Consider the following 57,671-nt stretch of genomic DNA (forward strand, 5'->3'; position numbering starts at 1 on the left):
TTTGCAATAATATCTTCCCAATATATTTTATTTGGTTTTTTCTTTTTAAATTCTTTTTCTACATCACGCAAAAAAGCATTATAATTTTTTTGAGCACCTTTCGAAACATGATAAGGTTGTAGTTTCCAAAGATTCATATATTTTGAAACTTCCGATTTGATAATTAATTGATGCCTTGGGTATTTAAGTTTGAAAGCGTTCTGTTTGCTTTTAGTAGGTTCTTTGTTCAAGGCTTCTCTATACTGACCTTTAACTCTCTCAAAAAACCAAATAGATTGTTTATTCTTATCATCAACATCTATAGCAAAAGTAGTTCTAGATAATTCTTCAAGTCGAATTAAAAAAGGATTATTCGAAGTTAAATCTAGTTCAGAAACCTTATTTTGACTATTTGCATATCTTGAAATAAATGGAACCGTTTCATTTTTCTTTTCCTCATTTTTAATAACTGTCAATTTCATTTGAACAAAAACATCCGAAATATCTGCTTCCTTATATTTTTTAGCAGTATGAAATAGTGACGCTGTTGTTTGTCCTCCATTTACTATTTGAAAATCTTTAACTGAAACCAAAACTAATTGATTTTTATCGTTTAGTTTAGTCTTCACTTCTTGCGAAGTTGCTGCAAGACCATTGTTATAAGGTAAAAACATATGAGGTTCAAACCTAATTGTATCACGAATTCCTCTGTTAACTTTACCTGTCTGTTGCAAAAATGCTCTAACATTACTTTCCAGTAATCTAGTTCCATAATTTCTGTACATCGTTGCTAATACTGAACCTGGAACTATTGCAAGATAACATTCGTATAATTCGTTTTTCGAAGGCATTTCCAAACAGGGAATTACTTCACCAATAATTTCTTCAAAATCTATTTCAATCGGTTCTCGATTTCCAGTTGATTGTGAAAGCCTATGTAAACGCTCAACATCCCAGATTTTAAAATTTATTAATACATCTTCTAAATTTTTTAATTTGAAATTTGAAGGAGGATCATGAGGAATATCTCCATTTGATAAAATAAAAATATTGACACGTATTATTTTCTTAAATTCTTTTTTTAAAACTGTTGCTAACCCATAAGCTTCTGTTGAAGGTTCTATTTCATCGAGATAGCCTTTTAAAGCTGCATTGATAAACCCTGTTGACCATTTTAAGAACTTGTCAAAATCACTTTTTGTAACTCTGTAAAGTTGGTTTGTATCTTTATAAGAAGAAATGAAAATATCTATGTTTTCATAGCCTTCTTCCAAAGCATATCCATTTATTTTGAATTGAATATTTTCATTTTTATTTTCTTTAATATAATGGCATAACCTTACTCCTTCAGTTTCACCAGCTTCAGTTAATGTCTCCATAACATGTTCTGTGAATTTATTCTCTTTGGAATCACCATTTTCATCAGAATAAACTAAAGATTGGACTTCATTATATAAATTCTGGATAAATAAAGCCAATTCAAAATCTGAATTGTTAGTTTTATTATTAGTCATCTAATATTTCATTTAGAATTTCTGTAAATGTGATTTCAAAATTTATACAATATCCTAAATCAATACCATACGATATTTTTGAAATTGATTCATTTACCATTAATGCAGTTATTTTTGGAAACTCAGAAGTCACATTATAATATTTCTCATCCCTTATAAGATAGCCGATTTCATTATATTCAACCTCTAATTCAGGAAAAACACCGAGATTAATCAATTTTACATTAAAAACATTTAACAAATCTATATCACTATTTAATAACAAGCGAATATCGTTTATGAGACTTAACAAAGTAGTTCCGTCTGGAAATTCATATAATTTATAAAAGGCTATAAAAAGTTTGTCTAATCCTGAAATATCTAATTGATATTCACTTGAAATTTTAATTGTTTGTGAATTTGAAATTGAAGTTTTTACTTCAATAGCTTTAGCATTAGTATAAAAATCCTGATTAGTACCATTTGGAGCTTTCCAAGCATTTATAATTTGTATATAATTATTTTCTTTTAATACTTTATTTAAAAAATATAATTCACCAAAAAGCCCTCTTTGTTGTTGTGGCGTTAAAAGGTTTGTTGAAAACTTTTCAAATAATTTTTTCCAATAATTAATTCGCTTTGATATAATATTAAGCGCAATTTCAGAATTATTAATATCCAATAATGAGTTTATAATATCTTCAATAAATACAATAAAAATATCAGTTAATTCATCGTCTAAAAGGATTATGGCTAACTCTTTTTTATTATTTGAACTAGGTATAATTTGTACTTCTACACCTATAAAACGTTTCAAATAATTCTGATGGATATTAATATTAGAATCTAATTCAAGGAGGAATATTTTCGCATTTGAAAAAGTAATTGTGCCTATAAAACATGTTAGTCCAGAAACCTGAACAACACGCTCCCGAAAAACTTTGTTTTTGGAGGCATTTAGTTGACTATCCCAAATATCTTTTATGCTATTCATCTATATCATCATCTTCTTGAGAGTATTCAAAATCAGGGTTTATTGGCCTTGCTGCAAATTCTACTTTTCTCTCATTAGTAAATTCTGGTATAATTACTCCAAAACCAACCAACGGAATATTTTCATCTAAATCTGGAGAAATTCTAGGGTCAAATGGAACTATGACCAATAAAGGTGTTTGTGAGTTTTTCCTTCTTTCCTTTATTTCATTTTCAGATGGAGTTGCTTCTTCGAAATTTAAATCAACCATTCTTGCTCTTTTATCAAGAATAGCATTTTTACCATTCTTAACTGACAATTCATTCTTTCCATCGTCAAAATTTCTTGCAGGTAAACCACCATTTATGATTTTATCTTTCAGAATAAAGTCATGCTTTAATGTTTTTAAACCATTAATGATTTCTGCTTTAGCTGTTACTTTATTTCTAGAATTTAGTATTACTGCTAAATTCCAATTGTCTAAACTCCCTTGATTACTTTGAGCGGTTATATAATTGCAAAGAGTATCCAAATCATGATAGTTCTGCTGATATGATTCTAAAAATGTTACAATTTTTGATGCTGAAATATTATTCCAAAGTAATTCATTTACTTCTTGTCTATTAGGTTCAGATAATGTGTTTAATAGAAATGCAAAACTGTCATAATTGCTTTTTACAATTTTAGAATCTTTATTGAAAATAAAAGTTTGCTTTGTTTGACCTGAAAAACCAACATTAATTACTTCATGTTCTCGCATTTTTGCAGCACTAGTTATTTGTAATCTATTAATAGCGACCATTTCTGGATGTGTTCTCACTTTTAATTGATAATGAGATGGCGTTTTGTTTTGTGATGCCATATTATTAAAATCCACTTTCATTTCTTCTGTAGCTAAAGTAATATGCCTATACCAATTTATTAATTGCTCTGTTGTATATAAACGACATAAATCTGCATAACCAGGGCGATAACCAAACCATCTACCCATTTGCATTAATGAATCATAAAGACGTGTAGCTCTTAAATAATAACTTACAGATAATCCTTCAAGTGTAATTCCTCTTGCAAGTTTATTACCACCAACAGCAATAACTGACATACCATTATCATAAGAGTTATAGTTTATTTCTTCTATTTTATGATATTCTAAATTTCTTGTATCCTTAGTGCCATGAACGGCTCTAACCTCAATTTTTGTAACAGCATCAATTAATGCAGATTTTAGCTCTTCCCAAGAATGTTGCTTAATCTTATGATCATTATAAGAAATATTAATTAAGACATTATCTGTAGTTGGAATAAAATCATCTTCAAAAAGTTCTTTTAATTCATTTAATAAAGTTCCTTGACCAGATCTTATTTGTAAAGTATAATCTCTCAATATTTCATTAACCAACCAAGCTATTCTATCAATCCATGCAACATATAAGGCTACATGAACTAACATTGAATTGTGCTTCTTTTCCTGTCCACGCAATCTTCTAATCGCACAAGTAAGAATAAATGATTTTATTGCTTTTTTAAGGCTATTAGGTACATCGTTAGGTAAATCCTCTTTGTTTAATCTATTTATTCTTCGAGGGAAATAAGGTTCTTGGTCTTCAGTTTGTCTAATTGTATCAAATCCTTGAACTTCTTCAGAGGTTTCTTCATTATTATATCCGAAAACTTGTATTGCTCCTATATAATTTGAAGGTGGAGGAATATTAACTATGAAATCTCTAGGAAATAAATCTTCACCTACTTTAAGCTGAATGTCTTTTACAACAGTTTCAAGATTTTCACTCCATGAAGCAGGTATAAAAATGTTTGCATAAGGTGTAGCAGTATATCCTATAAATGTATTCTGATTAAATAAGTTTAATAGTGTTCTAATTAATCTATTTATTGTTCTTACATCAAGTTCAGTTCCAGAATTAACTGAAGCATTATCTGCTTCATCATCAATTAATAATAAAGGTATATCGAATATTTTTCTATCACCATTTTCACTTTCTTTTGAAAATTGATACAGCCATAGAATCAAGTTTTCTAATATGCTTTTATTCTTTTTAATTACTAAAACCGTTGGACTATTTCCACCAATTGGCACATTGATACTTGTTGCGATTTTTCTATTAAAATCTCCTTTATTATCAGATGATGTAAATGAATATATTTCGGTTTCTGCTTTTATTTTACCAACTCCAATTTTATGTTTTTGTTTTCTTAGAATAAAATCTGAACTATTTCTTCCAATATAACCTTCATCAATACGGAGTTGTGTTTGTGCTCTTAAACTATTGTGTATTCCAGCAATAACAATAATTAGTTTATATCCTGCATCTGTGGCTTTATTTATTAAACCTGTATAATTAGCTGTTTTTCCAGATTGTACATTTCCAACAACCATACCTCTTCTATCCCAACGACCTTTTATTTTTGGGTTAACACATTTATCTAATATTTTATCTGTAATATCATCTAGTGTATCAATTGGAAAAGAAGAATCTTTCTGATTCATATAGATTTTATATCTATTCCATAGTTCAGGATTAATTTTTGATTTCTCGTTATATAGCCAAGGTTTTACATCTTCAGCAACCAACAAAGTTGCTTCTTTTGAATAAACCTCAAAATCAGCTTCAAGTTCACTTACTAGTTCCTCTCTATTTAGATCAATAAAATCAGGCATAAGAATGATATTATCAATTGCTTGATTTATTATATCATTTGTTATTTCTTTTCTATCATAATTTCCCAGAAGTATATGTGCTATATTTTTTGCGCTTTGAATTTGACTCATAATTATTTGAAGTATTCTAAAAGTTGTGGATATTCATTAAAAGGTTGAATATTAAAAATTTGTTTTATAGCAATTTCATTGCTAGTTCCTCCTTTTTTCAATGATTCAAACATCATTTGTGCTAACTTTATAGTTCCCGATTCTAATTCTTTAGATTCGTTTCTTAATTCTACACTTTCAGGGTTTTCGCTATAATTCTGTATTATAGATTCAACTGGTGTATTTTCTCCAATAAGTTTAAAAATTGATTTTAAACTTTTATTTGTTACTGACTCTGATTTTAACTCTTTAGCTAAAATTGGATGTTCTTCATTTATATAATAATTAATTGCTCCATCACGTTGTTTTTTAGCTTTCCAAATTGGTTGAAAATCAAAACTAGTAATTGAATCATCTAACATTATTTGATTCCCTCTGAAACGATATATGTTAGATGCTGTTTGCCTAGTCATTTTTCCCAAACGAACTAAATCTTTTCTAATTAAAATTGAAGGTGTTGCAGTTGCTTTTTTTATATCAATTTTCCATTCATGGTCAAGTTTATTTGGAATATCAACTAATATTCTTGCATTTTTATAGTGTTCATTTTTTGTGAAAATACCAAGCCAATCACCATAAAGTAAAAGACGTTCATTTCTATAAATGTAAAATCCTTGTAGTTTATACCAATCCTCAGTTTTGGCTTTCTTCCTATCCTCTTCATTAATTTTAGAAATATGAGGCAATACATAACATTTAATACGAACATTATCATTTTCTAAAAGTTCGTCACATACTAATTGACTACCTTCTTCCTCTTTCATAAATGGATCCCAAGGTTTAATAGGAATTCCATTTATCCATAGTTTAATTTTTCTTTTTTCTAAATATCGATGAAAAACTAAACTCAGATGCTCTTCTACTAATGCAAATTCTTCTAAAAAAACTCTTCTAGCTGCTTCATTTTCTATGTGAGAATTACCAACAAGTCTATCTAGTTTTTCCCAAATAACTATAGTTCCACTTTTTTCTTTAGATAATTCTTCAACCAAATTTTGATTTGAAATGTAATCAAGCAATGACCATTTCCCAGTTTTATTTACAAAATCTAAATCCCAACATCTTTTTAAAGTTTTATATTCACTTTTTTTAGTTACAACAGTTAAAACTTTACATTGTGAAAAAGATGAAGTTTTCAATCCAAGACCAAACCTTCCTAGATCAGATTCTTCTCTTTCATCATTCGGGTCTTTACTTCCAGGTGTCATCGCCTTGACTAAGGAATCTTTGTCCATTCCTTCTCCATCATCTTTGATTGTAACGATTGAATTTTTTCCTAACCATTCATAATTAATCCATACATTTTCAGCTTTAGCAGATATGCTGTTGTCAATAATATCCGCAATTGCTGTTTGTAAATTATAGCCAAATGCTCTGAAAGTATTAATCATTGCACTAGCCTCTGGAGGTGTTTCTTCAGAAATGTAGTCGGAATATTTTGTCATATTTTATTCATTATCGCATTCGCAATCTTTTCTGCCATTAATGGAGGGACTGCATTGCCAATTTGTTTAAAAGCTGCACTTCTTCCACCCTCAAAAAAGAAATCGTCAGGGAATGATTGTATTCTTGCAGCTTCTCTAACAGATAATGAACGAACTTGTTTAGTATCAGGATAAATATAATGATGACCATCTTTAGCTATGTGAGCTACCATAGTATGAGAAAACCCATTTGGGTCAACTACTTTAAATCTATCTACAAAGGATTTTTCATTTTTGTGAGTTTTTAATTCACTTGGTAAATCAGGATATTTTAATCGCTCTTTCTTTTGCCATTTTTCAATTGCAATCTTGTAAATTTCTAAGTCTCTATGATTATGAGGTCGAGCAATGTGTTGAGATACAAAATCAACTCCATTTCGTAATTCAAATTGATTTAGATATTCAGTTGTATTTGTTTTGTATTTAGTAATGTTTTTTTGCTCTCCTGGTTTGAGTTTTTTTAAATCTGTTAGTATATCTCTAACTTTAAAATTATGTTTAATTTCATCTAAAATTGGATATTCAAATTCTATATCTTTTCTCCAACCAATTAAAATCACTCTCCTTCTTTTTTGAAGTACTCCAAAATCTTCTGAATGCTGTATTTTATAATCTAAATTATAACCTATTGAACGAAAATATTTTTGCATGTTTTTAAAGTACATGCCTTTTTCTGCTGATATAAGACCTAATACGTTTTCAAAAACAAATGCTTTTGGTCTATAATTTTTTAAAAATTTAGCATATTCTTTATAAAGGAAATTTCTAGGATCATTTTTCATTCCTTTTTCATCTCTTGCTCTTCCTACCAATGAATATGCCTGACATGGTGGACCACCAATAACCAAATCAATTTCGTTATTACCGGCTAATTTATCTATCTTATCAAAGATGATTTTATTGTATTTGCCACCAATTCCAATATTTAAAACTGATTCTGATAAAAATTTATCTCCAAATTTTGAAATAAAATTTTCACGAGTTATTTTATCATTTAAATAATCATTGTAATGGTCTAAATTATTTTCATGTTTTAGTTTGTGATAAACTAATCTTGTTTCTAAAGTATTACATGCATGAGAGTCTAACTCAACATGAGCAATAGGATTAAAACCAGCCTTAATAAAGCCTTCAGAAAGTCCACCAGCACCTGAAAATAAGTCAATAAAATTCATAAGGTGAATATACTAATAATATAAGTTTTTGCAATATTTTCTTATTGAATTATTAACACATTTATCCACTGCACAAACATACCCACTTCCCTCCTACATCCTCGCATAAAAAAGTGTTTATTCATAGTTTTTTATTTTATCAGCGAAGTTCATGCATCTCACATACGCGAAGTCATTAACATTGCAGAAGATACTTTCAAAAACAAACAACTTTAAATAAAAAAGTTTTATTCATACAACTAAACTAATGTTGTACAAATAAAACTTTTTAAGTGATATTTTAAGCTTCTTACTAAATGTATATAATAAGTAGCTTATAAATTATACGATTGAGAAAATCTCATCTTGTGATAATCTCGCTTTTGGTGTTTTTTCTGTTGAGTTAAAGTCAGATTCTGCTCTATAACCTAAAGAAACAGCTACTAAAGCTGTGAAACCTTTTTCTCTTAAACCAAATTCCTCGTCTAAAGCTTTTACATCGATCCCTTCCATTGGTGTAGCATCGATTCCTAAAGTTGCAACTCCTAATAAAAAACCACCTATGTTAAGGTATACTTGTTTTTCCATCCAGTGTTGTTGGTCTTTTAAATCGTATTTATGAATATTTGCAAATGCTTTTACTGCACCTAAAAAGCCATTTTTTATGTCTTCATTTGGAAACCTTCCACTTTTATCCTCTGTATCTGCAATGTGTTGGTAGTAGTCTTCATCAACATCAATTTTTGAACAGAATAATACTACTGCTGAAGCATTTGTTACTTTAGGTTCGTTAAAATGAAAGAAACCTTGAGTTCCTTTTGCTATACGTGCTTTTCCTTCTGGAGTTTCTGCAATTATAAAATGCCAAGGCTGAAGGTTTACACTTGATGGGCTCATTCTTAATAGGTTTTTGACTTGAGTCATATCTACTTCAGATATCTTTTTGGTTGGGTCAAATTTTTTAGTTGTGTAGCGCCAGTCTAATACTTCTTTTAAATTCATTTTTTAATATTTATTAATTTATTCTTCAATTTTAGTAAATGTAATTACTGTTAAATAGATACTATAATTTTTATAGTAGCAAAATTAAGTATAGTTTTGGAGCTTTACAATAACGGTCAAAAAGGATAGTATAGTATAAATTCCATACAAAAAATATTATTATGCATACATTTAAAGGTAAAGAATACCCATGTTGTGCGAGTTTAACCATGGGAGTTATAGGTGGGAAATGGAAGACTGTAATTCTCTTTCACCTAATAAATAGTAAATTACGATACAACGAATTACGGAAACTTATGCCAACGGTTACCGAAAGAACACTGAGCTTACAACTTAAAAAACTGGAAGATGATGGGGTTATTAAAAGAGAAGTTTATACCTCTAAACCTCCTTTAAAAGTAGAGTATTCTTTATCAGAACTAGGAGAAACGCTAATCCCTACGCTATTAGCTATTGCAAAATGGGGAGAATTTGCCGCTAATAAAAAGTAATCGATTTTGATAGCCTGTTATTTGTGAATTAATCAAAAAGAATTCTTCTCTATAAACTCTAAAAATATAGGTTTATACTGCTCTGAGACTGTGATTCGCTGTTTATTGATAATTATTTGACTCCGCTCTACTTCTTCAATATTTTTTAAAGAAACAATAAACGATCGATGTACACGCATAAAGTCACTTTTTGGTAGCTCTTCTTCTAATGATTTTAAGCTTTTTAATGTGAGGATAGGTTTTGATTCCCCTTGAATCCAGATTTTTATATAATCTTTTAACCCTTCAAAATACAAAACATCCGCAAGCTTAATTCGTAACTGCTTGTATTCTGATTTCACAAAAATAAACTCCTTTTGCGGCTCTTCTTTGGAGTCAACCGCTTTAGAATCTGAATGCTTACTACTTTCTACCATTTTAAACCATGTGAGTGCTTTATTAGCTGCGGCTAAAAACTCGGCATAATCAAATGGCTTTAATAAATAATCGAGAGCTTCTACTTTATAACCTTCAATTGCATATTGGTTAAAAGCAGTTGTAAAAATTATCTTAGCTTTTTTGGGGAGCATCTTAGAGAGCTCTAAACCTGTTAAGTCAGGCATTTGAATGTCTAAAAATAGTACGTGGATATCATTTTCTGACACAAAGTTTAAAGCATCAATAGCATTATGAAAAATACTTTCTAGCTTTAAAAAAGGTGTTTTTTCAATATAACTAGCTACCAAATTTGCAGCCATCGGCTCATCATCGACAACGATACATTTTAGCACATTATTATCCATCAATAACTATTTTTAATTCAGAAATAAAAACATCCCCCTTTAATTCAAATCTTACTTCATGATTCTCTGGATAAAGAAGTTCTAGTCGCTTTTTAATATTTTGTAATCCTATTCCAGAGCCACTTTTATCAATATTTGATTTTGGAAAATTATAGTTTTCAGTTTTAAAAAGTACTTTACTCCCTTCCGTTTTTAAACAGAAATTAATAACGCCCTTTTTTGTACTTGAAACGCCGTGTTTAAATGCATTTTCAACCAAAGAAATAAATAAAAGAGGCGCTATTTTAATTGAAGGATCTACATTTTCAAACTCATAATGAACAACTGTATTATCTGACAAACGCAGTTTCATCAATTCAATATACTTTTCTAAAAAGGTTATTTCGCTTTGTAGCGGTACTTTTTCAGTATTTGTTTCATATAATAAATATCGCATTAATTTACTTAAATTATGAATGGTAACCTTTGCTTCATCAGGAGAAATATCTACCATCGAATAGATATTATTCAGTGAATTAAAGAAAAAATGAGGCTGTAATTGATACTTTAAATGTTGTAATTCGGCTTCCAGCTTAATATTCTCCGCTTTCTTGCGTTCTGACTCTGTTTTTAAATACCGCTCGGTAATTTTTAATGCGATAGAAAAAATAAGAGCAATTAAATAAGATACAATCTGCAAGTATGCAAATAATGATTTTGGAGGCCCTTCCCCTTCTGCCCTTCTAGGAAGTGAATCTCGAAAATAGGTATCGATAAGATAGCTTGATAAAAATACGAAGCCAACTATAATTATAGCGTTGATTACAATGTATATAATGATTTTCTTCTTGAAAAAGTAAGTGTCTATTAATACAAAGTAATTGCTGTAAAATAAAATTGCGTAGAAACACAATGGCACCCAAGAACCTGCTATTACTCTCGATAAGCCTTCTTGCTTACTTGCTAAAAGTAAATAAGGCAAACTAAACAATACAATCCATACCAGAATATGAAAAATAACTGTTACTTTTTTATTTCTTATATCGATAATCATCCTATTCGTATCTCAATGCATTTATTGGGTCTAGTGCAGCTGCTTTTCGTGCCGGATACCATCCGAAGAAAATACCAGTAACAGCACAAACAGCAAACGAAACAATAATTGAAAAACTCGTAATACTTGTTGGCCAATGTAAAAAATCTTCTACCAAAAAAGTAGCTAATAATCCCAAAGATACACCAATTATTCCACCCGTTATACTTATTAAAATGGCTTCTATTAGAAATTGCATTAAGATGTCATTTCCTCTTCCTCCAACTGCCATTCTTAGTCCAATTTCTCGTGTACGTTCTTTTACAGACACATACATAATATTCATAATTCCGATTCCTCCAATAAGCAACGAAATACTTGCTATGGCTACTAATAACACGGTTAGCATCTCACTTGTAGAACTGAATGTCGAAATTAATTCATCCATAGAAAACACATTAAAGTCATCATCTTCATTACTAGATATCTCATGTTGATTACGCAAGATATCAGTGATTTCATTAACAGCATCTTCTGCCTTCTCTTCACTAATTGCAGAAGCTACAATACTTTGAACATGATCGATGGCTAAAATCCTTTTCTGAACTGTAGTATAAGGAGTTAAAACAACATCATCTTGGTCTTGCCCAAAAGTGTTTTCCCCTTTCTCACTAAGAACTCCAATAACTTTAAAAGGGGTGTTATTATAGCGAATCATTTTCCCAATAGGATCTTCATCCAAAAATATATTCTCTACAATTGTTTGTCCGATTACTACTACCTTAGCAAAAGATTTCACATCGTCATCTGTGAACATGCTCCCTTCTTCAATTGTTGTTTTCTTAATGTCTATATATTCTGGAGAAACACCATAAATACTTGTGGGCCAGTTATTGGCGCCATAAATTACTTGTCCGTTTCCAGAAACTTGTGGAGAAACATCGGTAACCAATTCAGCTTGATTTTTTAAAGCTAGAAAATCATCTATTTTCAAAGTTTCCATCTCGCTACCACCCAAGCGCACTCCTCCTCTAACATCAGCTCCAGGTCTAATGTTTATCATATTGGAACCCATACTAGAAATTTGTGTTTTGATGCTTTGTTTTGATCCCTCTCCAATGGCTAACATTGTAATTACTGAGGCCACACCAATTATAATTCCTAACATAGTAAGCAACGTCCTAACTTTATTAATTAGGATAGCATTCCATGCAGTTTTTATTAAATTAGATATTTTCATTAGTTATTTTTTATGTTAAGATGGATTCAAAATCATCTATTATATAATTCATTAATCTTCTTTAGGCAGCGAAGCAAGTGCTTCCGCAGCATTTAAAATATTAGAATTATAGTCATCTTTAATAATGTTTCCATCCTTTAAAACAATTGTTCTACTGCTAAATTCGGCGATATCAGGCTCGTGGGTTACAAACACAATTGTTTTCCCATTTTTATTTAATTCTTGAAAGAGCGACATGATTTCGTATGACGTGCGTGTGTCCAAATTCCCTGTTGCCTCATCTGCTAAGATCACCACAGGATCGTTCACTAAAGATCTAGCGATGGCTACACGTTGTTGTTGCCCTCCAGATAATTGTGCTGGCGTATGGTGAATTCTCTCCCCTAAACCAACTTTAGTCAAAGCATTTAAAGCTCTTTCTTTACGCTCTTCTGTACGAATACTATTGTTGTACATTAATGGGAGTTCTACATTTTCTATAGCGCTTGTTCGCGGCAATAAATTATAAGATTGAAAAATGAATCCTATTTTTTCATTCCTAATAGTAGCCAATTCATTTTTAGATAGTGATTTTACTCTCACCGAATCAATTTCATAAATACCATCACTTGGTTGATCTAAACACCCCAATACATTAAGCATTGTACTTTTCCCAGAACCACTAGACCCCATTATGGTTACAAACTCTCCTTCGTGAATAGTAAAAGAAATACCTTTTAGAGCATGAACCGTTTCTTCTCCCATTTTAAAGGATCTCTTTAGGTTCTCAATTTTTATAATCTCCTTTTTCATATGTATTCGTTTAATGGGATTATTTTTTTCCTGGAGGTTTTGGCATAAACGGGCTTTCACTTCCGCCAGGAGCCGGCCCTAAAGGGGTATCTGTTTTCATAGCGTAAATTAATTGATCTCCTTCGGATAAGCCATTTGCGACTTCTACATTGACTCCATCGCTCTCTCCTAATTCTACTTTTACAGGCTTAATCTCTTTTCCATTTAGTGTCCATACAACGTTTTCTCCCTCCAAAGGTTTCTCATCACCCTTAGGCATTGAAGTAATTCCTTCTTGCATTTCATACGCATGAATCATCCCCATTTCAGGCTCAAAGTTTACCGCTTTAGCTTGAATTGTTATTACATCTTTTAACTCCAAGCTATAGATATATACCGTAGCTGTTAATCCTGGTTTTAATTTTAAATCTGGATTATCTGCCTTAATAACAACGGTATAAGTAATTACATTAGATTCTTCTGTTGGGTTTAAACGTACTTGAATAACCTCTCCAACAAATTCTTGTTGCTGGTAAGCGTCTACTGTGAATGTAACACGTTGCCCTTCTTTAACTTCTCCGATGTCTGCTTCATCTACATCTGCTTCTACTTGCATTTCTTTTAAATCTTTAGCAATTGTAAATAACGTTGGAGTCTCAAAGCTAGCGGCTACCGTTTGTCCTTCATCAATTTCTCTTGATAAAACCACCCCATCTATTGGAGAATAAATATCAGCATAACTCAAATTCGTTTTTGCCTGTTGGTAATCAGAATAAAGCTGGTCTACTGTATTTTTAGCTGTGTTTAAATTGTATAAAGCTTCATCATAATCTGCTTGACTGATAACACCCTTCTCGAATAAAGTATGCTGACGGTCATAGACTTTTTTAAGATATTCCTTATCATTTAAAGCATTGTTATAACTAGCTTTTGATTGTGCCAAAGAAGCTCTTAAATTTGTTTTATCAAGCTCGGCAATCAATTGTCCTTTCTTAACAACACTGTTGTAATCGACATATATCTTTTCTACTTCCCCAGAAACTTGTGTACCAACTTCTACTTCTGTAAGCGGTTGCACTGTACCGGTAGCAGTAACCATTTTGATCACCTCTCCTTTCTTTGCAGTGATTGTTTCTATTGCAATCGTAGCATCGCTATTTTTATTTAATAATAAATAAGCAACACCAGCACCTATTGCTAATACTACAATAAGGAGTACTATTTTTAATTTTTTATTTTTCATTTGATACTATTTATTTTAAAACTGGTTGATAAACTATATTTTAATTTCATTTCCTTGATAAAACTCTAATAATTGCGTGTATAATATGTTTAGATATTTAGCTTGCAGATAATTTTGCTGTGCATTTGTATATGTATTCTGACTAATAATTAAATCGGTGGCATTAAGTCCTCCTAAATTAAATCTTTGTTGAGCTAGCTTATACGACTCTTCTGCGGCTTCACTAGCTGCTTCTGCTGCTACCAACTGCTCCTGTGTTGCTAATACATTTTGATAAGCAGTTTCTACTTTTTTATAAATCTCTTTCTTAACGGTTTGCTTTTGAATTCCAGATTGATCGATCGCTATTTTTGCCTTCTGAACTTCTACTTTTGTTTGATTTCTATTGAAAATCGGTACGGTTAAAGAAAGTCCCACACGCTGATTAAAATTGCTATTCATCTGATCTTTAAAATTAAAATCCTGAACGCTCGTATACCCAGAACCAATGCTTCCTGTTAATGATAAACTCGGCAGATATGCTCCTTTTGTTATCTCAAGGTCTTTTTCTGAAACATCAACTCCCAAAGATGCTGCTTGATATTCAGGTAAATATCCTAATGCAGCTTCATATACATTATTCCTATTGGCAATAATTTTAGGCTCATAAGTATCAGTATTTGGAGCTTCAATCTCAAAATTTGTAAGAGGCTCTAGCTCTAGCAGCTGCTTTAAATCTATTATTTGTTGTGCATAAGAATTCTTAGCTTCTATCAAACTATATTTATTTGTAGCTTCTTGTGAGATGGCATCAGTATAATCTTGCATAGCTATACTTCCTGCTTCGAATCGTGCTTTTGCAGTTGCACTTTCTTTAGTGGAAGCTTCTAAGTTCTTTTCAGCAATAATAATTCCTTCTTTAGCATATAATGCTTGTAAATATGCTTCAGTAACACTTAAAACAATGTTGTTCTCTGCTTCTGCTACAAATAAAGAATTCTGATCTACAAGCAATTTATTTTGCTTAATCTGATTGTTTAACTGATTCCCTTTAAATATTGTAATAGAAGTATTTAAATCAAAACTTGTAGAGTGGATTTGCTCATTTACAAAGTCGCTAGTAATAGGGTCAATCGACTGCCCGTTTGTAAATATCTGTGAAGCCGAACTCATTAAATTAGGAAGCCTTGCCGATTTAGATTTACTATAATCTAACTCTGCTATATCCTTATTATAACTGGCATCTTTTATAACGATGTTATTATCTAGTGCATATGAAATACAGTCTTGTAAATACCATATTTTTGGTGTTTCACTACTGGAAACATCTTGACCGTATGATAGACACACTGCGAATAAACCTAAAATAGTAAGATATAATTTCATTGTTTGATTTTTTACTACAACAAAATTGAAACTATATACACTATATATATAACGCGATAGACGTTTGGGGAGATTCACTATACAAAAACCCCTTTTTTATCGATGGGATTTTATGATTATCCTAAAAAAGGCATGTTTATCAATGTTACATATTGACAATCAAATACTTTTAAGTTTTCCTTTTAGCTTAAAATTAATACTAAGAATAATTCTGCTTGGTTTACTATTGAAGAAAGAAATCAATAAGGGAATGTTTGAGGTTTTTATTTAATATCTTTATAGAAAGAAGTATAATCGATATTTTTCGATTGCTGAAAAAATTATTATTATGAAATTAGAATCTTTCAATAAAAATATAGCGTTTAATAATGAAAAGGTGGTTACTAAAGTTCTTTTGGAGACTTCCTTTTCAAAAGAGATAAGAAACCTTCTCAAAAAAGGTCAGATCATGAAAGAACATAAGGCTCCTTTTCCAATAATTGTACATTTACTGGAAGGAGCAATAGATTTTGGTGTTGAAGGTGAAGTGCATTCTATCACAAAAGGTGATGTACTTACGTTGGATGCTAATGTTCCTCACGATTTAACTGCGAATGAAGATAGTATTGTTCGTTTAACGCTTTCCAAATTAGATAAAATAGAGCGTGTAGAAAAAGTGATTACAGACTCATAATTAGCTTCCAATGAAGAATATTGAAGACAGAAATGATGCAACTATTTTAGTGAATACATTTTATGCTAAAATAAGAAAGGATGAATTACTGGGACCGATTTTTAATGGTCATATTCCTGATGAAAAATGGCCTGAACACCTAAGTAAGCTAACTGATTTTTGGGAAACAAATTTATTTGGAATTGCTAAGTTTAAAGGCAGTCCATCAAGAAAACATGTTAATGTAGATATGAATATGGACTATTCTATAGAGCAAACTCACTTTGGAAAATGGCTGCAATTATGGTTTGAAACAATAGATGAACTCTACGAAGGAGACTTAGCAAGAAAGGCTAAAGATTCTGCCCGAAAAATGGCTACAGGTCAGTTCTTAACCATTTGGCACAATAGACCCGAAGAATACAAAAAGTAAGACTAGTGTAAAAATATAAAATACCACTTCTATCCTATTCGGATTAATTTAAATCCCGATTTAGGAAGAATTCTTATATTTAAAGTTCAATAATCTTATTCATGAAAAATTTTTATTACTTCTCCATTTGTATACTTTCCATCTTATTGTTTTCTTTTTCTGAATGGAAAGATAAGGGTGATATAATTGCTGAAAATGCCGAAGTTGAAATGGCGGGAACAGGATTTAAATTCACAGAAGGACCTGCTGTAAACTCAAAAGGGCAAATTTATTTTACAGACCAACCGAATGACAGAATTCATATTTGGGATTCAAAAAAGGGGATCTCTTTATACCTAGAGGGAACTCGGAGAGCTAATGGAATGTATTTTGATGAACAACAGCAATTACTAGCCTGTGCAGATGAGTTTAACCAGCTTATATATTTTGATAGTAATAAAGAGATTCATGTAATTTATGAAGATTTTGAAGGGAAACATCTAAACGGTCCAAACGACTTATGGATAAATAATAAAGGGGGAATCTATTTTACAGACCCATATTACCAGAGAAATTGGTGGGATGAAGACCATACTGAGATTCAAAATACTCGTGGAGTTTACTATTTAAATCCAAGTGGTGAAATCTCAAGGGTAATAAATGACTTTAAAAAGCCTAATGGGATTATAGGTACTCCAAATGGAAAAACGCTTTATGTTGCTGATATCGAAGATGACAAAATTTGGAAATATACTATTGAAAATGACGGGAGATTGACCAACAAGACCTTTTTTGCTCCTCATGGAAGCGATGGAATGACTATAGATAATAAAGGAAATGTTTATTTAACTTCTGGTAAAATATGGGTGTATAATCCTAAAGGAGAATTAATAAAAGAGATTGAAACTCCTGAGAAACCAAGTAATGTATGCTTTGGAGGTAAAAAGAGAGATATTCTTTTTATTACAGCAAGAACATCAGTTTATACGCTAAAAATGAAAGTTAATGGAGTAGATTAGAAAACCATTCGTCAATTACACTATCTTTGTGCCTCTAAATTATAAGATGGCTTCTACTCTACTTTCATCGCCTTTGCAAGGCTTTACAGATTTCAGGTTTCGCAATGCTTTTCATCATTATTTTGGTGGGATAGATACCTTTTATGCTCCCTATATTAGACTTAACGGTAAGCTTAAAATTAAAGAATCTTATAAAAAAGATTTATCTCCAGAAAATAATACAACCCTAGAAGTTATTCCACAAGTAATTACCAACGACCCAGAGGAGTTTCTATTTGTTGCTAAATATGTACAAAGTTTAGGCTATAAGGAGTTAAATTGGAATTTAGGATGTCCATATCCTATGGTTACAAAATCTGGAATGGGCTCCGGGCTAATCTGTAACCCACAACGAATAGATGAGGTGTTACATAAAGCTCACAATGAAACTGATATTTTAGTTTCTATGAAAATGAGAATGGGATATGAAAATGCTGAAGAAATTCTAGATACATTTTCTATTTTAGATCAATATCCTCTCAAAAACATAGCTATTCATGCCAGAATTGGAAAACAGCTCTATAAGGGGCCTGTAGATTTAGATGCCTTTGAGAAATGTATTAGTAGCACAAAACATAAATTATATTACAACGGAGATATTACAAGTGTTGCTGCATTTAAAGCAATAGAAAAACGTTTTCCTTCCATAGATCATTATATGATAGGCCGTGGACTGATTGCAGATCCCTTTTTGCCGAGTATGATAAAAAATAACACTACAGAATATCCAGCAGATAGATGGTCTATTTTTTCAGAATTTCATGATACTATTTATAAGCAATATGATGAGTATCTATCTGGTCCAACACCTATAAAAATGAAAATGTTAGGTTTTTGGGAGTATTTTTCTCAGGCTACTTCAAATCCTCAGAAAACATATAAAGCTATTAAAAAAGCTGGAAATCCTATAAAATATAGGCAAGCTGTAAATATGATTCTCAATACAGAAGCTAAAATTAGAAACTAACATATTATTGTCTTCATTTCCTATAGCTTCAATTTTACTTCTAAACGATAGGATTCTATTATACTATGTTTTAACAGTTCTGTTTAAATTTTATTAAGAGAAAATAAATCAGTACGACTCGCTACAATAGCACAATTATTACTATTTTAGAGGTGTACAAAGGTTTTATTAATGATTTATAACCTTTTACATCCCCCTTCCCTCGCTTAAGTCTCTGTACTTAAAAAGCTACAATCATTATTACATATAATAATTAAAAATGCATAAAGAAACAGCTTATATAATTGTAAGAATGGCTATCGGGTTAAGCATGTTTGGACACGGACTCGTTCGCATTCCTAAACTCGAGGCTTTTAGTAACGGAATCATAAAGACATTTGAAAACTCTATGCTCCCCGAGTTTTTGGTAATTCCATTCTCTTATGTATTACCATTTGCTGAATTAATATTTGGTCTTCTACTTATTTTAGGATTATTTACTAGAGTTGCAGCTATTGCAACTTCAATAGTATTACTTTCTCTAGTATTTGGATCTACATTAATAGAGAGTTGGGGGAACATCACTTCCCAGTTAATACATATTGCTTTTTTAGTATTCGTTATTCAAAACATAGAAGAGAACACCTATGCTATTGATAATATTATTAAACAGAAGTAAAAGTTGAACTAGAGTCATTCTAGTTATATTTAATAAATAAAGATATAATCTTTGACTAACACATAATAAGTAATGATTAAAAAAATACTCTTAATAAGTTTCCTTAACATTATCTGTTTTAGTCCTATAAATGCTCAAAATAATTTGAGTAATGTCGAAATTGATCTTATTAATCGGGGGTTAGAAAAAAGTTACGAATTGAAAAACTCCATTCATGAATTATCGATTGATAGTATTGAAAGAAAGACTATCCGACAAAACTTTATTCCAACTTTAGAACTGGATGCTCTTTATGGATATGGATCGAGTGGAATAAATGTTGACTTTCCTACGCTTCAACTGCCCATTACAGGAGTGAATTTATTTGATGGCAAGACTAGTTTTGATGCTCAAGGTCAAGTCTTTAATACCAATCTTACCGCTAAGGCATTACTGTTTTCTGGATTACAAGTTAACTATGGTTCTAAAGCTACCGATGAAAAAATTAAGGCTAAAAACTATATGCTCACTGCAAAAAGAGCAGATCTTGTAAAAGACATGATAGCTACTTTTGATAAAATAGAATTCTTAAAACGATCTGAAGTTGTTATTTTAAAAAGCGAAGAGCGATTGGCTAAAGAAAAAGCTAGAGTAACCACAGCAATAAAAAATGGATTAGCAATTCCATATGATCGTGATAAAATTACAGCATCAGAATTAAACTTAGCATCAAAAAAAGCAGAGCTATATGGAAATCTAGGATTATTGTATTTAAAGCTCTCTATGCTTACAGATGTTGATGTTTCAACATTAGAAAAACAAAATTTCGAATTAAAACCATGGGAACTCCAACGTAATAATAATACTTTTAGTGATCGTTCAGAGTTAAAAGCATTAAATGCATCAGTAAGTGCTTACGATTATAAATTAAAGATGAATCGCAATTCATTCTTACCAAAAATTCAAGCAAGGGCGTCTCTTTCATATTCTAATTTATTTAATGCCAATTTAGACACACCATATAGTCTGTTGCCTGGTGGTACTAATATCAATTTAGAGCTAAATGAATTCGAACTCTTTCCAACATACTTTCTCGGCGTAGGAATGCATTGGGATATATTCACAGGATTAAAAAATACTAATGAAACCAAAAAGACACAGATTCAAAAAAGTATTGCGGAAGAGGAAAAAAACGAGGTCGAAGAGAAACTAGAACTATTTGCAAAAAAGATGGAAATAGATTTTGAAGTTAAAAATCAGCAATTACTATTTAAAAAGCAAGAAATGGAAGTTGCCAAAAACAGCTTAAATCTAGCTATTAAGAGTTATCATGAAGGATTAATATCCATTACAGACCGTTTACAAACAGAAACTGAATACCAAAATGCTGCTTTAAGTTACTACAAGTTAGTTGTCGAGCAGCGTATGGTGGCAGTAGATTTATTGATCTCTAAAGGGAGCTTAGAAATAGAGAATTTAAATAATTAGAAATTTATTTTGATCATGAAAAACAAAAAGCAACTCTTTATATTAATTATTCCTGTATTAATCATCATTATTGGAATCGTTATATTAATATTTCTGAAACCCGATAAGAATGATAATCGTGTTTTTGTCGGGTTATTTGAAACCACAGAGATTCGCGTGGCTTCTGAAATTCCTGGTCGAATTGAAACAATTTATACAAAACTTGGAGATCAAGTTAAAAAAGGACAACTTTTAGCAACTATAGAAAGTGATATTATAGATGCGAAAGTTAAACAAGCAGAAGGAATGTACGATGCTGCTAAATCCGTAAATCAAAAAGCAATCTCTGGAGCTAGGAGTCAAGAAGTTCTTGCTGCTGGAGACAAATATAAGATGGCGCAAAGTCAGTATAATTTCGCCGAGAAGTCATATAAAAGATTAGAAGCCATGGCAAAAGACAGTTTAATTTCACAACAACAATTAGATGAAGTTACTTTTAAACGAGACGCTGCATTTGAGCAAATGAACGCCGCAAAATCTATTTTTGAAATGGCAAAAGAAGGAGCTAGAATCGAAGATAAAAATGCTTCTAAAGGAAAAATGAATGCGGCTGGCGGTAAAGTAAGTGAGGCTAAAGCATATTATAAAGAACTGGAGATATATGCACCTGTTTCTGGAGAAATATCTGCTAAGTTGGCGGAAGAAAGCGAAGTGATGCCCGCCGGTTACCCTATATTTACAATTCAGAAATTAGAAGAAATTCATGCCGTTATTCATATAAGAGAAGATTTTCTTAGTGATTTTAAAATGGGTACTGAAATTTCAGGAAAACTCCCTGCTTTTGATAATAGATCCCATAAATTTAAAGTCACTTATATTGCACCAATGGCTGATTTTGCAGATTGGATCCCTACAGCAGATAAAGGTAGGTTGGATATGAAAACATTTGAAATTCACTTATCCCCCGCAGAAAAAATTGATGGATTACGACCAGGAATGAGTTTAAATATTAAACTTTGAAAATCATATTACAAATAATAATTAGAGAGCTTCAAAGACTAAGAAAAAGACCTGCAGCATGGGTTCTTCTATTAGTGATTCCTATTGGAATATTTTTCTATTTGGGTGCTATTTATGAAAAAGGAGCAATAGAAAACGTTCCGATTGCAATTTTAGATTTAGACCATTCAGATTTAAGTAGAACAGTCATTAATAATGTAGAAGCCTCTCCAAAGTTAAGCATCGTTAAATTTTTAAATACTCATGATAACATTGATGAAATATTTATAAAGTATCCTGAAATCAAGGGATTTTATGTAATCCCAAAAAACTTTCAGAAGAATATCTTTAAAGGACAACAAGAAAACATTTTAGTCTATTCGAATTCTTCAAATATTATTTATGGGAATCTTATTTATAAAGAAGCAGCAACTTTTATTAATACGATGTCTGCTGGAATTAATTTAAAAAACTTTAAACTAAGCGGGATCCCTAAAGAAAAAGCTATGAAAATAGCAATGCCTATTAGAGTAATTGCAAAACCCATGTACAACCCCTACTATAACTACCTTTATTATCTAATACCTGGGCTTACAACCGTATTGTTACAAATGATAGTCTTTTTTTTGGCGGCTAGGTCTATCAACTCTGAGTATACAGATAATACTTTTAATGAATTATTAAGTTTTTCTAATGGTAGTATTTTTAAAATAGTAATAGGAAAATTACTTACCTATACCCTCCTAGGTTTTATGATAGCAGTTTTCATATTTTCTATGGTACATCCACTTTTAGGGATTCCAACTAGTAAAGGAACTTTATCTTTTTTATGGGTGGTTATAGTATTCGTTTTAGCAAATGCAATGTTAGGAATTATGATTTCTACAATCTTTAAAAATGAAGCTATAGCGATGGATATATCCTTTGTGTACAATTCTCCAGCATTCGTCTTCAGTGGTTTTACTTTCCCGATAATAGCAATGCCAGCTTTTAATGCATGGTATGCACAATTAATACCATATACTCATTTTTTAAGTGCATTTATAAAAGGCGTAGAGATGAATACCCCTTTTTCATTTTTAATCCAACCTATCATATATTTATTACTTTTCTTTTTAACGGGTTATATCATAACCATTACTATTCTAATATTTCAAAATAAAAAAATTGAGGTATGAAAAAATGGTTTTCAATATTAAAAAAAGAACTGTCTTTAATTATTGAAGATAAAAGTATTCTTCTTACTTGTTTGGTAGCACCCATACTCTATGCGTTTTTTATAGGTTCTATTTATTCTGAAAAGGAAGTCTCTGAAATTCCAATTGCCATTGTCGATTATGACCATTCTAATCTATCTAGAAAAGTTTCTAGATTAATAGATGCATCTGAAAAAGTAGCTATTAATGGTCATTATTCATCTTTTGAAGATGCGATGTTTCTTTTTAACAATCTAGATGTTCAAGGAATAGTTATCTTCCCTAAAGGTTTTCAGGAAAAGACTATGAACCTAGACGGTTCAAGTATAGAGGTCATATTAAACAACACAAAATTTCTTACATCAAATGAAATTAATAAATCAATTCAGCAGGTCATATTAACTGTTGGAGGAGGTGTAAGAATGCAATATTTTATTTCTAATAAAATTCCTGTAGAAGTTGCTAAACAAAAGGCTCAACCAATAATGCCAATAATAAAATCAATCTATAACGCCACCAATAATTATGGAGATTACCTACTTCCTATTTTACTGATTCTAATTCTTCAACAAACCTTAATTATTGGATTTGGACAAAGTGTTGTTCACGAATTTAAACAGGGAACCTTTCAATATTTAGAAAAATATAATTTTTTCGATTTTATAAAAGTTTTTACTGCTAAAAGTTTTTATTATGTCTTCCTTTATACGGCGTACTTTTTCGTATTCTATAAAGTAATATTTCCCCATTTTTCATTAGGATTTAATGGATCAATCTATTTACATTTAATTTTAAGCTTTCTATTCATAGCTGTTATATTGCTATATACAATTCTATTTGCATCCTTTTTTAAAACAATGATTGGGTGGACAGAGGTATTGGCATTTTCTACATATCCATTATTCTTAGTTTCGGGGTATTCATGGCCTATTGATGCTATGCCTATTGGATTGCAAGCATTTGCAAATTCATTACCTTCTACGCCCTATTTTAGTATATTTAATTCTTTGGCAACAGAAGGAGCTGAACTTTCTGATATTACAAATGGCTTTATTCATTTACTCATCTTGTTTTTAATAGGGTATCTGTTACTATATCTAAGGTTTAGGTATATAAAACAAAAAGCAACAAGAGTTTTAATTGAATAGTATTAAAAAAATAGAAAACTGTATTTTTGTTTGTTAATGATTATTATAGCTAATGAATTTAACGATTGAAAACATCCTTTTAGTCGGCTCTTTATTACTTCTTATAAGTATCCTAGCCGGTAAAACTTCATATAAATTTGGTGTTCCAACGCTGTTACTTTTCCTAGGTATTGGAATGTTAGCAGGTTCTGATGGGATTGGAGGAATTCATTTTGACAACCCCAGACTAGCACAGTTTATTGGTGTAGTTTCACTAAATTTCATCTTATTTTCTGGAGGTTTAGATACAAACTGGAAAGCCATTAAACCTGTTATAAAAGAAGGAATAGCACTATCAACGTTAGGCGTATTATTAACTGCAGTATCTTTAGGTACTTTTGTATATTACGTTACCGATTTCACAATTTATGAAAGCCTTCTTCTAGGGTCTATTGTCTCTTCTACAGATGCCGCAGCAGTATTTTCTATTTTACGCTCTAAAAGCCTTGCTTTAAAGAACAACTTAAGACCTACATTAGAATTAGAAAGTGGAAGTAACGACCCTATGGCTTATGTACTTACCATTGCTTTTCTAACATTAGTTATAAATCAAGATCAAAGCTTTTTATCGATCATACCTCTATTTTTGCAACAGATGATTTTAGGAGGTCTTGCAGGTTTTGGATTTGGAATACTTAGTAAGCTTATTATTAATAAAGTTAAGCTTGATTTTGAAGGGCTCTATCCTGTATTAGTTATTGCCTTAATGTTTATTACATTTTCTGCAACCGATTTTGTTGGTGGTAATGGCTTTCTAGCTATCTATATTTGTGCTGTTTATTTAGGAAATCAAGATTTGATCCATAAAAAGACTATCTTAAAAATGTTTGATGGTTTAGCATGGCTCATGCAGATTGTACTTTTCCTTACTTTAGGTTTACTTGTTTTCCCTTCTCAAATAATCCCTTATATGGGAATTGGACTTCTTATATCTTTATTTTTAATTGTAGTAGCCCGTCCAATTGGAGTATTTATAAGTCTTATGTTCTTTAAAATGAAATTGAGAAGAAGGTTTTATATTTCTTGGGTTGGATTGCGTGGTGCAGTTCCAATAGTATTTGCAACATATCCCCTACTTGCTGGCGTTGAAAAAGCAAATATGATGTTCAATATTGTATTCTTTATATCTGTTACATCAATAATAATTCAAGGTACGACACTTTCTGTAGTTGCAAAATGGTTGAATGTGGCTTTACCTGAAGAAGATAAAAAATTAAGCACTGCAGATCAATTAATGGCGGAGAATCCGAAGGCTGAAATGAAAGAAATGATTATTACTTCTGATTGTAGTGCTGTAGATAAGAAAATTGTAGAATTAGGCTTCCCTAAAAATGCTATAATAGCAATGATAAAAAGAGACAATACATATATCACACCAAATGGCTCTACTAAAATTGAAGCCGATGACGTTTTGATTGTTCTTGCTGATAGGCCTGCTATTTTTGATGACGTTTACAAAACTCTTAAAGCTTAGTACGATTTATATCTAAAAATATTATATTACAAGTTGATTTTAATTATACTAAAATAAATGAGTTATTACATTTCAGGATAATTATCTTTTATCAATCTTTCTCTGATGCTATAAACCCAATCTTGTATAAGTTTTTTTTCATGCTCTGTAATTTTAGCTTCTTCATAAAGCCAATTATATGCTTTTTTAGGCATTCTTTCTGTCTGAACATCAAAATCTATAGCTACAATAGCGATTTCTCTTTCTAAGACTGTATAGTCTCCCCACTCTGAGAAATTTAACACCCGTTTTCCATTACGGATGTTATTATTAACATATAACGATACAGGAAAAATTTTATCTATAAAACTATAGTTTGTGTAATTAGAATGACAATCATAGCAAGAAGATTTAATAATTGCTGAAACTTCATCAGATGTCTCTTCAAAAATTAGAATATCAGAATCAGTAGCTTTTAGTTGTACGTTTTCTTCAGTACTAAAAAACTGTAACAGAATAAAAACTGATATAAAAAAAACAATAAGTTTCTTCATAAAGAGCAAAGCGAAAGGTATCCCTATGGATTAAAAAGTAGAGACACTGTAATGCATAATAAATATTAAAATTCGTAACCCAATTGAAGTCCCATTATAATTTTAAAATCTTCTCCTATTTGAGCTCCTAATACAGGTCCTGTATGCCAACCAGTATCACCAAAAAAGTAGTTATACTCCCCTTCTAAGCTTAGTGAAACTTTTGTATCTAAATGAGAGTTTGGCATGGAGAAACTTGGACCAGCATTTAGGGTTAAAAAAGGCCATGGTTTATGACTAACAACTGCTGTTAACTCATGTCCGATTCTGCCTTCTTCTTCAAAAACCATCGTATACGCACCCCCAAATGCCCATTTATGGGATATCCAATATGTTATAAATAATTCGGAACCAAAATCTACATTACCACTTTCTGGTGTGTAGAAATAAACTCCCGTAAGTGCAGTTTCAAAACCAGGCTCTTTAGAATGTTCTTCGCTATGATGTTCTTGGGAATATAAAAAACCTCCTGATAAAAGAAGGATTAAAAAAAAGATTGTACTATTCTTCATTCTTATAATTTTTGAAACGGGAGACTCCGAGTCTGGCTAATGTTTTCTTTTGCATATTCCAAAAAAATTCATGCTGACCAAATAAAGTTCCTATTACTATTAGTAGTATTTGATACACAATAAACATAAGAAGGATTCTAATCGGCCAAAATAAAAATCCGCTAACTAGTTCTTTATTTAAGCCTATAAAATTCATTATAGGTTTTACTAAGGCTACAGCTAAAGAGCCATTTACAGCAAAAACTGTAAAAATAATTCCTAACTGAAAATTACTTTCGATATTCCATTTTTCCTTAAGTCTTTTCAAAATGTGCTTTTTAAATTAGTGTTTAAAAAATAACCCCAAATCCTAAATTTCATACGCTACTTCTCTGAAGAATATTCTATTTTAGGACTCAGGGATAAGTATTATATATTTCTGATAGATATAATATATAAGTTTCTACCTGAATTATTTTACATAAACTTTATAAAAGCTTATTCTGCTTGTCTTTTTGCTGAATTTTCAGGAGATACTCCTTCTCCAACACCTTTAGCAGCTCTTAGTACAGGATAGTATTGTGTAAATACAAAATCATCTTGTGCACTAGCATCATGACATGCAACACATGAAGCTACAGGTAATTTAGGAGCGGTTTCTTTTAAGATTCCATCCTTTGGACTTGTAAAACTAAAGATTGCCCAGTTTCCTGGCTCATCTGGAAAATGTTCTTTACTTTTTATAGAAGCTTCTAAACCTATATATTCTCCCATAAAATACCCTTTACCACTTACCGCTACAGTTGATCCAACACTAACTAGTTCTTTAACTAAAATAGTACCTTCTCTAAACTTCCCTGTCTTCTTGTAATGTTTAAAACTTACAGGATCGATATATACATTATGCATTTCTGGAAACGGAGCTTTACCTCCATTTAAATCATTTGGAGTAACAGGTGTTCCTACAAAGACCCAACTTCTATAATTTTGAGGACGTTCTAAGTCTCCCTTATCATTCATCGTGAAGTATGCTATTTCTTTATAATCCTCTGTTACAGCGGTATTACTAGCCTTCCCTTCTTTACACGATTGAAATAATACAACAGCTAATAAAGCTATTCCTACGGTTCTTAAATTCATAATGTTAATTTTTATTGTTAGTTAGATTCAAAAATTATTCGTCAAATGGATATGGAGTTCTTACCATATCTCTACCTACACTATGGCAGCTAAAACATCCTACAACACCATTACCAACGGCAGCAGTTTGTGTTGGATCCTCCGTAGAAGTAACTTCATACCAGAACCATCCTTTACCACCATCAGTCTTTTCACTTGTTTTAACCATTACAGCCCAACCGCTAAGAACTTCATCTTTATCATACATTTCTTTAACAAGCGTTGCTCCTAAAGGATGTTCCTCATTGTCTGCATCTAAAGATTTTGCCAAAATATCATTCATAAATACTCTAACTGGTAAGCCTAGTTTTTGATGAGGCCCTAAAGAGGGATGTAAGTTCTTCTCTTGCGTACTAAAGCTTTTATATTTTCCTTCCTTTAAAAATTTGAAAAGTTCATCTTTATCTAATGGAATATCAAGAGACTTATTATCTGGTGTTTCTGCTGTTGGCTCCCAAATATCTGCCATTCCAGACATTTCCATTCCTTCTTCAGAAAAACGTCTTGCTGCATTCTCAGGAATTATATCTTCACCAACCCCTTTAGCAGCTCTCAATACAGGATAATATTGTGTAAATACAAAATCATCTTCTGCACTAGCATCATGACATGCTACACAAGAAGCTACAGGAAATTTTGGAGATGTATCTTTTAAGATTCCATCTTTAGGACTTGTAAAACTAAAAATAGCCCAGTTTCCAGGTTCGTCAGGGAAATGTTCTTTACTTTTTACAGAAGCTTCTAATCCAATAAACTCCCCCATAAAATAACCTTTACCACTAACAGCAGCAGTAGATCCTACACTTACTAATTCTTTCATTAAAATTGTACCTTCTCTAAACTTTCCTGTTTTTTTATAATGTTCAAAACTAACAGGATCAATATACACATTGTGCATTTCCGGAAAAGGTGCTTTTCCACCGTTTAATTCATTTGGAGTTACTGGTGTTCCAACAAAAATCCAAGTACGGTAATCTTTTGGGCGTTCTAATTCTCCCTTTTCATTTATTGTAAAGTATTTAATCTCCTTATACTCTTCTTTAGCTTCTTCTTTACAAGAAAATAATAATGAAGTAACGGAAATACATACAATTACTAATTTTAGAAAATTACATTTCATAAGTGTTTACTTTTTTTAATTAATATTTAGTTTACAAAAAGTATTTAAATGTAGAGTTAATATTCTACAAGGAGTTAGTAATTATAAATTATTTTTTAAAAAACATTATTTAAAATCGAAAAAATGTCTGTTTTGCTTAAAAAAAATAAACAAGGAAGGTTCTGAGTGCCCACTAATACGGTATAGTTAAGAAACATTAACTCTTAATTCAGAATGGTTATAATTTAGAATATTATTTATAATATAACTGAAATAATCACCAATTTGGACATGTAATAGTGTAAATAGTCAAGATGATTTACCTAATAGTAGATGAATAAATGCGAGTTAGTAGGAATTATTGGACTAAAATTGAAGAAATAAAATTAAGAGTAATGTAAACACGGTATATTTTGTAATTGTGTAAATCAATATAAATAAGTCGTTTTATAAACTAAAGTAACTTGTTTTATGGGAGTAAATAGTATGTAATATGCTTTTATTCATTTAAATTGCTAGAGAAATATTATTAAGTAGATAATTAGTAATGTTAAACTAAGCATCAATTAGATTGTAGAAAATAACCTAAAATTAACAGTGTAATTAATACATATTCAATCATCTTAAGAACAAAAAAACTACACACCTCTTTTACAAGTTATCAATTTGAGAGTTAATTTCTTTTAACACATAAGCATACTCCATCTTAAAATCAATAAAGAGATTCTTGATGTTAGTGAAATTATCCATATACTGGCATTCTTTCTGAATCATCGTTATATAATCTAATAAGACATATGCTTGGATCATTTCTAAGCCATTTATTATCTTATGTGCAGCTCTAAAAATAGAATATCTGTCTTTTGCTTTGAGTGATATTGTAGTAGAATCGCAAAACTCTTCTATGTTATTATTTAACAAAATCACTATCTCATTCATATATTCCTTATCTCCTAAACTATCTGAAACAAGCTTGGAAATATTTGCTCTAACAAGTGCTTTCTCTTTCTTCACTAAAAAATAATTAAGTATCATTAATCACCTTACATAACTTCACATATATGAATCGAACTAAAGGTTTCATAGCAACGTTTTTTTCGTATTAAGTGTATATGTACATTTAATAACAACAAACATATCTACTAAACCCATTAAATAAAATATTTTGTTGTGAATGGTATAAAATTGTATATAAAAACAACTCACAAAGAAGGCTTTTCCTTGACTTAAGCTTATCTTTTACTACAATATTAAATAAGAAAAAACTTACTTTAAATTTTTAAGAATGAAATCTATTGAGCTGTTTTGATTTTGATTATCAGCATAGGAGTCGGTAATATGAATGGATTTTGAAGCCAATCCTAAATCTTGAAGCTTTTGGATAGATTGTACTTTATCAAGAGAAACTTTTCCTGTTAATAAAGGAGAAAGACTATTTCCTGAATTATAATATTCATATATTTTTTTCAATCCAGTTAAATACAAATAGTCTTTTGTGAATCCGCCACCACGATGAATTCTCAATGTAATAATAAAAGCTTTATCTCGATCTAATTTATATTGATTGTGGAGCAAATCGAATGTATCTGCAAAAGAATAACCTTTTATCAAACTATCGGCAGCAATTACCCTATACGCAAGTATTTTAAGCCTGCTAAGTGTTAAAGCGCCGCTCATATATTCACTAAAGACAGCTAACCCTTCTTGTGTTTCTACATTTTTAGGGAAGCCATTAGAAAAAATCTTTAGCGGCTGTCCAAGTCCGTTAAAAGTAGTAACCATATGGACACCAATTTCATGATTGGCAAGCGTTAATAACTGATTGTCATTAAACTTAGCATTCTTTTTAATAAACAGCGTTTGCTTACTATTAGAAACCATAGCATCGGCCGCAATACTTGTAGATAATTTTATGTTTAAAGGGAAATCATAACGTTGAACGAAATCCTCAAAATATGCTTTCGCATCTAAAGAATTATATTTCTTTTCTTCATACTCCGACTCGTCTTTTATATGAAGTATAAACTTAGCATTAGCAACGTCTTTCTCTTTTGGAGTTCCGTAAAGTCTTAAACTGTTGTAAAAGAACTTTTTCTTCTCTCCTATTGCTTCGGCACATTGTACCATATTTGCATAATAATATACAATACTTTGATACAATGCACGGATATCATCATCTTCAATTTTCTCTAATTGATTAGAAAAAAGAGAACGCTGTAGCTTAAAAGCACTAAAATTTTGTTTAGCATATTTAAAAACGGGATCTTCAGTATATTTAGAAGAATAAAAGCGTTGCTTTTCCTTTTCAGTATTTAAAGGATTAAGGTAGCTAAGTAATTCTATTCGCTTTATTAAACGATCTAAATTTTTATCTATCGAAAATAAAGTAGCGTGCTCCTTTAAGATATCTTCTGAAATCATATAGTAGTTTCCTCTATTTTATCTGGTTTATCTCCAGGATAATTAAGCATTCCTTCGCTCTTAGCTATTAAAGAACAAACCGTAGCATCTCCAGTAACATTCACAACAGTTCTCATCATATCTAAAATTCTATCCACAGGAAGGATAATTCCAATCCAAGCAGGATTCAATCCAACAGACTGTAAAACAATAATAAGCATTACTAAACCTGCGCTAGGAACCGCAGCAGAACCAATAGATGCCAATGTTGCAGTTAAGACAATAGTTAATTGCTGACCAATGGTTAGGTCGATCATGTGTAATTGTGCTAAGAATACAACGGCAACAGCCTGATAAAGACACGTTCCATCCATATTTACAGTAGCCCCAATTGGAAGCACAAAACTTGTAATTTTCTTATCTACACCCAAATTATCTTCCACACACTCCATTGTTACAGGAAGTGTAGCTGCACTACTAGATGTAGAGAAAGCTAATGTTTGCGCTGGACTTACCGCTTTAAAGAATCCGAAGTAAGAAATAACTCTAATAAATATTTTAAATATTCCAGGATATACAACAAATATCATTAACGATAATCCTAAGGCTACAGTTAATGAATACCAACTTAGCCCTTTAAAAATTTCTACTACTTTCCCAATATCATCACCAGCCATTTTACTAACAACACCTGCTAGCAATGCAAAGACGAAAAATGGTGCAGCCTTCATTATTAGAGCTACCATCTTCAGGAAAACTTCCATGACTCCATCCATAAAAGCCTCTACAGGCTTAGATTTCTCATCAGGAATAAATAATAAGCTTACTCCAAAGAAAAGAGCAAAAAATATCACTTGAAGCATTAATCCATTATCACCCAAAGAAGTAAAAATATTACTAGGAACAATATCTACTAATGGTTGTAACGGTCCAGCCTCTTTCGCTTGATTTGCAGTATTTAATTTATCTTTTACGGTTGCATCCTTTAATTCAGATCTAGACATATCTGAAATACGCTCTGCTCGGTCTAAAAATTTTGGATCATGAAGGTAATTAACCCCATCTTTAATTTCTAAATTCTGTGATGCAGCCCAGAGTTCGTAGCTTATTCTATTATCAATACGACTCTGTTCATCAATAAGCTTTCCAGGTTTGATAACGTTTACTAATACCAATCCTAATGAAACTGCCAATACGGTGGTTAGAAGATATGCTAAAAGCGTCTTACCTCCCATTCTTCCTAAGCTTGAAGGGTCTCCAATATTAGAAACTCCATTTATAATAGAAAATAACACTAACGGAACGGCTATCAACTTTAATAAGTTTATAAATATAGTTCCAAACGGCGCTATCCAGTCGATTGTGAACTGGCTCCATCCTAATTTACTAGATAGAACTGCCCATATAATTCCAAGAACTAAACCTATAATAATTTGCCAATGTAATGCTAATTTCTTCAAATGAATTGTTTTAATAAGTTATTAGTAATCGCTTGATAATTTATAATCTTGAGGATAAATATAATTAAACTTAAGATTATTTTTTATGCTGATGACTGTTATTAATCAATGTATAATCTGCTAAAACTAAAGCTGCCATAGCTTCAACAATAGGAACAGCGCGTGGAACAACACATGGGTCATGACGACCTTTTCCCTGCATTTCTACTTCTTTCCCTTGGTTATCTATAGTTTTTTGCGTCTGCATAATAGTTGCAACGGGCTTAAAGGCTACTTTAAAATAAATATCCATTCCGTTACTAATTCCACCTTGAATTCCTCCAGAATAGTTGGTTTTAGTAGTTCCGTCTACATTGTATAAATCATTATGCTCACTTCCTTTCATTTCTGCACCTGAAAAACCACTTCCATATTCAAAACCTTTTACAGCATTTATAGAAAGCATTGCTTTTCCTAATTCTGCGTGAAGCTTGTCAAAAACAGGTTCTCCAAGTCCAATAGGTACATTCTGAATCACACAAGAAACAACACCTCCAACAGTATCTCCTTCCTTTCTGATCTGCTTGATATAACCCTCCATTTCTGAAGCCATAGCTGTATCTGGACAACGAACAATATTTCTTTCTGCATTTTCTAAGTCCAACTCAGAATAATGCTTCTCTAAATGGATATTCCCTACTGAAGAAACATAAGCGGTAACTTTTATCCCTTCAAGCATTTGCTTTGCAATAGCTCCAGCTACTACTCTACTTGCTGTTTCTCTTGCAGAACTTCTTCCACCACCACGATAATCTCTAAAACCATACTTTTTTTCGTATACATAATCTGCATGCGAAGGTCTGTAATTATCTTTTATATGCGAATAGTCGTGAGATTTCTGATTGGTGTTTTCAATAATAAAACCAATTGGTGTTCCTGTAGTTTTACCCTCAAAAATACCTGAGAGAAAACGAACTTCGTCTGGTTCTTTTCGTTGGGTAACAATAGCAGATTGACCCGGTTTACGTCTATCTAAGTCTAATTGAACTTTACTTAAATCTAGTGAGATGCCTGCTGGGCATCCATCAATAACTCCGCCTAAAGCCTCACCGTGAGACTCGCCAAAAGTGGTTAACTTAAAGAGGTTTCCAAAGGAATTTCCTGCCATAAAATTTTGATTTTGACAAATGTAAATCTTATAAAAGAAATACAAAAATTAAATATGCGTAATAATAAATTAATATTTAGGATAAATACTATTAGTTTCTTAACATTCTTATCATATATATTTAATTATCAAATAATACGGTAACAGAATATCTTCCTTTACTTCGTAGTATCAAATAGTTAAGGTTGAGAAAAAGAAAATTAGACGTTGTTGTCATTTCAGATGTACATTTAGGAACCTTCGGATGTCATGCAGGAGAATTACTCTCTTATTTAAATAGCATCGCTCCTAAAAAGTTAATCCTAAATGGAGATATTATTGATATTTGGCAGTTCCGAAAGCGATATTTTCCTAAAAACCACCTACAGGTAATCAAAAAGATTATCGACCTTTCCACTAAAGGAACTGAAGTTTATTATATTACTGGAAACCATGATGAAATGCTAAGGAAATTTAGTGATGTTTCTATGGGAAACATCCATATCCTAGATAAATTGATTATGGATTTAGACGGTAAAAAAGCTTGGATATTTCATGGTGATGTATTTGACGCTTCTATCCAACACACAAAATGGATTGCAAAGCTCGGCGGTTGGGGTTATGATTTTTTAATCTTGTTTAATAGGCTCATTAATTGGTTTTTAATCAAAATGGGGAGAGAAAAGTATTCTCTTTCCAAAAAAATTAAAAATAGTGTAAAGAAAGCCGTTAAGTATGTAGGCGATTTTGAAAAAGTTGCAGCAGATTTGGCCATAGAAAATGGTTATAAGTATGTTGTTTGTGGACATATCCATCAGCCCCAAATGCTTAGAAAGGTCAATAAAAATGGCACTTGCCTATATTTAAACTCTGGAGATTGGATTGAAAACCTCACTGCGTTAGAATATCATGATAAACGCTGGGATTTATACCATTTTAATGAAGATAAGCTAAGTCCCTTTTACTCTGATGAAGATATAAAAACCATGAATTATAAGGAGTTATTGGCAGCAATTACAATTACAGGTAAAAAGTAAGTTATATTTTTTTTACATTTGAAAAATTTCAAACTGAATGCGTTTATACCAATTTCTTTTTACTTTACTAATATTCTCGATTTTAAGCTCATGTTCCAGCAATGAAGCTATTTCTGAAGAATTGTTATCTGAGATAGATTCTGAGAACTATTTCCCTTTGAAAACATCAGAAAATTGGACTTATAATATAGAGGGGTTAACTAAAGGAAGAGACAGTGTTTGGGTTGAAAAGGACACTCTTATAGAAGGAAATATCCATTATAAAACACGAGCTAACAATCCTAATCTTGGTTTTTTCACCAACCTAGTCGCAGACGGATTACTTCATAAAAGCAAAAGCAAGCTTATATTAAACGGTACGATTTCTAATGTGATTCCAGAATTAGCTATTCCTGTGGAAGGATTAGTTTTATTAGACATGAAAGATCCCGCAGGGAATGTAAGTTACCAAACTTCTGGGATGACGTCTTTTAGTAATCAAGATTATATTATTGAAATAGCGTATATCATTACTTCTAAAACAGAAGATATTATTGAAGATTACAATCTTAACGGAACAGATTACGAAAATATCATAAAAACCTCTGTAACTGTTAATATTGCTGCTATTGCAAATACTAAAATTGATGGATATGAAGCTTCTATACCGATATTAAACCCTCATGACGTAATAACTTCCAACATATACTTTGCACCAGGAATTGGAGTTATAAACAACGAAACAAATACCAATTATAAGCTTACCAATCTTGATGAATTAAATATGGAAATCAGCATCGATAAGCAAGTTTCTGAAGTTGTTGCTCAGCGTATTTCCAACTATTCAAAATAAAGTAACTTACTTTCTAACAACCATTTTATTTAGCAATGTTACTGGATGGATAGCCTCTCGCCCAGTTCCATCTTTAATTTGATGTCTACAGCTTGTTCCATTAGCAACAATTACAGTTTCTTTACTCGCCTTTCTCACTGAAGGGAATAAACGAAGCTCCCCAATAGCCATACTTACCTCGTAGTGCTCTTTTTCATAACCAAAAGAACCAGCCATACCGCAACATCCAGAATTTATCATAGTTACAGAGAAATTCTGAGGGATATTTAGCAAATCAAAAGTGGCCTTTGTATTAGATTGCGACTTCTGATGGCAATGAGCATGATATTTAATCGTTTTTTCTTCCGTAGAAAAGTCTTCAGAAGTAATCACTCCTTTTTTAATTTCTTCAGCAAGAAACTCTTCAATAATAAAGCTATTTAAAGCAACTTTTTTTACCGAATCTTGATCTTCAACCAATCTAAGGTATTCATCCCTAAAAGATAAAATAGCAGAAGGTTCAATCCCAACTATAGGACAATCTGAAGCAACTAAATCTTTTAATTTAGCTACGTTATTAACTGCTAATTCTTGAGCTTGTTTTAAAAAACCTTTAGAGATAAATGTACGACCACTTTCTCCATAATATAAACGCACATCGTATCCTAAGGTTGTAAGCAACTCGATAGCATCTTTTCCTACTGTAGTGTCTAAATATTGAGTAAATTCATCAATATAAAGAACAACCTTTCCTTTGTTAACTAACTTACTTAATGAACATTGAAGGTGTTTATTGAAATCAAAGCTTTCAATATAAGGCAGTGTTCTTTCTGGAGCGATATTAAGTACTTTTTTCATGATACCCCCTGAAAACTTACTATTCGTTATAGATGGAAATACACTCCCGAGTTTACTGAGTTTTGTATTAAAAGCAAAAGCTTTATCTCTAAGTGACGGCGGATTATCTTTATAATATTGATATAGAAATTCCGCTTTTAAAGTAGCCACATCAACATTACTTGGACATTCACTACTACAAGCTTTACAACTGACACATAAGTCAAAAACTTCTTTTAGTTCTTTATTATCGAATTTATTATTATTCTCTGATGTTGTAAGATAATCTCGAAGGGCATTGGCTCTAGCTCGAGTGGTATCTTTTTCATTCTTAGTAGCGTGGTAACTGGGGCACATTGCTCCATTTGAAACATGAGTTTTTCTACAATCTCCACTTCCATTACATTTTTCTGCAGCTCTTAAAATCCCTTCAGAATCTGAAAAATCCATTAATGTATCAACATTCGGTTCCTCCCTATCCGGTTGATAACGAAGAGAAGTATCCATCGGGGCACTATCTACAATTTTCCCAGGATTGAATATATTATTAGGATCAAATGCCTTTTTTACACGCCTAAGCAGCTCATAGTTAGCATTTCCGATCATCAATTCTATAAACTCTGCTCTCACTCTTCCGTCACCATGCTCTCCACTCATAGAACCACGATATTTCTTCACTAATTGAGCAACATCTGTAGTTATCTTTCTAAAGAGCAATACGTCTTCCGACTTTTTAAGATCTAAAATTGGTCGCAAATGCAATTCGCCAGCACCAGCATGAGCGTAATAAACAGCATTCTGTTTGTACTTACTCATAATCGCAGAAAATGCAGTAATATATTCACTTAAATCTTCGATACTTACTGCCGTATCTTCTATACAAGCTACCGCTTTTTTATCACCTACAATATTCCCTAGCAGTCCAAGTCCAGCTTTACGCAACTCTAAAGCCTGCTCTATTTCGGAACCATAAAGCGATGCATTGGCATAACTAAGACCTGTTTTATCCAAAGAAGCAATAAGCGATTTACGCTTTTCCTCCAATCTATCTTTATCAGTATCGCGTAACTCTAACATTAGAATTGCCGCAGGATCTCCTTCAATAAAAAAACGATTTGGGAGCTGCGATTTATTGTTTTTAGTACAATCCAAAATCACTTTATCCATCATCTCGCAAGTAAACAAGTCGTGCTGCATAACTTCACACACAGAATCGCAACAATCTGCTACGCTCTTATAATGAGCAGCTACCATTACTGCGTTATCTGGCATCAAATCGTCCAACTGAATCTTAATTCTTGTAATAAAATTCAGCGTTCCTTCGCTTCCAGAAAGCAACTTACACATATTAAAAGAATCACCACCTTCGGAAAAAGGCTGCAGCCTCAGTAATTCATCTACCGCATAACCTGTATTTCTTCTGTGAATCTCTGGTTTAGGGAAATTATCAAAAACTTGCTCTTTTACCCCATCAGCATTTAATTCAGTAAAAATAGCTCTATAAATATCACCTTCTAGCGTCTGTAGCTCGAGTTTCTCTTGAAATTCAACCTTAGAAAGTGGCTTAAACGTAACTTCGCTACCATCACTCAACACCGCATCAATCTCAATTACTTTATCGCGCGTTACACCATATTTAATAGAAGTTGTTCCACTAGAGTTATTTCCGGTCATCCCTCCTATCATACAGCGATTTGAAGTAGATGTATTAGGTCCAAAGAATAAACCGTACTCCTTCAGGTAAATATTCAATTCATCTCGAATTACACCAGGTTGAACAGAAATAGTCTTTGTTGTGGTATCCAATTCCAAGATATCGGTAAAATATTTAGAAACATCCACTACAATTCCATCACCAACACATTGACCAGCTAATGAAGTTCCAGCAGTTCTAGGAATAACCGACAACTTATGTTCATTACAAAAATGAATTATCGTTTTAAGATCTTCAATATTTTTAGGATACGCTACAGCCGTTGGTATTACGCGATATACAGATGCGTCTGTAGCATAAATAGTTTTATGAAGATCGTCGAAAAAGAGCTCTCCTTTAAGTGACTCTTTCAGCGTTTGTAGGAAATTTTTGGATATTTTTAACAAGACTAAATGATCTATAAATTAAATTAGCACCGTATATAACTCGAATACAAACTTAAAAACTAATTTATGAAAAAATTCATTTTATTTAGCATTTTAGCAATTGGCTTTGCTGCAACAGCTTATTCTCAGGAAGTATCTAAAAATGCCTTAGGGTTAAGATTAGGAGATGGAGATGGCTTTGGGGCAGAGATTTCTTACCAAAGAGGCATAAGTGCAAATAACAGACTTGAATTTGACTTAGGATGGAGAGATAACGATCATTATGATGCATTTAGATTAACAGGACTTTACCAATGGGTATTCCCTATTGAAGGGGATTTCAACTGGTACGTTGGTGCCGGTGGTGGTCTTGGAGGATATGACCATAATGACGATTATTTTAACGATCACGGTCATGATGATGGTGGCGTATATGGTTTTATAGCTGGAGATATAGGTGTAGAATATGACTTTAATTTCCCTCTATTATTATCATTAGATTTCCGACCAGAAATTGGATTTGGAGACTTTGATGATAGCGATTTTGATTTTGATATAGCCTTAGGAATAAGATATCAGTTCTAAAAAAAATTCAACATATAACCTAAAAGCCCTGTATATTAAAAGTTCAGGGCTTTTTTTTGTTAATTCCCTTTAAGGATTAACGAGAAATTTTAACTTTGCAGGAAACTAAAACTGTTTAAATAAATTTTAATGAAGAAAATAGGAAGTATTGTCTTATTACTAGTAGCTCTTGTAGCTTGTAATAAAGCAGAAGAAAACACATATAAAGTAACCGTTAGTGTTGATGGTGTAGAAGACAGGAAGCAAGTATTTTTACAAAAACCAATTGACGGTCAGCGTCCAGAAGTAGTAGATACTTTAGAGGTTTTAGAAGGTAAATTTGAATTTACAGGGAAAACGGAAACACCACAGTTACACTATTTATTTTTTGAAGGTGTACAAGGAGTTTTACCGATTATTCTTGAAGAAGGAAACATTAATGTTACTGCCTACAAAGACAGTTTGAACTTTTCTAAGATTGAAGGAAGTCCTTCTAATGAAGACTTTACTTCTTTTATCCAAGGATCTAGAAACATTAGAACTAAAATCTCTGACATTCAGAAAAAAGGAATGGAAGCACAACAAGCTGGAGATACTTTAACAATGAATACGCTTAGAGAAACTTTTGAAGAAGTTCAAGAAGAAGCTAAAGCATATGAGTATGATTTTGTTGAAACACATAAAGATTCTTATATCTCTTTATTAGTTATTCAGCAAATGATGCGTACAAAAAGTAAAACTACTGAAGAAATTGCAGCTTTATTCAACAGTCTTTCTGATGACGTTAAGAAAACTGAAATGGGAAATACTATCTCTAAAGAATTAGAGGAAGCTAATAAATTATCTGTTGGAGCAATTGCTCCAGATTTTTCAGCACCAAACCCTGAAGGAGAAACAATCTCTTTAAAAGGATCTTTAGGAAAAGTAACTATTTTAGATTTTTGGGCTGCTTGGTGTAAACCTTGTAGAGCTGAAAACCCTAATTTGGTGAAACTTTATGCTGAATACCATGATAAAGGACTTAATGTAGTTGGAGTTTCTCTTGATAAAACTGCAGAAGACTGGAAAAAAGCAATTGCTGATGACGGTCTTGAGTGGAACCACATGTCTAACTTAAAGTTTTGGCAAGATCCTATTGCTCAACTTTATAACATCCGCTCTATTCCTGCTACGTATATCTTAGATGAAAACGGTAAGATTATCGCTAAAGATCTTCGTGGAGAAGCTTTAAACAGTAAAATCGCTGGATTGTTAAATTAATCCACTCAAAATAATTACAGAAAAGGCTTTTCAGTATATGGAAAGCCTTTTTTTTGTTTAAAATAAATGCTGTTTAAAGAATTTCAAATGCAGAGTGGTATTATTTGTTATTAATTAATCACGAGTAACAATGAATAAATGCAGGCTTTGCAAGCCGCAACAATTACAACTAAACTATACAGGCTAACATTAATCGCAATCAAGAAGCGCTAATGGCATCAATAAAAACAGCTACAAGATAACACCGTAAACAAAAAAATCCAGAGAAGACGACTTCTCTGGATTTCTTGCATTTATTTATAATCCCTATATAAGGTTAATATTTTACTTTAGCTCGAAAGTAATATTCACTTTAGCCTCGATTACCATCTCACCAACTGCAATAGTATCCATATCTCCACCACTATTATCAGAAGCTTTCATCATTTCCATTCTATAAATTGGCTGTGGAGCGCTTACAGATCCTGTTTCTGAGATTACAAGAGCTTTTCCTACAGATTGCCCAAGCACAGAAGCATACTCCTCTGCTTTCTTTTTAGCATCTTTTACTGCCGCTATTCTCGCTTTAGAATTATAAGCATCAATCTCTGTAGATTTAAAAGTCACACCGTCAATTCTATTAATTCCAGCATTTAGCAATCCTTCTGTAAACTCAGCATATTTATTTAAATCTTTCAGCAATATAGAAATCGACTGATTTGCTACATACTTATATTCTTTAGTTTGATAATCGTAGTTTTTATTAAGGTTTACATATTCTGTTTTAACATCACCTTCTTTAACCCCCATTGACTTGGTATATTTCAAAACCTCGTCAATAGCTTTATCATTATCACTTTTTACAGCTTGCGCTGAAGCACCTTCACTTTCCACTCTAACTTTAATTAGAACTTGATCTGGTGTTACTTTTACAACTCCTTCTCCAACTACCGCAACAGATGGAGTAACTTCTTGTGCCTGCACACTATTCATACCTATAAATGCTATTGCTAATAAAATAAATTGTTTCATATTTTCTTTTGATTAAATATTATATTCATGAGTATACAAACAAGATGCCAAACTATATTTTCCCTGTTTTTTCTAGAATAAATAACACTACAATAGGGATTGCTAATAAAAACACCATCAATGTTTCTTGCATTAATAAGGAAGGCATCATTAATAACGTCATAATATAACCCCCAATAGCTCCTCCAAAATGTGCTGTGTGCCCTATATTTCCAATTCTAGCTTTCATACCATAGATAGAATAAAGCAAATAACCAATACCAAAAAGATATGCTGGAATGGGAATTGGAATAAAAAAGAAAGCTAATCGCATTTCTGGTTGCAAAAGTATTGCTGCATATAACACTCCCGTAACAGCACCACTTGCTCCAACTGCGCTATAACTAGGTTCATTTTTGTGGAAACTTAAAGACAATAAACTCCCCGCCAATAAACTAACAAAATATATGATAATAAACTTTACGTCTCCAAAATATTGCACAACAATTGGTGCGAAAAAATAAAGCGTAAGCATATTAAATAGTAAATGAGAAATATCTACATGTAGAAATCCAGAAGTAATAGTTCTAATTTTTTCTCCTCTATTAATAGCACCAATATTAAATTTATAACGCTCAAAAAAAGAAAAATCATTAAAGCCTTTTATAGAAGCTAAAACATTGGCTCCAATGATAACAATAGTAGCAATACTTAAATTCATAAAAACAATTAAGGTTTAGCTTCAAATATAGCTATATTTGCCAAAATACTTACTGAATGCAATTACTTATTTACCTACTCGCTTACCCTTTGCTATGGATAATCTCAATACTTCCATTTCCTATATTTTATAAAGTATCTGATGCCGTCTATGGTTTAGTGTATTACATTATAGGCTACAGAAAAAAGATGGTTTTAAGTAATTTAGAACGATGTTTCCCAGAGAAGTCAGAAGAAGAACTGCTGCTAATTAGAAAGAAATTCTATAAACATATGTGTGATTTATTTTTAGAAATGATAAAATCGCTCACTATGTCTCAAACAGAAATGAAGAAAAGAGCTAAGTTTAACAATGTAGAATTACTTGATAAATATGCTGAACAAAATAGAAGCGTAGTTTTACTTTGCGGTCATTATGCAAACTACGAGTGGGTTTTATCCTTAGGACAACATATTAAACATGATGGATTTGGAATTTACTCTCCGCTATCAAATAAATATTTTGATAAGCTGATAAAGAAAACTAGAAAAAGACAAGGCGGAACATTAATCTCTAAGTTTAACACCGCTAAGACCATTGTTAAAAACTACCGAGCTAATCACTTATCATTATATGGTTTTGTTAACGACCAATCACCACAAGTAAGCCACACCAGATATTGGAGACCATTTTTTGGAACTGTAGTTCCTGTTCATACCGCTGCAGAAACACTTGCTAAGAAATTTGACTTAGCCATTGTATTCTTCTGCGTTAAAAAAGTTAAAAGAGGGTTTTACGAAACAACAATTATAGATGTAACAGATAATCCTAAAGCATATTCTGATTATGAAATTACAGATATCTATACCGAAATGTTAGAGAAAGAAATAAGAAATAAACCAGAATATTATTTATGGACACATAATAGATTTAAGCACCGAAACAAAGTCCCTAAAGAGTCTGGTAAAGATAATATTAAAGTAAAATATAGTTAAACTACAAGTTTATCAAACAAGGGTTAATATCAGCAAAATCAAGTGTTTAAAAAAAACAGAAAACCTCTTCACTTTAAAATAGTTGAAGAGGTTTTTACTTGTGTAAAAAATACTATTACAAAGCGGCTACTGCTTCAATTTCAGCAATAAACTTATCAGCAAGTGTATCTGCTTCTTCTTGAGATTTAGCTTCTGTATATATTCTAATTATTGGCTCTGTATTCGATTTTCTTAAATGAACCCAATTTTCAGGGAAATCAATCTTAACACCATCTATCGTTGTGATATTTTCGTTGGCATAACGCTTTTCCATTTCAACTAAAATAGCATCCACATCTAACTCTGGAGTAAGAGTTATCTTCTTTTTACTCATAAAATAAGAAGGGTAACTAGCTCTTAATTCTTGGACAGTCATTCCTTTTTCAGCTAAATGCGTTAAAAATAAAGCAACTCCAACTAAAGCATCACGACCATAGTGACTTTCTGGATAAATAATTCCGCCATTTCCTTCTCCTCCAATAATGGCATTATTTTCTTTCATTAATGTTACAACATTCACTTCTCCAACGGCGGAAGCCTCATAAGTACCTTCGTGTTTTTCCGTTACATCTCGCAATGCACGAGAAGAAGACATATTAGAAACTGTATTCCCTTTGGTCTTCCCTAAAACATAATCAGCACAAGCAACCAAGGTATACTCTTCTCCAAACATCTCCCCGTCATTACTTATAAAAGCCAATCTATCTACGTCTGGATCTACAACAATTCCTAAATCGGCTTTTTCTTCTACAACCAATTTACAAATATCTGTAAGATGTTCTTTTAACGGCTCTGGATTATGAGGAAAACGACCATTTGGCTCACAATAAAGCTCTACAACCTCTACTCCTAATTCTTTTAATAACTTAGGAATAACAACTCCTCCTGAAGAATTCACACCATCTACAACAACTTTAAATTTGGCTTCTTTTATTTTTTCAGCATCAACTAAAGGTAAATCAAGCACTTCATCGATATGAATATCTACATAAGAATCGTTAATTATTGTCTCTCCTAAATCATCAACATCAGCAAAATCAAAATTTTCACTTTCTGCAATTGCTAAAATTTTCTTCCCTTCTTCTCCGTTAAGAAATTCTCCTTTATCATTTAATAATTTTAAAGCATTCCATTGCTTAGGATTATGGCTAGCAGTTAAAATAATTCCACCATCAGCTTTCTCCAAAGGAACAGCAATCTCCACCGTAGGAGTTGTAGAAAGTCCTAAGTCGATTACATTTATACCTAATCCCACTAATGTTGAAGCTACCAGATTCTGAATCATTTCTCCAGAAATACGGGCATCCCTACCAATAACTACTGTTAGTTTTTTATTTTCTGATTGAGATTTCAACCAAGTTCCATATGCTGCAGCAAATTTCACTGCATCTAAAGGCGTTAAGTTTTCACCTGTCTGCCCTCCTATTGTTCCTCGTATTCCTGAAATCGATTTTATAAGCGTCATGTAAAGTATGAGTTTTTAATTCTACGTAATGCGTAAAACTGTGTATTAACAACACCAGAATTACTACTATCAGCAAATATAAAAGTTTTATATGTTTAAATTCCCTAAAAAGCAAAAATCGATGTTTACACTCACTACAGAATACAGTATAAAAAAATACAATAACCTAAAAAAACAACACAATACATAAATACCCTCTTCAATATATAGAATATGTTAATTACAATTGTTTAAAATTACTGTAAAACCATTTTTTGTATGAATTGAATTTGTAATTTTAGGGAATGAATTTTTTAGCACATATATATTTGTCAGGAGATAATCCAGAAATAAAAGTAGCTAACTTTATGGCGGATAGTATTCGTGGTAAAAAATACCTAGCATACCCAGACGATTATAAGAAGGGGATTTTGCTACATCGAGAAATCGACACATACACAGACGCACATCCAACTGTAAGGTTAAGTACTAAAAAACTACATAAAAACTATAGTCACTATAGCGGTGTTATTGTAGATATTTTTTATGATCATTTTCTAGCTAAAAACTGGAGTTCATACTCCGATGTTCCTTTAGAAAAATATGTTGACAATTTCTATGATTTACTAGGCGAGCATTATGATATTCTCCCCATGAATATAAAAAAGCTAATGCCATACATGATTGCGGATAATTGGCTACTTAACTACGCTAAATTAGACGGAATCGCTAAAGTTTTAGAAGGGATGAACCGGCGTACAAAGAATAAATCGAAAATGAATTTTGCCATTCAAGATTTAGAAGAACATTATCTTTCTTTTGAAACTGAATTCACATCTTTCTTCGAAGAACTCCAAGAATTTTGTGCTCAAAAACTAAAAACTTTATAATATTTATATGATAAAAAGAATACTCCTACTCTCACTTATAATTCTAGCAAGTTGTAAAACAACAGAAGCTCCTAAACAAGGACTTATAGCTGAAAACGGAATGGTTGTTTCCGCAAGAATGGAAGCTTCGAAAATCGGTGCTGATATTTTAAAGCAAGGAGGAAATGCTTTTGATGCTATGATTGCAACAAAGTTTGCTCTTGCAGTAGCTTTTCCTTTCGCTGGAAACATTGGCGGCGGTGGTTTTTTAGTTTACCGCTTAGACGATGGTAGCACAGGTACATTAGACTTTAGAGAGAAAGCTCCATTAGCTGCCACAAAAAACATGTATTTGGACTCTTTAGGGAATGTTATTCCTGATAAAAGCACTGTTGGAGCCCTAGCAGTAGGAGTTCCAGGAAGTGTTGCTGGTATTTTTGCTATTCATGAAAAGTTTGGATCACTTCCAATGGAAAAATTAATCCAACCAGCCATAAACCTCGCCAATAGAGGTGTTGAAGTAACTTCAAAACAAGCAAACAGGCTAGAGAATTACCAAAACCTAATTACTAAAGTCAGTGGAGATACAGTGCTTTTTGCTAAGAAATATTCAGAAAACGACACTATAAAATATAATGCCCTAGCAAGAACTTTAGAAACTATAAAAGAAAAAGGTCAAGATGGTTTCTACAAAGGAGAAGTCGCTGAAAAAATTGTAGACTTTATAAATAGTAACGGCGGAATTATCACACTCGAAGACCTTGCGAACTACAAAGCTGTTTGGAGAGATCCTGTTACTTTTAACTACAAAGACATAAAAGTAATATCAATGGGTCCACCAAGTAGCGGCGGCATTACTTTAGCGCAAATCATGAAAATGATAGAATCTTATGATCTAGATTCTGAGCATAATTCTGTAAAAGCAATTCAATTAATAACTGAAGCTGAACGAAGAGCATATGCCGATAGATCTTACTTTTTAGGAGATCCAGATTTTACAGAGATTCCTGGCGTAGAAATTACAAGCAGCGATTATTTAAATGAAAGAATGAAATCATTTTCTTATGATAAAGCAACGCCGTCGAGTGAAATATCGCACGGAGAAGTTGAAATCATTGAAAGCGATGAAACAACTCACTTTTCTATTATCGATCAATTTGGAAATGCTGTTTCTGTAACAACAACTTTAAACGGAGCTTATGGCTCGAAGCTATTTTCTGAAGAATTAGGATTCTTTTTCAATAACGAAATGGACGACTTTAGTGTAAAACCTGGAGTCCCTAATATGTTTGGACTTATAGGCGGAGAAGCAAATAGCATTCTTCCCGAGAAACGAATGTTAAGTAGCATGACCCCAACTATCGTTGAGAAAAATGGAAAATTATCAATGGTTTTGGGTACTCCTGGAGGATCTACTATTATCACTTCCGTATTACAAACAATACTCAATGTTTATGAGTACGACATGGGAATGCAGCAAGCTGTAAACATGCCTAGATTCCACCATCAATGGTTGCCAGACGAAATTAGAATGGAGCCAAATGGTTTTGACAAAGAAACGATAGAAAAACTAAAAAGCTTAGGCTATCATATTAATGAATCCAATTCAAGGATAATCGGACTTGTAGATGCTATTCTAGTACTTCCAAATGGAGATTTAGAAGCTGGTGCCGATAGACGTGGAGACGACTCTGCTGTTGGGTTTTAAAAAAGAGAACATATGAAAATCATAAAAAAAATATTAAAATTTATATCCATTGCACTCCTGCTCCTCATAGCTGTTTCTGCAGTTGTTTATTTTATCTACAATGAGCCTCTTCCAAAAGGTAAAACTGGACCAGAAGCAGAAGCTCTTGCCGAAAAAATGCTTAAAGCTGTAAATTATACTAATTATAAAAAGACACGCTTTATAGAATGGACTTTCGCTGGGAAACATTCCTATAAATGGGATAAAGAGAAAAAGCTTGTGGATGTAAAGTGGGATGATTATGTTGTAAAGCTAAATTTAAACAACTACGATAAAAGTGAGGTTCTTATAGATAATGTAAAAATGCACACAGAACCAAGGCAAGAACTTATTGATAAAGCGGTAGGATACTTCAACAACGATTCTTTTTGGCTTGTAGCTCCTTTTAAGGTGAAAGATAAAGGCGTTACAAGAAGCGTAGTAACATTAGAGAATGGAAAAAAAGCATTATTGGTAACATACACTCAAGGAGGCTCAACTCCTGGAGACTCTTATCTATGGAAGCTTAACGATAGTGGTTTCCCTGAAAGCTTTAAAATGTGGGTTAGTATCATTCCAATTGGCGGATTAGAAGCTACTTGGGACGAATGGAAGATTATGGAAACTACCACTTACCTCCCATCATCTCATAAATTTCTATTTCTCAATATAGAAATGACAAAACTAAAAGCCTATAATTAAGAATGAAAATTATTTAGTTAAAAGCTAAAACTTCAGTAAAAACACATACCGAAAAGTCCCTCGAGCAAAAGAAAAACAATGCTATATAACTATCTAAAAAAAAAGAGTTTTAGATCCCATTTTCTATAGAATTATAAGCGTTAATATTTTCCTTTCATCATATACTCCCTTCGGTATTAAAGCTTAAAACCTTAACTTTGCGGTTTTGTATTATATATGGCAAATTTTGAAGAAAATATAGTGGTAAAAGGCGCTAGAGTCCATAACCTTAAAAATATAGATGTTACCATCCCCAGAGAAAAGCTTGTTGTTATTACAGGTCTTTCTGGGAGCGGTAAATCCTCATTAGCATTCGATACTATTTATGCAGAAGGTCAACGTCGGTACATAGAAACATTTTCGGCTTATGCCCGCCAATTTCTTGGAGGTTTGGAGCGTCCGGATGTAGATAAAATTGACGGATTATCTCCTGTTATTGCAATCGAGCAAAAAACGACTTCTAAATCTCCTCGTTCTACAGTAGGAACGATCACTGAGATATACGACTTCTTACGTTTGTTATTTGCGAGAGCAGCAGATGCCTACAGTTACAATACTGGAGATAAAATGGTAAGCTATAGCGATGAGCAAATAAAAGAGCTTATTATTGAAGAATACAGCGGTAAGCGCATAAATATATTAGCGCCCGTTATCCGCAGTAGAAAAGGTCATTATCGTGAATTATTTGAGCAAATAGCAAAGCAGGGATTTGTAAAAGTACGTGTAGATGGAGAGATTCTCGACATCATAAAAGGAATGAAAGTGGATCGCTACAAAGTGCATGATATTGAAACAGTTATCGATAGAATGCAAATTGATGATAGCGAAAACACTTCCAAACGCCTAAGTGAGAGCATAAACACTGCTATGTATCACGGAGATGATGTACTCATGGTTATAGATCATGACACGAATGAAGCTCGCTTTTTCAGTAGAAATCTTATGTGTCCTTCTTCAGGAATATCATATCCTAATCCTGAACCTAATACATTCTCTTTCAACTCTCCAAAAGGGATGTGCCCTACTTGCAGTGGTTTAGGGAGAATACATGAAGTAAACCTTGAGAAGATTATCCCTAATGATAAAATCAGTATTAAAAAAGGAGGAATAGCACCTTTAGGAGAATATAAAAAGTCATGGATCTTTAAGCAACTGGAGGTTATAGCGCAACGCTATGAATTCGAATTAACGGATGCTATTAGTGAGATTCCTAAAGAAGCTATGGATATGATTCTTAATGGTGGAAACGAAAAGTTTTCCGTAGAATCTAAGACTCTTGGGATTACTCGCGATTATAAAATTGATTTTGAAGGGATTATAAGCTTTATAAAAAATCAATTCGAAGAAAGTCAATCCACTTCTATTCGTAGATGGGCAAAAGGATTTATGGATAAAGTAGATTGCCCTACTTGCGAAGGAAGTCGTTTAAGAAAAGAATCGCTATATTTTAAGGTGAATGAAAAGAATATTGCAGATCTATCTTCTATGGACATGATAGAACTTGCTGGTTTTTTCAAAAATTTACCAAAAGACCTTTCTGAAAAGCAATTAAAAATCGGAGAAGAGATTTTAAAAGAGATTAAAGCTCGTATTAATTTCTTACTCGATGTAGGCCTTGATTACCTTTCTCTAAATAGGAGCTCAAAATCACTTTCTGGAGGGGAAGCACAAAGAATCCGACTAGCAACACAAATTGGTTCGCAATTGGTGGGCGTTTTATATATTTTGGATGAACCTAGTATCGGGTTACACCAAAGGGATAACGACCGACTCATAAAATCATTAGAATCTTTAAGAGATATCGGGAACTCTGTAATTGTTGTAGAGCACGATAAGGACATGATCGAGCGCGCTGATCATGTTATTGACATCGGTCCGAAAGCAGGTAAACTTGGAGGAGAGATAATTTCTGAAGGCCCTCCTTCTGAATTAAAAAAATACAATACACTTACCGCTGATTATATTACGGGTAAAAAAGAAATAGAAGTTCCTGAAGAACGGAGAAAAGGAAACGGGAACTCCATCCTTTTAAAAGGATGTACTGGAAATAATTTAAAAAAGGTGAATGCCGAATTTCCTCTAGGATTAATGATTGGTGTTACTGGAGTTTCAGGAAGTGGAAAGTCTACATTAATTAATGAGACCCTCTACCCTATTTTAAATGCTCATTTTTTCAATGGTGTAAAAATTCCTATGCCATATAAAAGCATTAAAGGTTTAGAGCACATCGATAAGGTAATTGATATTAATCAATCTCCCATTGGAAGAACTCCCCGCTCTAATCCTGCTACTTACACAGGTGTTTTTAGTGAAATAAGAACTTTATTCACTCAAACTCCAGAGGCTATGATTCGCGGTTATAAGCCTGGGAGATTTAGTTTTAATGTAAAAGGAGGAAGATGTGAAACTTGCCAAGGTGCAGGTGTAAGAGTAATCGAAATGAATTTCTTACCAGACGTTACCGTAGCTTGTGAGACATGTAATGGTAAACGCTTTAATAGAGAGACTTTAGAAATAAGATTCAAAGGAAAGTCTATTTCCGACGTTTTAGAAATGACTATTGATGAGGCTGTAGATTTCTTTGAGAACATCCCGAAAATATATCGTAAATTAGCTACATTGAAAGATGTAGGTTTAGGATATATAACACTCGGACAGCAATCTACTACACTTTCTGGTGGAGAAGCACAACGTGTGAAATTAGCCACAGAACTCTCTAAAAAAGACACTGGGAATACTTTTTATATCTTAGATGAGCCTACAACAGGGTTACATTTTGAAGATATTAATGTTTTAATGGGAGTTCTAAACGCATTAACAGATAAAGGGAACACAGTATTGATTATCGAACATAATTTAGATGTTATTAAAATGGTCGATCATATTATTGATATTGGCCCTGAAGGTGGTAAAGGCGGAGGGAAAGTTATTGTTTCTGGCACTCCTGAAGAAGTAGCGAAGCATAAAAAGAGTTATACCGCTAAATATCTAAAGAAAGAACTGAGGTGAATAAATAGTTTAAGTAACTGCTTTAATTAAATATAAGTCAGTTATTTAATTAATTATAAAATAATTAAGAATGAGAAAAGAACAACATTTTAAAGGATGGAATGGTATAAAGACAAATGACTCATGGGCTATTTTTAAAATCATGGGAGAGTTTGTTAGCGGATTTGAAAAAATGAGTAAAATCGGTCCTTGCGTTTCTATTTTTGGTTCAGCAAGAACTAAACCAGATCATAAATATTACCAATTATCAGAAAGAATCGCTCAAAAGATAGTGGAGTCTGGATATGGTGTAATTACTGGTGGTGGTCCTGGTATTATGGAAGCAGGAAATAAGGGCGCTCATTTAGCAGGTGGAACTTCTGTAGGATTAAACATCGATTTACCTTTTGAACAACATGATAATCCTTATATAGACAGTGATAAAAGCTTAGATTTTGATTATTTCTTTGTGCGTAAGGTAATGTTTGTAAAATACTCACAAGGCTTTGTAGTAATGCCTGGTGGTTTTGGAACATTAGATGAACTTTTTGAAGCTATGACGCTTATACAAACAAAGAAAATAGCTATGTTCCCTATTATTCTTGTTGGGACTGATTTCTGGGGCGGATTAATGGATTGGGTAAAGACTACCTTACTAGAAGCTAATAACAACATTAGTGAAGGCGATTTAGACCTTATTAAGCTTGTTGACACCGAAGATGAAGTTATTGAGATTCTTGATAGTTTCTATAAAAAGTCAAATTTAAGCCCTAATTTCTAGGATTAGATTTCAACAGAAAAAACTTTTATAAAAAATATAGATTATACCTGAACATCATCAGTTGATGCTTCAGGTATTCTTTTATCCCTACGATATTCAGAATAAACCATTGTAAACTCTGCTCCCATAAAAAATATGAGGCCTGTGTAATACACCCACAACAATATTAAAACCACAGAACTTGCTCCTCCATAAACAGAAGCTGGCGACGCTTGTCCGAAGTAATAACCTATAGCTGTTTTACCCAGTAAAAACAATAATGTTGTTACGGAAGCCCCTATCAACGCAGTCTTCCATTTAATTCGTTTGTTTGGTAAAAACCTATAAATAGCTCCAAACAACACAGTTATCACCACTAAAGAAACTGTAAAATTAAGTCCGCTAACAATAATGGTTGCCGCTTGTGGATAGTAATTCTCTACATAATTATTAAGAACTGAAATTACTGCAGAAACCATCAATGAAATGATCAATAAAAAACCTATCGCCATTATCATTCCAAAAGAAATAAGACGATCTACAACCATTTTTTTAAAGGTCGAATTATCTTCTTCAGCCTCAAAAATTGTATTTAGGGTCTTCTGTAATTGAAAAAATACCCCCGTTGCACCAAAAACCAACGTAGCTGAACTAATTATAATATTCATAGTAGAATTACTATCAATACTAGCGCTACTTATCATCCCTTCGATAGCTTTTGCTGTATCATAACCGATTAAACTAGATAACTCTTGCGTAACTCGCCCCTGCACAGCGTCTCTACCGAAAAAGATACTTGTTACCCAAATAACAATTAAGAGTAATGACGGTAAAGAAAACAAGGTGTAATAGGCTATAACAGCACTTTTAGCAAAGGGATCTAAATCCAACCATCGTAAAAATGTCTCTTTTATGATTTTAATGCTGGTTTTTATATTCATCAAATACAGGTTATACATCCACTAAGTTAATTATAATTTCGAACAAGAAAAAGGCTGCTAAATAATCTTAAAAGAATTACTTAACAGCCTTTATAATATTTATTGTAAATGATTAAGCAGAGTTTCTACTTGCATTTATATTTCCAAATAAAGAACGTGTAACCATACGCTCATATATTTCTAGAAGCTCAGGATCTACATCGCTATCTTTAGCATTAAGCTCCTGGATTTGTCTAAGTGCAAATTGTTGAATTGTAAGTAATGGCAATACAATTTTCTCTCTCACCTGAATAGAAGCTCTCATAGAACGTGTATCTTCCATCAACTCAGAATAACCAGTCAATTTCAATAACATCGCTTTACTACGCTCAAATTCATCATGAATAATTATCCAAAATTCACCAAACTCCTTATCATCTTGCATGTATGCTGTAAGCTTAAAGAAAGATTTCGTTAAACTCATCATACTGTTTTCTAGCAACGTTCTAAAGAATGCAGAATTTTGATATAGCGATTTTACTTTTTCAAATTCATTATTATCTACAAACTCCTGAATAGCAGTTCCTACTCCGTAAAAACCAGGAACATTTTGCTTCAACTGACTCCAACTTCCAACGAAAGGAATCGCTCTTAGGTCTGAAAATACTAACTCATCAGACTTACCTCTTTTAGAAGGTCTACTTCCAATATTTGTTTTAGCATAGTACTTTAAAGTACTCATCCTTTCTAAGTAAGGTAAGAATTTAGGATGATTTTTAAAGTCAACATAAGCGCCATAACTAATTCCCGCTAACCTATTCATAGTATCTCGATCTTCTTCACTCAAGATATCTTTTTCATTAGTGAATACGTTATTTGCAATCCCAGAACTTATTAGCTGTTCTATATTATACTGACAAGATTCTGGCGTTCCAAAGTTAGAACTAATAGTTTGTCCTTGTATTGTAAGCTGAACTTCTTCATTTTCTATTGAAGGTCCTAAAGAAGCATAGAATTGATGTGTTTTTCCTCCTCCACGTGCAGGTGGTCCACCTCTACCATCAAAGAAAACAACGGTAATACCATATTCTCTAGAAATTGCAGTTAAAGCTTCTTTGGCTTTATAAATACTCCAATTCGCCATTAAATACCCACCATCTTTAGTTCCGTCAGAGAAACCTAGCATAATTGTCTGCTTATTCCCTCTACGTTTAAGATGTGCAGCATACGACTTGTTTGTATAAAGCGTTCTCATTACGTTATGAGCATCTTCAAGATCATCTACAGTTTCAAAAAGAGGCACAACATCTGTTGTTGGCTTCTCCCAATCACACATACGGATCATTGCAAAAGCCTCCATAACATTAAGCACACTTCCGTTGTTACTTATAATATATCTATTACAACCCATTTCGCCATTATTCTTCTGAATGGTTTTCATAGCATAAATAGATTCCAACGTACTTCTACTCATTTCGTGCTTAAATAAGCTAGGATTTACTTTACCAACAACCTTACTTAAGGCTTTAATCTGTTGCTCTTCATCCAGCTTCTCATAATCTTTAGGGAAAATATCAAGTCCCATTTCTAAAGACTCCTTAACGATATTAGATAATACATTATGATGTACTCTAGAATCTTGACGAATATCTAGTGAAGCGAAATGGAAACCAAACAACTTCATCTTATTAATAAGGTCGCTTATTTCTTCTACAAATAAAGATTGATGCTTCGTTACAAGAATCTCTCTTATTTCTAGTAGCGTCCCCATAGTCTCCTCAAGCGTAATTGTAGTCCTTCCACTTTCTAAGAAGATATTTTCATACAACTTAGACTCTAAATTTGCAATAAGCTTATCTACGTAGTTAAAAGTTATTCTACGACGTAGCTTTCTAACATCGCGGTAATAGTTCTTTAAAACCGTGCTTCTTAGCCTATCTGCAACTTTTAGAGTAATATCTGTAGTTACAAATGGATTCCCATCTCTATCTCCTCCAGGCCAAAAACCTAGATTTAATACTTGGTTATTTAATTCTGTGTCTCCAAAAATATTGTCTTGGATATAATCAAAAATCTGACTAGCAGATTCATAGAATACATTTTGCAGATACCATATTAAGCTTACCGCTTCATCAAAAGGAGTTGGTTTTTCCTTTTTGAAAAATGGAGTCTTCCCTAGTTGGGCAAGTAACTTCTTAATAAGGTTTAAATCATTCTCTCTAATAGCTTTAGATAGATCGGTAATAATACCTAATACAGAACCTGGATAAAACTGCGTTGGATGCGCCGTTAAAACAGGTCGTACTTTAAAATGCTCTAAGTAAGCTTTTAATTCAGGCATTTTATTTTTAGCTTCCGCCTCTTCCTTTACATTTCGCAAGGTTCCTCTCCCATTCATATTATTTACAATAGGGAAAGTTGCATCTTCAATAGCATCAAATAATACTACTTGTCTTTCTATATACTGAATAAATCTAAAGAGAAGATCAAATTTGTCTGAATCAGCAGGCTTTTCGTTGTAGTATTTTTCAAAAAAGTCACCTACAATATCTGATGGATTTTTATTATCCGCATATCCCTTTTCACAAATTTCGGAAAATAGCGGTAATAAAGCTCCAGTATTCCTTATCTCATCAAAAGGTAATGTGATAAAAATACTATTGTAGATTTGATATCTTGATAAAACACTTTCATTAAATCGATCAATCTTTGGTTTTCTTAGCATAAAATTTTTCTGTTTTATGTAAAAATACAAAAAACCCTCTCAAAACAAGGCTTAAGAGGGCATAATTAATGTTATTAAACAGAAATCCTACAAATCGTTAAAAATAGTATGCATAAGACGGCGTTTGTCGTTTATACTCTCCTCTAAAGAGATCATAGTCTCCGTTCTAGAGACACCATCAATATCATCTACTTTAAAAATAATATCTTTTGCATGTTTTGTGTCTTTCGCACGAATCTTACAGAAGATGTTAAACTTACCTGTAGTAATATGAGCTACTGTTATATAAGGAATCTGATTAAGTCGTTCTAAAACAAACTTTGTTTGATGCGTTTTCTCAAGGAAAATCCCTACGTATGCTATAAAAGAATACCCTAACTTAACATAATCTAATGTCAAAGAAGAACCTCTTATAATTCCAGCATCTTCCATTTTCTTAACTCTAACATGAACCGTACCAGCAGATATAAGTAATTTCTTTGCTATATCTGTAAATGGAGTTCTGGTATTATCTATCAACATATCAAGGATTTGATGATCTACCTCGTCTAATTTAAACTTTGCCATACTTTTTTTAATATCTTTAAATATTATGCAAAAAAAATAAAAAAAAATGAATTATTCACAATCAGGGAGTAATTATTTTTTTAACGTTTCTTGAATATCTTTAAATTTTCTTCAGAAATTCTGTTAAATAACTGCTATTTAACTCATACACCGGTATAGGGTTAATTTCTATGTTACTCATATCTAATTCTTTATGTCCGAAGTAATGTAAATCCTCTTCAACATGCTCTATTGTAGGCATAAACTCCACTTTACCATTAATTAACGTTTCCTTAAAGAATACCGCAACATCTTTATGTACTAACTTATCTTTTTCTGAAATAGGAAACTTCCTTAAAATAATGTCATAAAACAACTTCTCATTTGATGGGATCTCAAAATAATCATGGTACTTCCCTCCTGTTACTTCATTATCTCCCATATAAACCAATGCTGTAACTAATGAAAAAGCAATGTGTTTACGAGTTTCCTCTCTCATATAATCATTATGATAATGCCCTGACTCAAATAATATAGTTGGAACCCCTAAGGACTGAAAAGTATCCCCTACACAATTCAAATTAAAGCCATCGTCGTACCTACCTACTTGTTTAGGTATAAATTGTTGCAGCATTTTATTCATCGCCACAATGATCTCCATACTCTTCTTTCTGTAAGGAGTAACCTTTCGTTCTTTATCCTCTGCAGGCGTTAAAAATGACACTGTAGCTGAACGCTTGTGCTTTCCAGCGCTGAAAATAGTACGTTGATCATGTAGATTAAAGCAATAATCAGGCTGGAAAGCATCAAAAACAGCTCTTAACACTCTACTTTCAGGCTGAGATTGATTCTGGGCATCCCTATTAAGGTCAACCTCATTACTATTTACACGCGTATAAGCCAATGCTCCATCTGGATTTAGCATTGGTATGATGCATAGCGTAAAATTGTTGTTTATATAAGTACCAAACTCCTTATTACTATCAATAAACTTTAATAGATCGAATACAGCTTTTGTGGTGGTCGATTCATTTCCGTGCATCTGAGACCACATTAAAATCTTTCTTTTCCCAGAACCGATTTCAATACTGTGAATTGGATTCCCTAAAACAGATGTTCCCAATAAGGTAACTTTATATTTTTCCTGATACTCCTTAATTAAAGGGGCAATCATTTTATGTGTAATATATCTGTCTGCTATTCTCGTATCTAAATACTCGTTGTAGTTCTCTGTAAAATGTGTCGTAAAATTCATAGTAACTTTTATGGTTTACAAATGTAAAATTATAATTGTTTACAATAATAAACAACCCAAATATACATTTGTAAACAGATATAGATAGCATTAGTGATAAAATGTATACACTTGTAAACGTACAATTCTATTTAATCAACTTAAATTACTTATTAAATCATAAAATATTGTTTTCTAGTCCATTATATCTTAT

50 protein-coding genes (1 of these 50 only partly in view) are annotated in these 57,671 nt (G+C 32.2%); 21 read left to right on the top strand and 29 right to left on the bottom strand.

The features are described from left to right. From JM658_RS06175 to nfsB, 6 genes are all read right to left on the bottom strand, one after another. Positions 1 to 1,493 carry the 5' portion of an AIPR family protein gene (locus tag JM658_RS06175; RefSeq protein ID WP_236958374.1) on the bottom strand. It extends 883 nt beyond the left edge of the window, so only the first 1,493 of its 2,376 coding nucleotides appear in the window; its start codon is at positions 1,491 to 1,493; its stop codon lies beyond the left edge, outside the window. Continuing rightward, complete coding sequence (locus tag JM658_RS06180) at positions 1,486 to 2,466, bottom strand: PD-(D/E)XK motif protein (RefSeq protein ID WP_236958375.1); 981 nt, start codon at positions 2,464 to 2,466, stop codon at positions 1,486 to 1,488. Before JM658_RS06180 ends, JM658_RS06175 begins: the two co-directional genes overlap by 8 nt. Beyond that, complete coding sequence (locus JM658_RS06185) at positions 2,459 to 5,233, bottom strand: Z1 domain-containing protein (protein ID WP_236958376.1); 2,775 nt, start codon at positions 5,231 to 5,233, stop codon at positions 2,459 to 2,461. The genes JM658_RS06180 and JM658_RS06185 overlap by 8 nt, the downstream gene beginning before the upstream one ends. 2 nt (positions 5,234 to 5,235) lie before the next feature. Then, complete coding sequence (locus JM658_RS06190) at positions 5,236 to 6,717, bottom strand: ATP-binding protein (RefSeq protein ID WP_236958377.1); 1,482 nt, start codon at positions 6,715 to 6,717, stop codon at positions 5,236 to 5,238. Then, on the bottom strand, positions 6,714 to 7,931 hold the full coding sequence (locus tag JM658_RS06195) for a DNA cytosine methyltransferase (protein ID WP_236958378.1): 1,218 nt from the start codon (positions 7,929 to 7,931) through the stop codon (positions 6,714 to 6,716). The genes JM658_RS06190 and JM658_RS06195 overlap by 4 nt, the downstream gene beginning before the upstream one ends. 321 nt (positions 7,932 to 8,252) lie before the next feature. Beyond that, positions 8,253 to 8,912, bottom strand: a complete 660-nt coding sequence (gene nfsB, locus JM658_RS06200) for an oxygen-insensitive NAD(P)H nitroreductase (protein WP_236958379.1) — start codon at positions 8,910 to 8,912, stop codon at positions 8,253 to 8,255. A 161-nt stretch (positions 8,913 to 9,073) separates the two neighbouring features. Between nfsB and JM658_RS06205 the strand changes: the two genes are divergently transcribed. Further along, positions 9,074 to 9,403, top strand: a complete 330-nt coding sequence (locus JM658_RS06205; protein ID WP_236958380.1) for a winged helix-turn-helix transcriptional regulator — start codon at positions 9,074 to 9,076, stop codon at positions 9,401 to 9,403. A 32-nt stretch (positions 9,404 to 9,435) separates the two neighbouring features. Here the strand turns inward: JM658_RS06205 and JM658_RS06210 are convergent, their stop codons facing one another. From JM658_RS06210 to JM658_RS06235, 6 genes are read right to left on the bottom strand one after another with little or no spacing between them, the layout of a single operon-like run. After that, entirely contained in the window at positions 9,436 to 10,185 is a 750-nt protein-coding gene (locus JM658_RS06210; RefSeq protein WP_236958381.1) for a LytR/AlgR family response regulator transcription factor, read from the bottom strand. Next, positions 10,178 to 11,218, bottom strand: a complete 1,041-nt coding sequence (locus JM658_RS06215) for a sensor histidine kinase (RefSeq protein ID WP_236958382.1) — start codon at positions 11,216 to 11,218, stop codon at positions 10,178 to 10,180. Before JM658_RS06215 ends, JM658_RS06210 begins: the two co-directional genes overlap by 8 nt. Position 11,219: 1 nt before the next feature. Continuing rightward, complete coding sequence (locus JM658_RS06220) at positions 11,220 to 12,437, bottom strand: ABC transporter permease (protein ID WP_236958383.1); 1,218 nt, start codon at positions 12,435 to 12,437, stop codon at positions 11,220 to 11,222. A gap of 51 nt (positions 12,438 to 12,488) precedes the next feature. Next, positions 12,489 to 13,229, bottom strand: coding sequence for an ABC transporter ATP-binding protein (locus tag JM658_RS06225; protein ID WP_236958384.1), 741 nt, complete (start codon positions 13,227 to 13,229; stop codon positions 12,489 to 12,491). A gap of 19 nt (positions 13,230 to 13,248) precedes the next feature. Continuing rightward, positions 13,249 to 14,451 carry an efflux RND transporter periplasmic adaptor subunit gene (locus JM658_RS06230; protein WP_236958385.1) on the bottom strand — a complete coding sequence of 401 codons (1,203 nt, stop codon included), beginning with the start codon at positions 14,449 to 14,451 and terminating at the stop codon, positions 13,249 to 13,251. Positions 14,452 to 14,484: 33 nt separating this feature from the next. After that, complete coding sequence (locus tag JM658_RS06235; RefSeq protein WP_236958386.1) at positions 14,485 to 15,816, bottom strand: TolC family protein; 1,332 nt, start codon at positions 15,814 to 15,816, stop codon at positions 14,485 to 14,487. A 328-nt stretch (positions 15,817 to 16,144) separates the two neighbouring features. On the opposite strand from JM658_RS06235, the gene JM658_RS06240 reads away from it, so the two are divergent. The 10 genes from JM658_RS06240 (at position 16,145) to JM658_RS06285 (ending at position 25,865) form a co-directional block, all read left to right on the top strand. After that, a complete protein-coding gene (locus tag JM658_RS06240) occupies positions 16,145 to 16,489 on the top strand; it encodes a cupin domain-containing protein (protein WP_236958387.1) in 345 nt (114 codons plus the stop codon). A 10-nt stretch (positions 16,490 to 16,499) separates the two neighbouring features. Next, positions 16,500 to 16,901 (top strand): group III truncated hemoglobin, encoded by a 402-nt coding sequence (locus JM658_RS06245; RefSeq protein ID WP_236958388.1) that lies wholly within the window; start codon positions 16,500 to 16,502, stop codon positions 16,899 to 16,901. 101 nt (positions 16,902 to 17,002) lie between these two features. After that, entirely contained in the window at positions 17,003 to 17,899 is an 897-nt protein-coding gene (locus JM658_RS06250) for an SMP-30/gluconolactonase/LRE family protein (RefSeq protein WP_236958389.1), read from the top strand. A 46-nt stretch (positions 17,900 to 17,945) separates the two neighbouring features. Further along, a complete protein-coding gene (locus JM658_RS06255) occupies positions 17,946 to 18,905 on the top strand; it encodes a tRNA dihydrouridine synthase (protein WP_236958390.1) in 960 nt (319 codons plus the stop codon). 259 nt (positions 18,906 to 19,164) lie between these two features. Further along, positions 19,165 to 19,563, top strand: a complete 399-nt coding sequence (locus JM658_RS06260) for a DoxX family membrane protein (protein WP_236958391.1) — start codon at positions 19,165 to 19,167, stop codon at positions 19,561 to 19,563. Positions 19,564 to 19,635: 72 nt separating this feature from the next. Then, positions 19,636 to 21,030 (top strand): TolC family protein, encoded by a 1,395-nt coding sequence (locus JM658_RS06265; protein ID WP_262911746.1) that lies wholly within the window; start codon positions 19,636 to 19,638, stop codon positions 21,028 to 21,030. Positions 21,031 to 21,045: 15 nt separating this feature from the next. Next, entirely contained in the window at positions 21,046 to 22,029 is a 984-nt protein-coding gene (locus tag JM658_RS06270) for an HlyD family secretion protein (RefSeq protein ID WP_236958393.1), read from the top strand. Then, positions 22,026 to 23,186, top strand: coding sequence for an ABC transporter permease (locus tag JM658_RS06275; RefSeq protein ID WP_236958394.1), 1,161 nt, complete (start codon positions 22,026 to 22,028; stop codon positions 23,184 to 23,186). Before JM658_RS06270 ends, JM658_RS06275 begins: the two co-directional genes overlap by 4 nt. Continuing rightward, a complete protein-coding gene (locus JM658_RS06280; RefSeq protein WP_236958395.1) occupies positions 23,183 to 24,352 on the top strand; it encodes an ABC transporter permease in 1,170 nt (389 codons plus the stop codon). The genes JM658_RS06275 and JM658_RS06280 overlap by 4 nt, the downstream gene beginning before the upstream one ends. 52 nt (positions 24,353 to 24,404) lie before the next feature. Next, entirely contained in the window at positions 24,405 to 25,865 is a 1,461-nt protein-coding gene (locus JM658_RS06285; RefSeq protein ID WP_236958396.1) for a potassium/proton antiporter, read from the top strand. Between the two features lie 65 nt (positions 25,866 to 25,930). Here the strand turns inward: JM658_RS06285 and JM658_RS06290 are convergent, their stop codons facing one another. The 9 genes from JM658_RS06290 to aroC all read right to left on the bottom strand — a co-directional run bounded on the left by JM658_RS06290 (position 25,931) and on the right by aroC (position 34,213). After that, positions 25,931 to 26,398, bottom strand: coding sequence for a heme-binding domain-containing protein (locus JM658_RS06290; RefSeq protein WP_236958397.1), 468 nt, complete (start codon positions 26,396 to 26,398; stop codon positions 25,931 to 25,933). A gap of 65 nt (positions 26,399 to 26,463) precedes the next feature. After that, positions 26,464 to 26,949: a hypothetical protein gene (locus JM658_RS06295; RefSeq protein WP_236958398.1), complete on the bottom strand. Its 486-nt coding sequence runs from the start codon at positions 26,947 to 26,949 to the stop codon at positions 26,464 to 26,466. After that, the gene (locus tag JM658_RS06300) at positions 26,939 to 27,256 is read right to left on the bottom strand and encodes a DUF6787 family protein (protein ID WP_236958399.1); all 318 of its coding nucleotides are present in this window, start codon (positions 27,254 to 27,256) and stop codon (positions 26,939 to 26,941) included. Before JM658_RS06300 ends, JM658_RS06295 begins: the two co-directional genes overlap by 11 nt. A 170-nt stretch (positions 27,257 to 27,426) precedes the next feature. After that, positions 27,427 to 28,068: a cytochrome P460 family protein gene (locus tag JM658_RS06305; RefSeq protein ID WP_236958400.1), complete on the bottom strand. Its 642-nt coding sequence runs from the start codon at positions 28,066 to 28,068 to the stop codon at positions 27,427 to 27,429. A 34-nt stretch (positions 28,069 to 28,102) separates the two neighbouring features. After that, positions 28,103 to 29,227 (bottom strand): cytochrome P460 family protein, encoded by a 1,125-nt coding sequence (locus tag JM658_RS06310; RefSeq protein ID WP_236958401.1) that lies wholly within the window; start codon positions 29,225 to 29,227, stop codon positions 28,103 to 28,105. A gap of 630 nt (positions 29,228 to 29,857) precedes the next feature. Then, on the bottom strand, positions 29,858 to 30,241 hold the full coding sequence (locus JM658_RS06315; protein ID WP_236958402.1) for a hypothetical protein: 384 nt from the start codon (positions 30,239 to 30,241) through the stop codon (positions 29,858 to 29,860). A 231-nt stretch (positions 30,242 to 30,472) separates the two neighbouring features. Further along, the gene (locus JM658_RS06320) at positions 30,473 to 31,627 is read right to left on the bottom strand and encodes a flavohemoglobin expression-modulating QEGLA motif protein (RefSeq protein ID WP_236958403.1); all 1,155 of its coding nucleotides are present in this window, start codon (positions 31,625 to 31,627) and stop codon (positions 30,473 to 30,475) included. Next, positions 31,624 to 33,066 carry a dicarboxylate/amino acid:cation symporter gene (locus JM658_RS06325; RefSeq protein WP_236958404.1) on the bottom strand — a complete coding sequence of 481 codons (1,443 nt, stop codon included), beginning with the start codon at positions 33,064 to 33,066 and terminating at the stop codon, positions 31,624 to 31,626. The genes JM658_RS06320 and JM658_RS06325 overlap by 4 nt, the downstream gene beginning before the upstream one ends. Before the next feature lie 76 nt (positions 33,067 to 33,142). Further along, entirely contained in the window at positions 33,143 to 34,213 is a 1,071-nt protein-coding gene (gene aroC / locus JM658_RS06330; RefSeq protein WP_236958405.1) for a chorismate synthase, read from the bottom strand. A gap of 185 nt (positions 34,214 to 34,398) precedes the next feature. Between aroC and JM658_RS06335 the strand changes: the two genes are divergently transcribed. Next, entirely contained in the window at positions 34,399 to 35,229 is an 831-nt protein-coding gene (locus JM658_RS06335) for a UDP-2,3-diacylglucosamine diphosphatase (protein WP_236958406.1), read from the top strand. Positions 35,230 to 35,266: 37 nt separating this feature from the next. Then, on the top strand, positions 35,267 to 36,061 hold the full coding sequence (locus JM658_RS06340; RefSeq protein WP_236958407.1) for a hypothetical protein: 795 nt from the start codon (positions 35,267 to 35,269) through the stop codon (positions 36,059 to 36,061). 6 nt (positions 36,062 to 36,067) lie between these two features. On the opposite strand, the gene JM658_RS06345 is transcribed toward JM658_RS06340, so the two are convergent. After that, complete coding sequence (locus tag JM658_RS06345) at positions 36,068 to 38,968, bottom strand: FAD-binding and (Fe-S)-binding domain-containing protein (protein ID WP_394800467.1); 2,901 nt, start codon at positions 38,966 to 38,968, stop codon at positions 36,068 to 36,070. A 75-nt stretch (positions 38,969 to 39,043) separates the two neighbouring features. Between JM658_RS06345 and JM658_RS06350 the strand changes: the two genes are divergently transcribed. Further along, on the top strand, positions 39,044 to 39,541 hold the full coding sequence (locus JM658_RS06350) for a hypothetical protein (RefSeq protein ID WP_236958409.1): 498 nt from the start codon (positions 39,044 to 39,046) through the stop codon (positions 39,539 to 39,541). A 129-nt stretch (positions 39,542 to 39,670) separates the two neighbouring features. Further along, a complete protein-coding gene (locus JM658_RS06355) occupies positions 39,671 to 40,780 on the top strand; it encodes a TlpA disulfide reductase family protein (protein ID WP_236958410.1) in 1,110 nt (369 codons plus the stop codon). Between the two features lie 324 nt (positions 40,781 to 41,104). On the opposite strand, the gene JM658_RS06360 is transcribed toward JM658_RS06355, so the two are convergent. Continuing rightward, on the bottom strand, positions 41,105 to 41,791 hold the full coding sequence (locus tag JM658_RS06360; protein ID WP_236958411.1) for an SIMPL domain-containing protein: 687 nt from the start codon (positions 41,789 to 41,791) through the stop codon (positions 41,105 to 41,107). A gap of 52 nt (positions 41,792 to 41,843) precedes the next feature. Beyond that, positions 41,844 to 42,491, bottom strand: coding sequence for a rhomboid family intramembrane serine protease (locus JM658_RS06365; RefSeq protein ID WP_236958412.1), 648 nt, complete (start codon positions 42,489 to 42,491; stop codon positions 41,844 to 41,846). A gap of 56 nt (positions 42,492 to 42,547) precedes the next feature. On the opposite strand from JM658_RS06365, the gene JM658_RS06370 reads away from it, so the two are divergent. Beyond that, entirely contained in the window at positions 42,548 to 43,465 is a 918-nt protein-coding gene (locus tag JM658_RS06370; protein ID WP_236958413.1) for a lysophospholipid acyltransferase family protein, read from the top strand. A 115-nt stretch (positions 43,466 to 43,580) separates the two neighbouring features. On the opposite strand, the gene glmM is transcribed toward JM658_RS06370, so the two are convergent. Then, positions 43,581 to 44,969 (bottom strand): phosphoglucosamine mutase, encoded by a 1,389-nt coding sequence (glmM, locus tag JM658_RS06375; RefSeq protein WP_236958414.1) that lies wholly within the window; start codon positions 44,967 to 44,969, stop codon positions 43,581 to 43,583. Between the two features lie 284 nt (positions 44,970 to 45,253). Here glmM and JM658_RS06380 point away from each other — a divergent pair, with 284 nt between their 5' ends. The 5 genes from JM658_RS06380 to JM658_RS06400 all read left to right on the top strand — a co-directional run bounded on the left by JM658_RS06380 (position 45,254) and on the right by JM658_RS06400 (position 52,053). Then, a complete protein-coding gene (locus JM658_RS06380; protein ID WP_236958415.1) occupies positions 45,254 to 45,838 on the top strand; it encodes an acyl carrier protein phosphodiesterase in 585 nt (194 codons plus the stop codon). Positions 45,839 to 45,845: 7 nt separating this feature from the next. Further along, positions 45,846 to 47,525: a gamma-glutamyltransferase gene (gene ggt, locus JM658_RS06385; protein ID WP_236958416.1), complete on the top strand. Its 1,680-nt coding sequence runs from the start codon at positions 45,846 to 45,848 to the stop codon at positions 47,523 to 47,525. A gap of 12 nt (positions 47,526 to 47,537) precedes the next feature. Continuing rightward, positions 47,538 to 48,245, top strand: a complete 708-nt coding sequence (locus JM658_RS06390; protein ID WP_236958417.1) for a hypothetical protein — start codon at positions 47,538 to 47,540, stop codon at positions 48,243 to 48,245. Between the two features lie 216 nt (positions 48,246 to 48,461). Continuing rightward, complete coding sequence (uvrA, locus tag JM658_RS06395) at positions 48,462 to 51,293, top strand: excinuclease ABC subunit UvrA (protein ID WP_236958418.1); 2,832 nt, start codon at positions 48,462 to 48,464, stop codon at positions 51,291 to 51,293. 70 nt (positions 51,294 to 51,363) lie between these two features. Then, positions 51,364 to 52,053, top strand: coding sequence for an LOG family protein (locus tag JM658_RS06400; RefSeq protein WP_236958419.1), 690 nt, complete (start codon positions 51,364 to 51,366; stop codon positions 52,051 to 52,053). A gap of 41 nt (positions 52,054 to 52,094) precedes the next feature. Here the strand turns inward: JM658_RS06400 and JM658_RS06405 are convergent, their stop codons facing one another. From JM658_RS06405 to JM658_RS06420, 4 genes are all read right to left on the bottom strand, one after another. Continuing rightward, complete coding sequence (locus JM658_RS06405) at positions 52,095 to 52,973, bottom strand: YihY/virulence factor BrkB family protein (protein ID WP_236958420.1); 879 nt, start codon at positions 52,971 to 52,973, stop codon at positions 52,095 to 52,097. A gap of 112 nt (positions 52,974 to 53,085) precedes the next feature. After that, positions 53,086 to 55,677, bottom strand: a complete 2,592-nt coding sequence (locus JM658_RS06410; RefSeq protein WP_236958421.1) for a phosphoenolpyruvate carboxylase — start codon at positions 55,675 to 55,677, stop codon at positions 53,086 to 53,088. Between the two features lie 87 nt (positions 55,678 to 55,764). Beyond that, positions 55,765 to 56,244: an Lrp/AsnC family transcriptional regulator gene (locus tag JM658_RS06415; RefSeq protein WP_236958422.1), complete on the bottom strand. Its 480-nt coding sequence runs from the start codon at positions 56,242 to 56,244 to the stop codon at positions 55,765 to 55,767. Between the two features lie 100 nt (positions 56,245 to 56,344). Beyond that, complete coding sequence (locus JM658_RS06420; protein ID WP_236958423.1) at positions 56,345 to 57,478, bottom strand: M14 family metallopeptidase; 1,134 nt, start codon at positions 57,476 to 57,478, stop codon at positions 56,345 to 56,347. Between the last annotated feature and the right edge of the window lie 193 nt (positions 57,479 to 57,671).

It is taken from the genome of Joostella atrarenae (genome assembly GCF_021764745.1).
GTDB lineage: Bacteria > Bacteroidota > Bacteroidia > Flavobacteriales > Flavobacteriaceae > Galbibacter > Galbibacter atrarenae.

What these genes read in the sequence shown, in the direction of transcription:
- JM658_RS06270 (WP_236958393.1), top strand. Translation starts at nt 21,046, where the DNA reads ATGAAAAACAAAAAGCAACTCTTTATATTAATTATTCCTGTATTAATC.
- JM658_RS06405 (WP_236958420.1), bottom strand. Translation starts at nt 52,973, where the DNA reads ATGAATATAAAAACCAGCATTAAAATCATAAAAGAGACATTTTTACGA.
- JM658_RS06365 (WP_236958412.1), bottom strand. Translation starts at nt 42,491, where the DNA reads ATGAATTTAAGTATTGCTACTATTGTTATCATTGGAGCCAATGTTTTA.
- JM658_RS06225 (WP_236958384.1), bottom strand. Translation starts at nt 13,229, where the DNA reads ATGAAAAAGGAGATTATAAAAATTGAGAACCTAAAGAGATCCTTTAAA.
- JM658_RS06340 (WP_236958407.1), top strand. Translation starts at nt 35,267, where the DNA reads ATGCGTTTATACCAATTTCTTTTTACTTTACTAATATTCTCGATTTTA.
- JM658_RS06245 (WP_236958388.1), top strand. Translation starts at nt 16,500, where the DNA reads ATGAAGAATATTGAAGACAGAAATGATGCAACTATTTTAGTGAATACA.
- JM658_RS06240 (WP_236958387.1), top strand. Translation starts at nt 16,145, where the DNA reads ATGAAATTAGAATCTTTCAATAAAAATATAGCGTTTAATAATGAAAAG.
- JM658_RS06255 (WP_236958390.1), top strand. Translation starts at nt 17,946, where the DNA reads ATGGCTTCTACTCTACTTTCATCGCCTTTGCAAGGCTTTACAGATTTC.
- JM658_RS06415 (WP_236958422.1), bottom strand. Translation starts at nt 56,244, where the DNA reads ATGGCAAAGTTTAAATTAGACGAGGTAGATCATCAAATCCTTGATATG.
- JM658_RS06320 (WP_236958403.1), bottom strand. Translation starts at nt 31,627, where the DNA reads ATGATTTCAGAAGATATCTTAAAGGAGCACGCTACTTTATTTTCGATA.
- glmM (WP_236958414.1), bottom strand. Translation starts at nt 44,969, where the DNA reads ATGACGCTTATAAAATCGATTTCAGGAATACGAGGAACAATAGGAGGG.
- JM658_RS06285 (WP_236958396.1), top strand. Translation starts at nt 24,405, where the DNA reads ATGAATTTAACGATTGAAAACATCCTTTTAGTCGGCTCTTTATTACTT.
- JM658_RS06310 (WP_236958401.1), bottom strand. Translation starts at nt 29,227, where the DNA reads ATGAAATGTAATTTTCTAAAATTAGTAATTGTATGTATTTCCGTTACT.
- JM658_RS06315 (WP_236958402.1), bottom strand. Translation starts at nt 30,241, where the DNA reads ATGATACTTAATTATTTTTTAGTGAAGAAAGAGAAAGCACTTGTTAGA.
- JM658_RS06380 (WP_236958415.1), top strand. Translation starts at nt 45,254, where the DNA reads ATGAATTTTTTAGCACATATATATTTGTCAGGAGATAATCCAGAAATA.
- JM658_RS06305 (WP_236958400.1), bottom strand. Translation starts at nt 28,068, where the DNA reads ATGAATTTAAGAACCGTAGGAATAGCTTTATTAGCTGTTGTATTATTT.
- JM658_RS06265 (WP_262911746.1), top strand. Translation starts at nt 19,636, where the DNA reads ATGATTAAAAAAATACTCTTAATAAGTTTCCTTAACATTATCTGTTTT.
- JM658_RS06180 (WP_236958375.1), bottom strand. Translation starts at nt 2,466, where the DNA reads ATGAATAGCATAAAAGATATTTGGGATAGTCAACTAAATGCCTCCAAA.
- JM658_RS06250 (WP_236958389.1), top strand. Translation starts at nt 17,003, where the DNA reads ATGAAAAATTTTTATTACTTCTCCATTTGTATACTTTCCATCTTATTG.
- JM658_RS06370 (WP_236958413.1), top strand. Translation starts at nt 42,548, where the DNA reads ATGCAATTACTTATTTACCTACTCGCTTACCCTTTGCTATGGATAATC.
- JM658_RS06185 (WP_236958376.1), bottom strand. Translation starts at nt 5,233, where the DNA reads ATGAGTCAAATTCAAAGCGCAAAAAATATAGCACATATACTTCTGGGA.
- JM658_RS06230 (WP_236958385.1), bottom strand. Translation starts at nt 14,451, where the DNA reads ATGAAAAATAAAAAATTAAAAATAGTACTCCTTATTGTAGTATTAGCA.
- JM658_RS06400 (WP_236958419.1), top strand. Translation starts at nt 51,364, where the DNA reads ATGAGAAAAGAACAACATTTTAAAGGATGGAATGGTATAAAGACAAAT.
- JM658_RS06235 (WP_236958386.1), bottom strand. Translation starts at nt 15,816, where the DNA reads ATGAAATTATATCTTACTATTTTAGGTTTATTCGCAGTGTGTCTATCA.
- JM658_RS06420 (WP_236958423.1), bottom strand. Translation starts at nt 57,478, where the DNA reads ATGAATTTTACGACACATTTTACAGAGAACTACAACGAGTATTTAGAT.
- ggt (WP_236958416.1), top strand. Translation starts at nt 45,846, where the DNA reads ATGATAAAAAGAATACTCCTACTCTCACTTATAATTCTAGCAAGTTGT.
- JM658_RS06190 (WP_236958377.1), bottom strand. Translation starts at nt 6,717, where the DNA reads ATGACAAAATATTCCGACTACATTTCTGAAGAAACACCTCCAGAGGCT.
- JM658_RS06410 (WP_236958421.1), bottom strand. Translation starts at nt 55,677, where the DNA reads ATGCTAAGAAAACCAAAGATTGATCGATTTAATGAAAGTGTTTTATCA.
- JM658_RS06280 (WP_236958395.1), top strand. Translation starts at nt 23,183, where the DNA reads ATGAAAAAATGGTTTTCAATATTAAAAAAAGAACTGTCTTTAATTATT.
- JM658_RS06195 (WP_236958378.1), bottom strand. Translation starts at nt 7,931, where the DNA reads ATGAATTTTATTGACTTATTTTCAGGTGCTGGTGGACTTTCTGAAGGC.
- JM658_RS06215 (WP_236958382.1), bottom strand. Translation starts at nt 11,218, where the DNA reads ATGATTATCGATATAAGAAATAAAAAAGTAACAGTTATTTTTCATATT.
- JM658_RS06350 (WP_236958409.1), top strand. Translation starts at nt 39,044, where the DNA reads ATGAAAAAATTCATTTTATTTAGCATTTTAGCAATTGGCTTTGCTGCA.
- JM658_RS06355 (WP_236958410.1), top strand. Translation starts at nt 39,671, where the DNA reads ATGAAGAAAATAGGAAGTATTGTCTTATTACTAGTAGCTCTTGTAGCT.
- JM658_RS06220 (WP_236958383.1), bottom strand. Translation starts at nt 12,437, where the DNA reads ATGAAAATATCTAATTTAATAAAAACTGCATGGAATGCTATCCTAATT.
- JM658_RS06390 (WP_236958417.1), top strand. Translation starts at nt 47,538, where the DNA reads ATGAAAATCATAAAAAAAATATTAAAATTTATATCCATTGCACTCCTG.
- JM658_RS06205 (WP_236958380.1), top strand. Translation starts at nt 9,074, where the DNA reads ATGCATACATTTAAAGGTAAAGAATACCCATGTTGTGCGAGTTTAACC.
- nfsB (WP_236958379.1), bottom strand. Translation starts at nt 8,912, where the DNA reads ATGAATTTAAAAGAAGTATTAGACTGGCGCTACACAACTAAAAAATTT.
- uvrA (WP_236958418.1), top strand. Translation starts at nt 48,462, where the DNA reads ATGGCAAATTTTGAAGAAAATATAGTGGTAAAAGGCGCTAGAGTCCAT.
- JM658_RS06260 (WP_236958391.1), top strand. Translation starts at nt 19,165, where the DNA reads ATGCATAAAGAAACAGCTTATATAATTGTAAGAATGGCTATCGGGTTA.
- JM658_RS06210 (WP_236958381.1), bottom strand. Translation starts at nt 10,185, where the DNA reads ATGGATAATAATGTGCTAAAATGTATCGTTGTCGATGATGAGCCGATG.
- aroC (WP_236958405.1), bottom strand. Translation starts at nt 34,213, where the DNA reads ATGGCAGGAAATTCCTTTGGAAACCTCTTTAAGTTAACCACTTTTGGC.
- JM658_RS06290 (WP_236958397.1), bottom strand. Translation starts at nt 26,398, where the DNA reads ATGAAGAAACTTATTGTTTTTTTTATATCAGTTTTTATTCTGTTACAG.
- JM658_RS06360 (WP_236958411.1), bottom strand. Translation starts at nt 41,791, where the DNA reads ATGAAACAATTTATTTTATTAGCAATAGCATTTATAGGTATGAATAGT.
- JM658_RS06295 (WP_236958398.1), bottom strand. Translation starts at nt 26,949, where the DNA reads ATGAAGAATAGTACAATCTTTTTTTTAATCCTTCTTTTATCAGGAGGT.